We start from the raw sequence: 47,413 nt of genomic DNA on the forward strand, positions 1-47,413 counted from the left end.
GGGCAAGCCCGCTCGCCACAAGGCTTGCTCGTTAAACGTTGTGGTGTTCCTTGTAGGCTTTCAGCGCCTTGAGCCGCTCGCGCTTGAGCGCCTCGCCCAGCGCAGGTCCTTTGAAGCCTTTCTCCAGCAGGGGCGCCACCGCGACTTCGCGCGCAACCTTGGCCGCGCCGCGCAAATAATCCGCCTGTGGATAACTTCGTTGCTCAAGGCCCTTGCGGCCGCGTGCATCCATTTCACAGCTCACCACGAACTCCTCAAACCGCTGAGGCCGGCGATACACGTCAAAACTCTGCAGCAGCTCCAGCAATGTCGAGGCCTTGAGTTCCAGAGCGCGGTGGCCATGAGTGTGATATTGGCCCACCAGCAGCGCCAGCTCCTGGCAATCCTTAGGCACCTTGAAGCGTTCGTTGACCGCCTTGATCAGCTTCAAGCCTGTCTGTTCATGAGCAATATGCTGCGGCAACTTATCCACAGCCGTCAGGCCCTTTCCCACGTCATGCAGCAGGCAGGCCCAGCGCACGGTGAGGGGTTGTTTGTGCAGGGCGGCCTGTTCCAGCACGCTCAAGGTGTGCAGGCCGGTGTCGATCTCGGGGTGATGGGCCTCCGGCTGTGGCACGCCGAACAACGCGTCCACTTCCGGCATCAGGGTTTTCAGCGCATGGCAGTCACGCAGCACCTGGATGAACACCTGAGGTTGATCTTCCATCAAGGCCCGGGAGATTTCCTTCCAGCTACGCTCGGGCGTCAGGGCTTCCAATTCGCCGGACTCGCTGAGTTGGCGCATCAGGCCGAGCGTCTCAGGCGCTACCGTGAAACCCAGATGGGCATAACGCGCTGCGAAGCGCGCAACACGCAGTACACGCAAGGGATCTTCGGCGAACGCCGGGGATACGTGACGCAGAATGCGCGCCTGCAGGTCGCGCTGGCCGTGGTACGGATCGGTCAGGTTGCCGTCACCGTCCTCCGCCATGGCGTTGATGGTCAGGTCGCGACGAATCAGGTCTTCTTCCAGCGTGACCTCGGGGCTGGCATGAAACACAAAGCCGCCATAACCCCGGCCACTCTTGCGCTCGGTGCGGGCCAGGGCGTACTCGTCGCCGTTTTTCGGGTCCAGGAATACCGGGAAGTCAGCACCCACCGGCTTGTAGCCCTTGGCGAGCATTTCTTCAGTGGTTGCGCCGACGACCACGCGGTCGATGTCGGTGACCTCGATGCCGAGCAGACGATCACGCACCGCGCCGCCGACTGTGTAGATTTTCATGAAAAAGCCTCCATTAGCGGCACAGGATACCGCCTGTGCCTGACCAATGGAGGCTTTGCAGTTTCAGAGATGAACGACGGCCAGGTCCAGGCGGCCGTAGTCGTTGTCGCTGTGATCGCTGCGCGGTGGCACATGGTGAGTCTTCATCACCTGGTCGCCCTGCAGGGTTTCCAGGTGAATATCGAAGCCCCACAACCGATGCAGGTGCTTGAGTACCTCCTCAGTGGATTCGCCCAAGGGTTTGCGGTCGTGCTGCTGATGACGCAGGGTCAGCGAGCGGTCGCCGCGCACATCGATGCTGTAGATCTGCACATTGGGCTCGCGGTTGCCCAGGTTGTATTGCGCCGCCAATGTCTCGCGGATGGTGCGGTAGCCGGGCTCGTCGTGAATGGCCGGCACCAGCAGGTCGTCCTTGAGGTCGTCGTCCATGATGCTGAACAGTTTGAGGTCGCGAATCACCTGGGGTGACAGGTACTGCAGGATGAAGCTCTCGTCCTTGAAGCTGCTCATGGCGAACTTGATGGTCGACAACCAATCGCTGCCGGCGATTTCCGGGAACCAGCGGCGATCCTCTTCGGTGGGGTGTTCGCACATGCGCCGGATGTCGCGGTACATGGCAAAGCCCAGTGCATAGGGGTTGATGCCGCTGTAGTACGGGCTGTCGAAGCCGGGTTGGAACACCACGCTGGTATGGGAGGTGAGGAACTCCATCATGAAGCCGTCAGTGACGAGGCCTTCGTCGTACAGGTCATTCATCAAGGTGTAGTGCCAGAACGTCGCCCAGCCTTCGTTCATCACCTGGGTCTGGCGCTGTGGATAAAAATATTGGGCGATTTTGCGCACAATACGCACGATTTCGCGCTGCCACGGCTCCAGCAGCGGCGCGTGTTTTTCCAGGAAATACAGGATATTTTCCTGAGGTTCGGCGGGGAAGCGTGCATTGTCTTTATCGCTGTTTTTCCCGGTTTTCTTCGGAATAGTGCGCCACAGGTCGTTGATCTGCTTCTGCAGGTGCTCCTCGCGCTCCTTCTGGCGCAGGCGCTCTTCCTCGGCGGAAATCGGGTACGGGCGTTTGTAGCGGTCAACGCCATAGTTCATCAGCGCATGGCAGGAGTCGAGCAGGTCCTCAACCGCGTCGATGCCGTGGCGTTCCTCGCATTGCATGATGTACTGCTTGGCGAACACCAGGTAATCGATGATCGAACTGGCATCGGTCCAGGTGCGGAACAGGTAATTGCCCTTGAAAAAGCTGTTGTGCCCGTAGCACGCGTGGGCAACCACCAGCGCCTGCATGCAGATGGTGTTTTCTTCCATCAGGTAGGCGATGCACGGGTCGGAGTTGATGACGATCTCGTAGGCCAGGCCCATCTGGCCGCGTGTGTACGACTTCTCCGTACTCAGGAAGTGTTTGCCGTAGGACCAGTGGTGATAACCCAAGGGCATGCCGACTGAGGCGTAGGCATCCATCATCTGTTCGGCGGTAATCACTTCGATCTGGTTGGGATAGGTGTCCAGGGCATAACCCGCCGCGATACGGCTGATTTCCCGGTCATAGGCCTGGATCAGTTCAAAGGTCCACTCGGAGCCGGTGGAAATGGGTTGGCGCTTATGCTCTTTTTTGGCGGTCATGTCACTAACCTGCGCTGGAAGAGTTCACGGAAGACCGGGTAGATATCGCCGGCCGAGACCAGTTGCTGTTGGGCGAAAGTGTCGGCAAAGGCTTCACCGATACGCTCATATTCAAACCACAGGGCCTGGTGCTCACGGGGAGTAATTTCGACGTACGTGTAGTACTGCACAAACGGCATGATCTGGTTGATCAAAATATCGCGGCAGATCGGCGAGTCGTCGTTCCAGTTGTCGCCGTCGGACGCCTGAGCCGCGTAGATATTCCATTCATTGGCCGGATAGCGCTCGGCCATGATCTCCTGCATCAACTTCAACGCACTGGACACGATGGTGCCGCCGGTTTCCCGCGAGTAGAAAAACTCTTCTTCATCCACTTCCCGGGCGCTGGTGTGATGGCGGATGAACACCACGTCGATCTTGTCGTAGTTCCGCTTGAGAAACAGGTACAGCAGGATGAAAAAGCGCTTGGCGATGTCCTTGGTCGCCTGGGTCATCGAACCGGACACGTCCATCAGGCAAAACATCACGGCCTTGGAGCTGGGGTTGGGTTGTTTGACCAGCAGGTTGTATTTCAAGTCGAAGGTGTCGAGGAAAGGCACGCGGTGAATGCGCGCGCTAAGTTTCTCTATTTCTGCCTCGATGGCCTGGATATCGCCGAAGTTGTCTGGTTCTTCGCGTTTTAAGCGCGCCAACTCTTCCTTCGCATGTTTCAATTTGGCGCGGCTGCTGCCTGACAGGGCGATACGCCGGGCATGGGCCGAGCGCAAGGTGCGGATGATGTTGATCCTGGACGGGTTGCCTTCGTTGCTGATGCCGGCGCGAACAGTCTTGAAGGTGTCGGTGCCGGTCAGGTTGCGTTTGACCAGGTTGGGCAGCTCCAGGTCTTCGAACATGAACTCCAGGAATTCCTCCTGGGTGATCTGGAACACAAACTCGTCCATACCCTCGCCGGAATTGCCCGCCTTGCCTGGGCCTTTACCGCCGCCACCGCCTTGGGGGCGCTGGATATGTTCGCCGGTGGTGAATTCTTTGTTGCCGGGGTGCACGACGGTCTGTTTGCCGCCGCGACCGTGGTGCAGCACCGGTTCGTCAATGTCGCGTCCGGGAATACTGATTTGCTCGCCATGCTCCATGTCGGTGATGGAGCGGCGGCTGACGGCCTCTTCAACGGCCTTTTTGATGTGGTCACGGTAACGCCGCAGGAAACGCTGGCGGTTTACCGTGCTCTTGTTCTTGCCATTGAGGCGTCGGTCGATCACATAGCTCATGGGGAGCCCTCCGGGCAGCTTCACGTTACAAGCTTCAAGCCGCGAGCTGGAAGCTTAGAGACAAGCGGTCAGCTGCCAGGCCAAAGGCCCGGCAGTACACGCCTGTCGCTGCCTTACTGTGATTTACGAACCCGCAGGTACCACTCGGAGAGCAGCCGTACCTGTTTGTCGGTGTAGCCACGCTCGACCATTCGAGTGACGAAGTCGTTGTGTTTTTGCTGGTCCTCCTTGCTGGCCTTGGCGTTGAAGCTGATGACCGGCAGCAGATCCTCGGTGTTCGAGAACATTTTCTTCTCGATGACCACCCGCAGCTTCTCGTAGCTGAGCCAGGTTGGGTTCTTGCCGTTGTTGTTGGCGCGGGCGCGCAGCACGAAGTTGACGATTTCGTTGCGGAAATCCTTCGGATTGCTGATGCCGGCGGGTTTTTCGATCTTCTCCAGCTCCTCGTTGAGGGCCACACGGTTGAGGATTTCGCCGGTTTCCGGATCGCGGTATTCCTGGTCCTGAATCCAGAAGTCCGCATACAGCACGTAGCGGTCGAAGATGTTCTGGCCGTATTCGCTGTAGGACTCCAGGTAGGCGGTCTGGATTTCCTTGCCGATGAACTCGATATAGCGCGGCGCCAGGTATTCCTTGAGGAAGCGCAGGTAGCGCTCGCGGGTTTCGGCCTGGAATTGCTCCTGTTCGATCTGCTGTTCCAGCACGTAGAGCAGGTGCACCGGGTTGGCGGCGATTTCGTGCGGGTCGAAGTTGAAGACTTTGGACAGGATCTTGAACGCAAAACGTGTCGACAGGCCGTTCATGCCCTCGTCCACGCCTGCGGTGTCGCGGTATTCCTGAATCGACTTGGCCTTGGGGTCGGTGTCCTTGAGGTTTTCGCCGTCATAGACGCGCATCTTCGAGTAGATATTCGAGTTCTCCGGCTCCTTGAGGCGCGACAGCACGGTGAACTGGGCGAGCATCTTCAAGGTATCGGGCGCGCAATGCGCCTTGGCCAGCGAGCTGTTGAACAACAGCTTGTCGTAGATCTTGATCTCATCGCTGACGCGCAGGCAGTAGGGCACCTTGACGATGTAGATCCGGTCGATGAAAGCTTCGTTGTTCTTGTTGTTGCGGAAGGTGTGCCATTCCGATTCGTTGGAGTGGGCCAGCAGAATCCCGGTGAACGGGATCGCGCCCAGGCCTTCGGTACTGTTGTAGTTGCCTTCCTGGGTGGCGGTCAGCAGTGGGTGCAGCACCTTGATCGGCGCCTTGAACATCTCCACAAATTCCATCAGGCCCTGGTTGGCCCGGCACAGCGCGCCCGAGTAGCTATAGGCGTCGGCGTCGTTCTGCGGGAATTCTTCGAGTTTGCGGATATCGACCTTACCCACCAGCGCCGAGATGTCCTGGTTGTTCTCATCGCCCGGTTCGGTTTTTGCCACGCCGATCTGGTTGAGGATCGACGGGTAGAGTTTCACCACGCGGAACTGGCTGATGTCACCGCCAAACTCGGCCAGGCGCTTGGTGGCCCAGGGCGACATGATGGTGTTGAGGTAGCGCCGTGGAATGCCAAAGTCTTCTTCGAGGATCGCGCCATCTTCCGTGGCGTTGAACAGGCCCAGAGGCGACTCGAAGACCGGCGAACCCTTGATCGCGTAGAAGGGCACTTTCTCGATCAGCTGTTTGAGCTTTTCAGCCAGAGACGACTTACCGCCGCCGACGGGGCCGAGCAGGTAGAGGATTTGTTTCTTCTCTTCCAGCCCTTGGGCGGCGTGGCGGAAGTAGGAGACGATCTGGTCGATGCATTCTTCCATGCCGTGGAAGTCTTCAAAGGCCGGATAGCGGCGGATCACCTTGTTGGAAAATATTCGCGACAGGCGCGAATTATTCGCGGTTTCCACCAGCTCCGGCTCACCAATCGCCAATAGCAGACGTTCGGCGGCAGACGCGTAGGTACTGCGGTCCTGTTTGCACAGCTCGAGATACTCTTGCAGCGTGAGTTCTTCCTGCTGTGTGGACGCGAAGCGTTGTTGGAAGTGGCTAAAGATACTCATGACGTCGTCACCTCGCTCGATACGTGGAGCCGACGCCGGGTCAATCAGTCGATGCTGGCAGTCATTGGTGATCAACCAATGGCCGTTTTCCCCCCAAACACCCTGAAACGCTACCGATGACCCGCACGCCGGTGTACCGGCTCTCCCCTGATTCGGATGGCCTGCGCTTAAGGATAGTTCGGAATCCGGGAGGTCAAGGCGGGATACGTAATTAGTTTGGCTGCGCCGTTCGTCAGAAACGGCGCGAGCCCAAGCGTCACGCGGGGTAGCGGGGTGTGAAAAAAATTATTGCGAATCGCCTGAGGCAATTTCTGCAGGATAGGTCGCACGCCACAGCTCAAAGCCGCCGTCCAGGCTATACACGTCAGAGAAGCCCTGGCTGATCAGGTAGGCGGCCGCGCTCTGGCTGGAGTTGCCGTGGTAGCAGGCAACGATCACCGGCGCGTCGAGGTCGGCGGCACGGATGAAGTCGGCAATGTTGGTGTTATCCAAATGTTGCGCACCGCTGATATGCGCGGCGGCATACGTCGGCTGATCGCGGATGTCGACCACCACCGCGCCTTGCTCGCGCAGCGCCTGGGCTTGTTCGGGAGGGATACGTTTGAATTCGCTCATGGCGGGCTCCTATGGCTTGGCGGCCGGCTGTGTCACAGAAAGGGGGGATTCGCACTGGCAGCTCAGGCGCTCGCCGGTGTCGATGTTCATCAGGGTCATGGCGCCGCCCCACACGCAGCCGGTGTCGAGGGCGAACACGCCGGGTTCATCGCATTTGCCTTCCAGGGCCGCCCAGTGGCCGAAGATGATCTTCGTGTCACGGGTCTTGCGCTCCTTGTGGGCGAACCAGGGTTTGTAGCCGGGCAGGGCGGTGTCGGCGCCTTCCTTGCTCTTGAGGTCCAGCTTGCCTTCGGCGGTGCAAAAGCGCATGCGGGTGAAGTAGTTGGTGATCACGCGCAGGCGGGCCACGCCGGTAAGGTCGTTGTCCCACTTGACCGGCTCATTGCCGTACATGCCGTCAAGAAAGGCGGTGTAGAGGTTGTCATCGGCCAGGGCGTTTTCGACTTCGGCAGCGCACTTGAGGGCTTTTTTCACCGTCCACTGGGGCGGGATGCCCGCATGGACCAAAGCCATGTTGCGGCCTTCGTCGTAATGCATGAGCTTTTGCCGACGCAGCCACTCCAGCAGCTCGGTGCGATCCGGCGCTTCGAGGATCTCGCGCAGCGTGTCGCCTTTTTTCAAGCGCTCGATGTTATTGCCGGCCGCCAGCAGGTGCAGGTCGTGGTTGCCCAGTACGCAGACCAGGGAATCACGCAGGCTATATAAGTAGCGCAGGGTTTGGAGGGATTCGGGCCCACGATTGACCAGGTCACCCACTAACCACAGGCGGTCGCTCGCCGGGTTGAAGGCAACTCGCTCCAGCAAGCACTTGAGGGGTTCCAGGCAGCCTTGCAGGTCGCCGACCGCGTACGTCGTCATCAGTGCAGGGCTCCCGGCACGGCGAGGCGGAAGGGCGCGATGACAGCGTCGAACAGTTTGCCGTCAGTGGCTTTCATCTGATAAGTGCCCTGCATGGTGCCGACTTTGGAGGTCATCACCGTGCCACTGCTATACGTATGGCTGGCGCCGATGTCGATCAACGGTTGCTGGCCAACCACGCCGGCGCCGCGCACTTCCTCGACCTGGCCGTCACCGTCGGTGATCACCCAGTGGCGCGACAGCAGCTTGGCCGGCACCTGCCCGTTGTTCTTCACCGTGATGGTGTAGGCAAAGGCGAAACGGTTGTGTTCGGGTTGCGATTGGTCCGCCAGGAAGCGGGTGACGACGCTGACGTCGATCTGGTAGCGAGGATCGGACATGCAAGAGGCCTTAAAAGCAAAAGCGGAGGACAGCAGATGCGGATCAGTCTAGGCCATGAGGAGGGCACTAGGCCAGACATGTGTCGGGCAGCTGGCAAGCGTTATCGGTATAACGCTGAGCAAATGTGGGAACGGGCTTGCCCGCGAATGCGCAGTGTCAGTCACTGAATGTGTAACTGATGCACCGCCATCGCGGACAAGCCCGCTCCCACATTTATATCGAGTTACAGCTTATTCCACGGTCGGCGCGGGCTGGATCGCAAGCTGATCAGCCAGGCGCACAAACGCGGCCAGGTCCAGTTGCTCGGGGCGCAGGCTGCCATCGACGCCGGCGGCTTCGATTTCGGCATTGCTGAGCAGGGCCTTGAGCGTGTTGCGCAGGGTTTTGCGGCGTTGGTTGAACGCCTCGCGTACCACGCGCTCCAGCAGTTTGTGATCCTTGGCCGGGTACGGCAGCACGGCGTGAGGCACCAGGCGCACGATGGCCGAGTCGACCTTCGGCGGCGGGTTGAACGCGCCCGGGCCAACGTTGAACAGGTGCTCTACGCGGCAGTGGTACTGAACCATGATCGACAGACGGCCCCAATCACCACCACCAGGGCGCGCCGCCAAACGCTCAACCACTTCTTTTTGCAGCATGAAGTGCATGTCGCGGATGATTCCTGCGTTGTTCAGCAGGTGAAAAATCAGCGGTGTGGAGATGTTGTACGGCAGGTTGCCCACCACCCGCAGGCTGCTGGGCGCAGCGTTGAGGCTGTTGAAGTCGAACTTCAGCGCATCGCCCTGGTGCAGGTTGAAATTGGGTTTGCCAGCAAACTGCTGGTTGAGGATCGGGATCAAGTCCTTGTCCAGTTCCACCACGTCCAGTTGCCCGCCACTGGCCAACAGGCCTTGGGTCAAGGCGCCCTGGCCCGGGCCGATTTCCAGCAGGCGGTCTTCCGGCTTGGCGTGGATGGAGCGCAGGATGCGGTCGATTACGCCAGCGTCGTGCAGGAAGTTTTGCCCGAAGCGCTTGCGCGCCCGGTGTTGGTAATGCTCAGTCATATACGGGTCTCGGCCATCTGATAGGCGGTTTCCAGGGCCACGTGCAGGCTGCCGGTATCGATCTTGCCGCTGCCCGCCAGGTCCAGGGCAGTGCCATGGTCGACGGAGGTACGGATGATCGGCAGGCCCAGTGTCACGTTGACTGCGGCGCCGAAGCCTTTGTATTTCAGCACGGGCAGCCCCTGGTCATGGTACATCGCCAGCACTGCGTCGCAGTGCTCCAGATACTTGGGGGTAAACAGAGTGTCTGCAGGCAGTGGGCCACGCAGGTCCATGCCTTCTTGGCGCAGACGCTCTAATGTCGGTTCGATGATGTCGATTTCTTCATGGCCCAAATGGCCGCCTTCACCGGCGTGCGGGTTGAGCCCACAGACCAGGATGCGCGGTTGGGCAATGCCGAATTTCTGTTGCAGGTCGGCGTGCAGGATGCGCGTGACACGCTCCAGGCGCTCGGCGGTGATCGCGTCGGCGATATCACGCAACGGCAAATGCGTCGTCACCAGTGCAACGCGCAGGCCGCGTGTGGCCAGCATCATCACTACTTGAGCGGTATGGGTCAGCTCGGCGAGGAATTCGGTATGGCCGGAAAAGGCGATACCGGATTCGTTGATCACGCCTTTGTGTACCGGCGCGGTGATCATGCCGGCGAAGTCGCCGTCGATGCAGCCTTGACCGGCGCGCGTCAGGGTTTCCAGTACAAAGGCCGCATTGGCCTTGTTCAGGTGCCCGGCAACCACCTTGGCGGCAAGCGGAGTGTCCCAAACGTACAGGCTGCCCGCAGGTGCCGGCAGGTCGGGCCAGTTGCCCGGTGACACGTCCACCAGGTTAACGGCCACACCCAGCTGCGCGGCCCGCTCGAGGAGCAGGTCACGGCTGGTAATGGCAATCAGGGGGTGTGGCTGAGGGTGCGAGGCGAGCAGCAGGCACAGGTCAGGACCAATGCCGGCCGGCTCGCCGGGTGTTACCGCGAAACGCTGGGGTTTCACTGTGCTGCCTGGTCGGTGCCTGTTTGCTCGGCGCCTGGCAGCTTGTTTTCCACGTAGGCTTCGTCACGGATCTGACGCAACCAGGTTTGCAGCTCTTCATCGTATTTGCGGTTACGCAACACGGTCAGTGCTTGCTGCTCGCGGGCCTGCGTGGTGTTGTCAGTGGCGCGACGGCCAAGGACTTCCAGTACATGCCAGCCATATTGGGTCTTGAACGGCTTGGACAGAACGCCTTGCGGGGTCTTGGCCATCACGTCCTGGAACTCAGGCACCAGCGCTTTCGGGTCGATCCAGTTCAGGTCACCGCCGTTGAGGGCCGAACCCGGGTCTTCCGAGAAACTCTTGGCCAGCGTGGCGAAATCTTCACCGCCTTCGATGCGGTCATAGATCTTCTGGGCCAGTTCCTTGGTTTGCGCTTCGGTGCGGATCTCGCTTGGTTTGACCAGGATGTGACGAACGTGCACCTCGTCTTTCAGCGAGGTCTCGCCGCCGCGCTTGCCGAGCAACTTGAGGATGATAAAGCCGCCTGGCGTACGTGCTGGCTGGGTAATGTCACCCACGTTCATCGCACTCAGCTCACGGTCGAACGGAGGTGGCAGCTGAGCAGCTTTACGCCAGCCCATGTCACCGCCGTCCAGAGCGTTGTCACTGCCGGACACGGCAATCGCCGTCTGGGCAAAGTCAGCACCGGCTTTCAGGCGGTCATAAACAGCCTGGGTTTTTGCGGCGGCAGCATTGAGCTGTTCGGCGTTGGCGCTGTCTGGCGTCGGGATCAGGATGTTGGCCAGGTGCAGTTCTTCGGAGAGCTGCATCTTGCCAAGGTCCGATGCCAGGAAGTTCTTCACTTCCTGCTCGGACACCTGCACACGCTCGGCCACGCGGCGCTGACGTACACGGCTGATGATCATTTCACGGCGGATCTGGTCACGGGCGTCCTCATAGGACAAACCGTCGTGAGCCAGTGCCGCGCGGAACTGGTCAACGCTCATGTTGTTGCGTTGAGCGATAGTACCGACCGCCTGGTTCAGCTCTTCGTCCGAAATACGGATGCCGGAACGATCGCCGATCTGCAGTTGCAGGTTTTCGACAATCAGGCGCTCCAGAACCTGTGGGTCCAGCACGCTGGTAGGTGGTACGCCGCCGCCACGCTTGGCGATGGTTTGCTGAACTTCCTTGACCCGTTGGTCGAGTTGGCTCTGCATGATCACGTCGTTATCGACGATGGCCACAACCTTGTCCAGCGGTTGAACCGCAGCGTGTGCCGAAGCGGTCCCCAGGAACAGTGCGCCCAGCACGAGTGGGCGCAGACAATCAGAAAGCTTGATCTTCACGTTCACGATAACCTTGAATGCCTTTGTCGAGGAAGCTCTCTACCTTGGCGCCGGTCAGGCCGCCGAGTCCTTTAAGGACGATCTGGAAGAAGAGCCCGTGGTCACCCTTTTCGTTCAGCGGGGCGATCTGGCTGTATTCGTCGTTGGAAACCCAGTAACGGTTGATGACGCGCAGTTTCCAGCAGCAGTTGTCGTACTCGAAACCACCAAAGGCTTCCAGGGTACGGTTGCGGGCATAGTCATATTGCCAACGGGTGATCAGGTTCCATTGAGGAATGATCGGCCACATCATCGAGAAGTCGTGTTGCTGGATTTTGTAGTAATCCTTGATGAAGTTCGGATCGCCTGGCTGGCCGTAATCGCCACCAAACTGCCATTTGCCGGTCAGCTGGTTGTAGACCACTTGGTCGTTGCGGTAGCGGTAACCGACGTTGATGATCTTGTTCGGGTTGTCTTCTGGCTGGTAGTGAAGCATCGCGCTGCCGGAACGAACGCTGTGCTCCTCGGTATCCCAGTTGTAGTCGGCGGTTGCGCGCCAGTCGCGGTTGTAGCGGTATTCGTATTCCAGAGCGATAGGGGAAACGTCAGACTGTGCATCTGCACGGTCGGACGCAAGGATGCCTGGAAGTTGAACCTGGCGATCCTTGAAGTACACCGCCTGGCCCACGGATACGCGCTGACGCTCGAAACCGTTGTCTTCGATCCAGCGACTGGTCACGCCCAACGACAGCTTGTTCTCGTCGCCGATCCGGTCGGAGCCGCTGAAGCGGTTATCGCGGAACAGTGAGCCGTAACTGAACGAGTATTCACTGGTGTCAAATACCGGGATATCGCTCTGGTCCTTGTTAGGCACATAGAGATAGTAGGCACGTGGTTCCAAGGTTTGGCGATAGTCTTTGCCGAACCAGTTCGTGTTGCGGTCGAAGTACAGGCCGCTGTCGATACTGGCAACTGGAATGGCGCGGTCTTGAGAGCTCTTGAATACGCCGCCGGCGTATTGAGTGCCCGCTGCAACTGACGCGTTCTGTTGCGCGATGATCTGGTCTTTGCCTGTGCTGTCCAGGTCAAGATCGTACTTGGTGTAGACATACTTGAGCTTCGGCGTAATGAAGCCGTAGGTCCAGTTCATCGGGTATTCAACAGCCGGCGCAACGTTCAGACGAGTACCGTTTGCACGGGTCAGGCCTGTGACGAATGTGTCGAGTCGATTCGAAACCAGGCCATCTTCATCGGTGAAGGTGCCCTTTTCCAGGCTACGTTCAAACCGGACAGCTTCCGTCTCGTAGGTGAAGTTCACGCCACCCGGGTGGTATGGCAGCATCCCGTTGAAGGTGATCTGCGGCAACCGGTCATACGGAGTGATCTGAGAGATCGTCGCCAGCTGGTAGGCCTGAAGGTTCAGGCGCGCCTGGAAATCGTCGCCACGATAAGCCACGGAACCCTGCTGGTTGACGAAGTCTCGCGGCTGAACGCCTTCTTGGTAGGTCTTCAGATCCTGGAAGAAGTAAGGGTCGCTGATGTTGGTGTAGTCGACCTGCGTCGCTACACGTGAATCCAGACCGCCCTTGTGCTGCCAGTTGACCATGTAACGGTCTTTTTCGTAGTCGCTCTGACCTTTACGCTCGTCGCTGTCATCGTTCAGGTACGCGCCGCCGAACTGACCTTCGCTGGACTTGGTGAGGTAGCGGAATTCGCCTTCCACCATCATGCCGCGCTTGGTCATGTACTGGGGGTACAACGTGGCATCGTAGTTCGGTGCCAGGTTGAAGTAGTACGGCGTAACCAGGGTAAAGCCGGTTTCGCTGCCGGTGCTGAAGCTTGGCGGCAGGAAGCCGGATTGACGACGGTCGTCGATCGGGAAGTAGATATACGGGGTGTACAGGATCGGAATGTTCTTGACCCGCAACGTCGCGTTGGTCGCCGTACCGAAACCGGTGGCCGGGTTCAACGTGATGTTGTTGCCTTTGAGCTGCCAGGCGTTGCTGTCCGGCTCGCAGGTGGTGTACGTACCGTCCTTGAGACGGATGATCGCGTTCTCGGCACGCTTGGCGTACAGCGCGTTACCGCGGATACGCGATTTGTGCAGCACGTATTCGGCGTTGTCGATCTGAGCGGCACCGGTGTCGAGCTGGACCTGGGCATGGTCGCCCACGATCAGGGCGCCGTTGTCGCGCAGACGCACGTTGCCGTTCAGCTCGCCACGGTTCTCGGCCTGATACAGGCTGGCTTCCTGAGCCTCCAGCTGCATGCTGCCCTGACGCATGACAACGTCACCGGCCAGGGTCGCGACCTGTTGTTCCTGCTCATAACGCGAGGCCTTGGCACCGATGAAGGTCGGCGCATCGCTCTTGTTCGTCTTGTCGTTCATGCCAGGACGAACCGGTTCGATGTACGCGCCGGAGCAATAAGGACCGGTTTCAGCCAGTTGGGCTGCGGTCAGCTTCTCGCGAGGCACCCAGTCCAGGTGGCTGTAGTCGGCGCTGCGCGAACGCAGGCCACGGCCCTTGGCTTCGGTGACCAGAGCGGTCTTCGGTTCGGCCTCGGCGCTGCCGTCAGCATTGGCTTGCGCCGTGCTGCCGGCCGAGCTGACGGCTGCGCCGTCATGCACCGGGCGTGGTGGCAACGGGGCTGCGGCGGTTTTCGGCGCGCAATCCCAGGCACCCGAAGCAGAGACTGAGCAGTCATACTGTTCCGCGGCGACCACGAATGAGGTGGCGAAAGGTTGCATGGCCAGCAGACTGCCGGTTACCAGCAACGGAAATTTTCTACGAAACGCGGGGGATTTCAATGCCATCTTATTAGTCCGGGCTTCCTGCGTGCCATCTGCCCGCGGTGTGGGCCGCACGCCTCTCGATGGTCTGAAAAAGATGCGTGATAATAAAGCATGACCCGCTTGACGGCTAGCGCCGTCGGAGACCCTTGTAATGCCCGAGCAAGATCTACGTTTACAACAGCTGAAAGTCTGGCTGGATGAGCAGTTGCCGATCCTTTTCAACGCTCAGGACTGGGGCGCCGTACCCCCGGCCACATTGACCGCGGCCAGCAGCGACGCGAGTTTCAGGCGTTACTTCCGGTGGGAAGGCGGTGGGCAAAGTTTCGTCGTAATGGACGCGCCACCCCCCCAGGAAAACTGCAAACCTTTCGTCGATATCGCTGATTTTCTGGCGAAATCAGGAATAAATGTGCCAAAAATTTATGCAGAAGATTTGCCGCGCGGCTTTCTTTTGCTTAATGACCTGGGCAAAAAAACCTATCTGGACGTGATTGACGAGCAAAACGCCGATCCATTGTTCGCCGATGCCATCGATGCGTTGCTGGCTTTTCAGCAATTGCCGATGGACGCGCCGCTGCCCAGCTATGACGTAGCCTTGTTGCGCCGCGAGCTGGAACTGTTTCCGGAATGGTACGTTCGCCGGCACTTGGGTATCGAGTTGGATACCCAGCAACAGGCCTTGTGGCAGCGCGTCAGCGATCACTTGATCGACAGCGCCCTGGCCCAGCCTAAAGTGCTGGTGCATCGCGACTATATGCCGCGCAACCTGATGATCAGCGAACCGAACCCCGGTGTGCTGGATTTCCAGGACGCCGTCTACGGCCCGGTCACCTACGACATCACGTGCCTGTTCAAGGATGCGTTCCTCAGCTGGCCGAAAGCGCGCGTACGCGCGTGGCAACGGGGCTATTGGGAGCGTGCCGGGCAGTTGGGCATTCCGGTACAGGCCGATTTCGAAGAATTCCAGCGCGCCAGTGACTTGATGGGCGTGCAGCGTCACCTCAAGGTGATCGGTATTTTCGCGCGTATCTGCCATCGCGACGGCAAGCCACGCTACCTGGCGGACGTGCCGCGCTTCTTTGCTTATATAGAAGCGGTGCTGGCAGACCGTCCTGAGCTGGCCGAGTTGGGCGAACTGCTTGCCAGCCTGCGCCAACCTGTCGAGGCGAGCGTATGAAAGCCATGATCCTGGCGGCCGGCAAGGGTGAGCGCATGCGCCCGTTGACCTTGCACACGCCCAAACCCCTGGTGCAGGCGGGCGGCAAGCGGCTGATCGAGTATCACCTTGAGGCGCTGGCCAAGGCCGGCTTCAGCGAAATCGTGATCAACCATGCGTGGCTCGGCCAGCAGATCGAAAGTTACTTGGGCGACGGTGCGCAGTTTGGCCTGCGCATCCAGTATTCGGCCGAAGGCGAGCCGCTGGAAACGGGCGGCGGGATTTTCCAGGCATTGCCGTTGCTGGGTGACGAGCCCTTCCTGGTGGTCAATGGCGATATCTGGACCGACTACGACTTCACCCAATTGCGCCGGCCACTTCAGGGGCTGGCGCATCTGGTGATGGTGGATAACCCGGCGCATCACCCCTCCGGCGGCGATTTCCACCTGGATCAAGGGGTGCTTCATGATGCGGCGCCCGGTGCCGATAACCTGACCTTCAGTGGCATTTCAGTGCTCGACCCTCAATTGTTCGCGGGTTGCAGTGCCGGTGCCTTCAAGCTGGCGCCGCTGCTGCGCACGGCCATGGCCAAAGGTCTGGTAACGGGAGAACACATGACGGGACGCTGGATTGATGTCGGCACGCTGGAGCGTCTGGCGCAGGTCGAAACCTTGCTGACTGCGGGGCAATAAGATGTTGTGGCCAGGGACACTGATCGGTGCCGGGGCTGGCTTTGCCATTGCCAGTATTCCGGGGGCCTTGTTGGGGGCATTGCTGGGGCAGGCGCTGGATCGCCGCCTTCAGCTGCAAAGTTGGGCGCAACTGCGCGAGCGCCTGGGCGGGCGCCCGGCGTTGCGCAATGACGAACTGCTGTTCGTGCTGTTGGGGCGCCTGGCCAAGAGCAATGGCCGCGTGGTGGATGGGCATATCCAGCAGGCGCGCCAGGAGATGCGTGCGCTGGACATGACCGAGTCGGCCCAGCGCCGGGCGATTACCGCGTTCAATCGAGGCAAGTCCGGTTCCGACCGAGTGCGCAATTACCTGCGCGTGCTCAAGGCCCAGCCCCATGCCGCAGAGGGTTTACTGCGCGCCTGTTGGCGCATGGCCTGGGCGGACGGCAAGGTGGATAACGCCGAGCGCGACTTGATCGACCTGTGGGGCAAGTGGCTCGGCTGGACGCCGCAACAGCTGCAGGCGCTGGCTGCCGATTACGTGCAGGAGCGCAAGCCGTTGGCCAATCGTGCGGGCGCCTATCAGGACGCGATGCGAATTTTGGGGGTCACGTCCACCAGCGAACCGAGTGTGATCAAACGCGCCTATCGCCGCCTGCTCAGTCGCCACCACCCGGACAAGATTGCCGGCACTGGCGCGAGCGCCGCACAGGTGCGCGAAGCGACCGAGCGAACCCGTGAGCTGCATAACGCTTATGCGTTGATTCGCGAGCGCCGGGATTTTCGCTAACCAGTACAAATCCCGAGTTGCCAACTCCATTCGTGTGGGCGCTGGCTTGCCGGCGATAGCGGTGTGTCAGCTAAACAGTTGTCACCTACAGCCCGCTATCGCAGGCAAGCCAGTTTCCACAGTTGATTGGGTTATCAGATCAAGGTTACTCAGCAGCAGTCTGCGGGCTCAACCACCCGCGAACCCGCCGATACAACTGTTCCTGCTCAGCCGAACTGTTGCCGGGCAAGGTCTTGAGTGACACCTGTTTATAGCTGGCATTCTTCCCACGCTTGGCGGCCTGGATGCGTGCCAGTGCGTTTTTGCGCTCCTGAGCGCCGTCCTGGTAAAAAACATCCGCCGTTGGCACTTTCAACGCCGGGGCCAATTGTTGCAGGTCTGGCTGCCTGGCCGCCGGCGTCTTACCTGCCACCATCACCAGCTTTTGCACCTGGGACGGTTGTTTCTCGCTCAGGTAACGCGCCGCCCACCAGGCGCCCGTGCCGTGGCCGAGCAGCACCACGCTGCGTGCGCTCTGGGTCTGGGCAAAGGCAACGGCGGCATCGATGCGGTCGAAGATGCGTTTGGCGTCGGTCTTGTCTTGTTCATCGGCGCCCGGCACTACCGCAGGGTCGGTGCCTTCGGCTTCGGCGCTGGCGGCTTGTTCGATGGGTTTGGCCGCGGTGCTGCCGTCTTTGCTGCTGGTATCGACGGCGGCCTTGGGCGATTCCAGGACGCGTGGCGGCAAGGTGTCGACGTTCACGTCCGGCAGCGACAGGCTCAGCGTGGCCCAATTGGCGTCGGGTAATTTGCGCCGCAACGGTGCGATTGCTTGTGGCCAGTCAGCGCTTTCCCCGGCGCCCGGCACGATAATCACCACGCCTTCGGGCTCGGCGCTGTTGGCCGGCTTCCACAGGGCCAGGAATGAATCGCTGCCGGCCTGCAATTGTTGCTGTTCCTGTTGCGGAACCTGACGCTCCAGGGCGCTGGCTTCTTCCTGGCTGCGCTCGGGCAGGGGTTGGCGTTCAGCCGGTTTTTCGGCGGCGGGTGCAGGCGCGTCGGCGGCCTGCACAGAAAAGGCGCTGGTAAATAGCAGCGACAGGCACAATGCTGGCAGTGCCGAACGGTGGATAAAGGGCATCGTTAATTCCCGGCCAGAAGTGATTCCAGCAGCCTAATGGGTTGGCCAGTATTTGTCAGTGATGTGAGACGTGGATCATGGGTTTTCGCTGTCTGCTGGTTATCGGCGGTTTGTGCTTTGCCTTGATGGCGAATGCTGCGCCTGCGCCTGCCATACCGCAGGCGCCGCTTGATGCGCAGCAGCGTGAGTGGCTGGCCCAGCATCCGGAGCTGCGCGTGGGCCTGGTATTGCAGGCGCCGTACGCGCAATACGATCGGCGCCTGCAGCGCTTGTCCGGGGCCAATGTCGAGCTGATGCAGTGGTTGGCCAAGGCGCTGAACATCGAGCTGACCTGGCGCAACTTCCCCAGCCAGGAGCAATTGGACGCTGCTGTGCGCGACGGCGAGGTGGATATCGCCCCCGGCCTGCAGCAAACACCGGCCGGCTTGCGCCTGTGGTTATTCAGCGACCCTTATATGCGCGTGCCCCAGCCTATCGTCGGCATCCGCGAAGGCGGCGGCGCGGTAGAGCTGGAAAAACTCGACGAGCTTTCTCGCGTTGCCGTACGCATGCCCAGCACGGTGGCCGATTACCTGCGCAGCAACTATCCCAACCTCAACCTGCAAGGCGTGCCCATGGAGCGCCAGGCCCTGCAATTGCTGGTGAGCCAGCAGGCGCGTTATGCCGTGGTGGATGAGGCGCAATTGAGCCGCTTGTCCGGTGAGGCCGAGTTTGCCGGGCTGACGGTGGTCGGCGACATCGGCTTGCCGCAATTGCTGCGCGTGGCCACCCGCCGCGAATGGCCGGAGCTGGCGGGCATCATGCAAAGCGCGTTGCGCGCGATACCGGCCCGCGACCTCGACCAATTGCACAGCCGCTGGCTGCAACCTAAATACCCGCAACTGACACAATCGCCGGGCCTGTGGCAAAACCTCAGCCTGCTGTTGGCGATGTTTTTGCTCGCCAGCCTCGCGATGGTGTTCTGGCAGCGCCGTCACCAGCGCGTGCTCGAACATCACCTGCTGGCTGCCCGTGAAGAAAGTGCCGCACGCGCTGCCGGCGCCGAGGCCTTGCGCCTGACGCAGTTCTCCATCGATCAAAGCACCGTCGGCATCCTGTGGGTCAATTGGGACAGCCATGTGCGTTACGCCAACCGCGCCGCCGAAACCATGCTGGGCTATGGGCCGGGCGCGCTGATCGAGCGACCGCTGATCGATTTCGACCCGACCCTGAACATGGACCGCTGGCTCAATGTGTGGAAGCGCGCGCGTGCCAGCGAGGAAGGCCCGCAAACCTTCGCGACCGATTGCGTGCGCGCCGACGGCAGCATCCTGCCGGCCGACGTGTCGTTGAGTTTCCTGCGCTTTGCCGATGCCGAATACCTGGTGGTCTACCTGAATGACGTCACCGAGCGCCGCCGTTATGTGGCCGCCTTGCAGCAAAGCGAAACACAACTGCGCGAGCTGTCGGCCCACTTGGAAACCGTGCGCGAAGAAGAAAAGGCGCGTATCGCCCGTGAGGTGCACGACGAACTCGGGCAGATGCTCACGGTACTCAAGCTGGAAACCTCGATGTGCGAGCTGGCCTATGCCCAACTGGACCCAGGCCTGAACGAGCGCTTGAACAGCATGAAGCGCCTGATCGCGCAGTTGTTCCAGCTCGTACGCGATGTGGCGACCGCGCTGCGCCCGCCGATTCTTGACGCCGGCATCGCTTCGGCCATCGAATGGCAAGCCCGGCGCTTCGAGGCCCGCACCCACATCCCCTGCCTGGTACAAGTCCCGGAAAACCTGCCGGCCCTGAGCGATGCCAAGGCCATCGGCCTGTTCCGCATCCTGCAGGAGGCGCTGACCAATGTGATGCGCCATGCCCAGGCGCATACTGTCGAGCTGACCTTGAGCGTGGAGGGCGCCGACCTGCGGCTGACCATCAGCGATGACGGCGTCGGGTTCGTCGAAACCCAGGGCCGGCCGGTCTCCTTTGGCGTCGTCGGCATGCGCGAGCGCGTGCTGATGATGGGCGGGCAACTGAGCCTGCACAGCGAACCGGGGGAGGGCACCACCTTGAGTGTCACGGTGCCGTTGGATGCATAACCACAAGAGGAAGCCCCTGTGATTCGCGTATTGGTAGCCGAAGACCACACCATCGTCCGTGAAGGCATCAAGCAATTGATCGGCCTGGCCAAAGACCTGCTGGTGGTCGGCGAGGCCAGCAATGGCGAGCAATTGCTGGAGACCTTGCGCCATGTCGCGTGCGAGGTGGTGTTGCTGGATATCTCGATGCCCGGCGTGAATGGCCTGGAAGCGATTGCGCGCATCCGCGCGCTGCACAATCCGCCGGCGATTCTGGTGCTGTCGATGCACGATGAAGCGCAGATGGCCGCCCGCGCCTTGAAAGTCGGCGCGGCGGGGTACGCCACCAAGGACAGTGATCCGGCGCTGCTGCTGACGGCGATTCGCAAAGTCGCGGCGGGCGGGCGTTACATCGACCCGGACCTGGCCGACCGCATGGTCTTTGAGGTCGGCCTCACCGACGCGCGGCCGCTGCATTCGCTGCTGTCGGAGCGTGAGTTCTCGGTGTTCGAGCGCCTGGCCCAGGGCGCTAACGTCAATGACATCGCCCAGCAGTTGGCGCTGAGCAGCAAGACCATCAGCACCCACAAGGCGCGGTTGATGCAAAAGCTCAACATCACCTCATTGGCTGAGTTGGTGAAGTACGCCATGGAACACAAACTGTTGTGACCCATGATGATTTCCACGCGCAGCGTGAGAATGATCGGTGGCAGGCGGCATGCCCAATAACGACACCGCGAAAATACCGCCGCGCCCATTCTTGCCGCTTGTAGCCAGCCCCTTGTAGCGGCCCTGTCCCATCCCCGCCATCGGTGTAGGGCAATCCCTACCCCGAACCTTCCATCCTGCTGATGCAAATCTCTCCTGGCCCCCGATTTCCGGGGCCTCGCGCCTGGACTACGCTTGTGCCACAGCCGTCCAAAACAAAAGGTGTGGGTATGAGCGAGGTGGATTCAAATGATGTGCTGGTCAGCTTTCGTGGCGTGCAGAAGAGCTACGACGGCGAGAACCTGATCGTCAAAGACCTCAACCTGGAGATTCGCAAGGGCGAGTTCCTCACCCTGCTCGGGCCGTCTGGTTCAGGCAAGACCACCAGCCTGATGATGCTCGCCGGTTTCGAGACCCCGACTGCAGGGGAAATCCTGCTGGCCGGGCGCTCCATCAACAACGTGCCGCCGCACAAACGCGACATCGGCATGGTGTTCCAGAACTACGCGCTGTTCCCGCACATGACCGTCGCCGAGAACCTGGCCTTCCCGCTGTCGGTGCGCGGCTTGAGCAAGACCGACGTCAGCGAGCGGGTCAAACGGGTGCTGAGCATGGTCCAGCTCGATGCCTTCGCCCAGCGTTACCCGGCGCAACTCTCCGGCGGCCAGCAACAGCGCGTGGCCTTGGCGCGAGCGCTGGTGTTCGAACCTCAACTGGTGCTGATGGACGAACCCCTCGGCGCCCTCGACAAGCAACTGCGCGAACACATGCAGATGGAGATCAAGCACCTGCACCAGCGCCTGGGCGTCACCGTGGTGTACGTGACCCACGACCAGGGCGAAGCGCTGACCATGTCCGACCGCGTGGCGGTGTTCCACCAGGGCGAGATCCAGCAGATTGCCGCGCCGCGCACCTTGTACGAAGAACCGAAAAACACCTTTGTGGCCAACTTCATTGGCGAGAACAATCGCCTCAATGGCCGCCTGCACAGCCACACAGGCGAGCGTTGCGTGGTGGAGCTGGCGCGCGGTGAAAAGGTCGAGGCGCTGGCGGTGAATGTCGGCCAGCTCGGCGGGCCGGTGACGTTGTCGGTACGCCCGGAGCGCGTCAGCCTCAATGGCTCCAGCGAATCCTGCGTGAACCGCTTCTCGGGGCGAGTGGCGGAATTTATCTACCTGGGCGACCACGTGCGTGTGCGCCTGGAAGTCTGCGGCAAGACCGATTTTTTTGTGAAACAACCGATTGCCGAGCTGGACCCAGCCCTGGCGGTCGGCGACGTGGTACCGATTGGCTGGCAAGTCGAGCACGTTCGCGCGCTCGATCCACTTCTAGAGGCGAATTAATCGCCCCATGGCTTCACCAACCCTGCACGTGGAGAGAACAACAATGTTGAGATCCCTTAAATATTCCGCCCTGGTCATCGGCTTGATGGGCGCGACACAGGCCATGGCAGGCCCGGACCTGACGGTCGTGTCCTTTGGCGGCGCGAACAAGGCGGCCCAGGTCAAAGCCTTCTACGCACCGTGGGAAAGCGCGGGCAACGGCAAGATCGTCGCCGGTGAGTACAACGGTGAAATGGCCAAGGTCAAAGCCATGGTCGACACCAAGAGCGTGTCCTGGGACCTGGTGGAAGTGGAATCGCCGGAACTGTCCCGTGGCTGCGACGAAGACATGTTCGAGCCCCTCGACCCCAAGCTGTTCGGCAATAGCGCGGACTACGTGAAGGGCGCGATCCAGCCGTGCGGTGTGGGCTTCTTTGTGTGGTCCACCGTGCTGGCCTACAACGCCGACAAGCTGACCACTGCACCGACCAGCTGGGCGGATTTCTGGGATACCAAGAAATTCCCGGGCAAGCGCGGCCTGCGCAAGGGCGCCAAGTACACCCTGGAATTCGCCTTGATGGCTGATGGCGTGGCGCCGAAGGACGTGTACAAAGTGCTGGCCGGCAAAGATGGCCAGGACCGCGCGTTCAAAAAGCTCGACGAGCTCAAGCCGTCGATCCAGTGGTGGGAGGCCGGCGCACAACCGCCGCAGTACCTCGCCTCGGGTGACGTGGTGATGAGCTCGGCCTACAACGGCCGCATTGCTGCCGTGCAAAAAGAAAGCAACCTGAAAGTGGTGTGGAACGGCGGCATCTACGACTTCGATGCCTGGGCCATTCCCAAGGGTCTGGCCAAGGACCGCGCCGAAGCGGCGAAGAAGTTCATCGCCTTCTCGGTACAGCCGCAGCAGCAGAAGACCTACTCGGAAAACATCGCCTACGGCCCGGCCAACACCCAGGCCGTGCCGTTGCTGGCCAAGGATGTGCTCAAAGACATGCCGACCACGCCGGAAAACATCGCCAACCAGGTGCAGATCGATGTGAGCTTCTGGGCGGATAACGGCGAGCAGTTGGAGCAGCGCTTCAATTCGTGGGCGGCCAAGTAACCAGCAACACCGCTAAATCCTGTGGGAACCGGTAAGTGTGGGAGCGGGCTTGCTCGCGAATGCAGTGTGACAGTCAACACTTGAGGCGACTGATCCACCGCATTCGCGAGCAAGCCCGCTCCCACATAAGCCCGTTCCCATGTGAGATTCGCTGTGTTGGGCAGAGTGCTTTCATTTCAAATTCCGGAGTTTGCCATGGTTATCGCCATTCCCAGCCCCACCCTCAAGCAGCGCCTGGCGCGAGCCGAGCGGCTCAACCGCTGGAAGGCCCAGGCCTTGATTGCGCCACTGGTGCTGTTTTTGCTGCTGGTGTTTCTGGTGCCGATTGTTGCGCTGCTCTACAAGAGCGTCGGCAACCCGGAAGTGGTAGGCGGTTTGCCGCGTACCGTGGTGGCGGTCAAGACCTGGGACGGTCGTGGTCTGCCGGGAGAGCCGGTCTACCAGGCGCTCAGCGAAGACCTGGGCGAAGCGCGCAAAAACCAGACCTTGGGCGACCTGTCCAAACGCTTGAACATGGAACTGGCCGGCTACCGTAGCCTGCTGACCAAAACCGCGCGGGCGCTGCCGTTTACCGAAGCGCCTGGCTCTTATAAAGAAGCGCTGGAAAGCCTCGACGAACGCTGGGGCGATCCGGCGTACTGGCAGGCGATCCGGCGCAACACCAGCAGCCTTACGCCGTACTACCTGCTGGCGGCGGTCGATCACCGCATCGACGACCTCGGCGAAGTGGCCCCGGCCACGCCTGATCAGGCGATCTACCTGGACATCTTTGCCCGCACGTTCTGGATGGGCCTGGTGATCACCTTTGTCTGCCTGCTGCTGGCGTATCCATTGGCCTACCTGCTGGCCAACCTGCCGGCCCGTAAAAGCAACCTGCTGATGATCCTGGTGCTGCTGCCGTTCTGGACCTCGATTCTGGTGCGGGTGGCGGCGTGGATCGTGTTGCTGCAGTCCGGCGGGCTGATCAACAGCGCACTCATGGGCATGGGCCTGATCGATCAGCCTTTGGAGTTGGTGTTCAACCGCACCGGGGTGTACATCTCGATGGTGCACATCCTGTTGCCGTTCATGATTCTGCCGATCTACAGCGTGATGAAAGGCATCTCGCCCACCTACATGCGCGCGGCGATTTCTCTGGGTTGCCACCCGTTCGCCAGCTTCTGGCGCGTGTACTTCCCGCAGACCTACGCCGGGGTGGGCGCCGGTTGCCTGCTGGTGTTCATCCTGGCGATTGGTTACTACATCACCCCGGCGCTGCTCGGCAGCCCGAACGACCAGATGGTCAGCTACTTCGTCGCGTTCTACACCAACACCAGCATCAACTGGGGCATGGCCACGGCCTTGGGCGGTTTGTTGCTGCTGGCGACTGTGGTGCTGTACCTGATCTATAACCGGTTGGTGGGCGCCAGTCGCCTGCGCCTGAGCTGAGGAGACCTTGCGATGCTGAGCCCTTATATGTCACCGGTGGAGCGGGTGTGGTTCTACAGCTTGCGGATCCTGTGCGGCTTGATCCTGCTGTTTCTGATTTTGCCGGTGTTGGTGATTATCCCGCTGTCGTTCAACAGCGGCAGTTTCCTGGTGTACCCGCTGCAAGGCTTCTCGCTGCACTGGTATCAGGATTTCTTCGCCTCGGCCGAATGGATGCGCGCGCTGAAGAACAGCATCATCGTCGCCCCGGCCGCCACGGTGCTGGCCATGGTCTTCGGCACGCTGGCGGCGATTGGCCTGACGCGCGGCAATTTCCCCGGCAAGGCGCTGGTGATGGCCCTGGTGATTTCGCCGATGGTGGTGCCGGTGGTGATCATCGGTGTGGCCAGTTACTTGTTCTTTGCGCCGTTGGGGCTGGGCAACAGCTTCTTCTCGTTGATTGTGGTGCACGCGGTGCTGGGCGTGCCGTTTGTGATCATCACCGTGTCGGCGACGTTGCAGGGCTTTAACCATAACCTGGTGCGGGCGGCGGCCAGCCTGGGCGCTTCGCCGCTGACCGCGTTCCGCCGGGTCACCTTGCCGCTGATCGCGCCGGGGGTGATTTCCGGGGCGCTGTTTGCCTTTTCCACCTCGTTTGACGAGGTCGTAGTGACGCTGTTTCTTGCCGGCCCTGAGCAAGCGACCTTGCCGCGGCAGATGTTCAGCGGCATCCGCGAAAACCTCAGCCCGACGATTGCTGCAGCGGCCACGCTGTTGATTGCCTTCTCGGTGCTGCTGTTGCTGACGCTTGAATGGCTGCGCGGCCGTAGCGAAAAACTGCGTACCGCCCAGGTCTAAAACCCAGAGGAGATCAAAATGTGGGAGCGGGCTTGCTCGCGAATGCGGTAGGTCAGTCAGTGTATGTGTTACTGATAGACCGCATTCGCGAGCAAGCCCGCTCCCACATTGGTTATGTGTTGAGTCGGGAATAACCATTCAGACCCTGAATGCTAGGCAACCCAAAATACCCAGCTACTCTTGTGCCAGCCCATCATTAATAAGAGGCCGCGCACATGAGTACTTCCTCATTCAAGATCGCCCACAAACTGCTGACCGGCGCTGGCGCCATCGAACAGCTGGCCTTTGAGCTCACGCGCCTGGATGTGGATAACCCGCTGATTGTCACCGACGCCGCGCTGGTCAAGTCCGGCACCGTGGCGCTGGCGCTCGAACACGTGGGCGAGCGTACCTATGAAATTTTCGACCGCGTGCTGCCCGACCCGGAAATCGCCATCGTCGAAGACTGCATGCGCGTGTACCGCGAAGGCGGGCATGACGGCTTGATCGGCGTGGGCGGTGGCAGTGCCATCGACATTGCCAAGAGCGTCGCGGCCTATGCCGGTTATCACGGCGCGCTGGCGGATTTGTTCGGCGTCGACCAGGTGCCGCGCAAAGGCCCGCCGCTGATTGCCATCCCGACCACGGCCGGCACCGGCTCGGAGGTGACCAATGTGGCGATCCTATCCGACAAGGCGGCACAGTTGAAAAAGGGCATCGTCAGCGATTACTTGCTGCCGGATGTCGCGCTGATCAGCCCGCAAATGACCCTCACGTGCCCGCGCAGTGTCACCGCCGCCAGTGGCGTGGACGCGTTGGTGCATGCCATCGAATCCTACCTGTCGCTGAATGCCTCGCCGATCACCGACGCCCTGGCGATTGGCGCGATCAAGCTGATCGCCAACGCGCTGCCCAAAGCCTACGCCAACCCGGCCAATCTGCAGGCCCGCGACGACATGGCCACCGCCAGCCTGATGGCCGGCATGGCCTTCGGCAATGCCGGGGTCGGCGCCGTGCACGCCCTGGCGTACCCGCTGGGCGGGCGTTTCAATATCGCCCACGGCGTGAGCAACGCGCTGTTGCTGCCCTATGTGATGCACTGGAACAAATTGGCGTGTGTGGAGCGCATGCAGGACATTGCCCAGGCCATGGGCGTGAATGTCAGCAGCTTGAGTGTCAACGATGCCGCCGACCAGGCTGTCGAGGCGATGACGCGACTGTGCGCTGCAGTGGAGATCCCGGCAGGCCTGCGCAGCTTCGGGGTTCCCGAGGACGCGATCCCTGCCATGGCCACGGAAGCAGCGGGCATTGAACGCTTGATGCGCAACAACCCGCGCAAGCTCAGCGCGGCGGATATCGAGAAAATCTACCGGGCGGCTTACTAACCGTTGAGTTAGGTCACGGTGCGCGCAGCAAAGCATGAGGTATACAATGCGCGCCATCGTGATTTAGCTCAAAAAAGGTGCGTCATGCAGCCCTTCGTTATCGCTCCATCGATTCTCTCCGCCGATTTCGCCCGCCTGGGTGAAGAAGTGGACAAGGTGTTGGCCGCCGGCGCCGACTTCGTGCACTTCGATGTCATGGACAATCACTACGTGCCCAACCTGACCATCGGCCCGATGGTCTGCGCGGCGCTGCGCAAGTACGGCATCACCGCGCCAATCGATGCGCACCTGATGGTCAGCCCGGTGGACCGCATTGTCGGTGACTTCATCGAGGCCGGCGCGACTTACATCACCTTTCACCCGGAAGCCACGCTGCATGTCGATCGCACCCTGCAACTGATCCGCGAAGGCGGCTGCAAGGCAGGCCTGGTGTTCAACCCGGCCACTCCGCTGAGCGTGCTCGAGTACGTGATGGACAAGGTCGACATGGTCTTGCTGATGAGCGTCAACCCAGGCTTTGGCGGGCAGAAATTCATCCCCGGCACCCTGAACAAATTGCGTGAAGCCCGCGCGCTGATCGATGCGTCGGGCCGTGACATCCGCCTGGAAATCGACGGTGGGGTCAACGTCAACAATATCCGTGAAATCGCTGCCGCCGGCGCCGACACCTTTGTGGCCGGTTCGGCGATCTTCAATGCGCCGGACTACCAGGCCGTCATCGACACGATGCGTGCCGAACTGGCGCTGGCGCGTCCATGAGCGGCTTTGAGCAGCTGTTCCCCGGCAAGCTGCCACGGCTGGTGATGTTCGATCTGGACGGTACCTTGATCGACTCGGTGCCGGACCTGGCAGCGGCGGTGGACCAGATGCTGCTCAAGCTGGGGCGCAAGCCTGCAGGGATCGAGTCGGTACGCATGTGGGTCGGCAACGGCGCGCAGATGCTGGTGCGCCGGGCCTTGGCCAACAACATCGATGCCGAAGGTGTCGATGATGTGGAGGCTGAGCACGCCCTGGAGTTGTTCAACGCGGCCTATGAAAACGGCCACGAGCTGAGTGTGGTTTACCCCGGCGTACGCGACACGCTCAAGTGGCTGCACAAACAGGGCGTGGAAATGGCCCTGATCACCAACAAGCCGGAGCGTTTTGTCGCGCCGTTGTTGGATCACATGAAGATCGGCCGTTACTTCCGCTGGATCATCGGTGGCGATACGTTGCCGCAGAAAAAACCCGACCCGGCGGCGCTGTTCTTCGTGATGAAAATGGCCAATATCCCGGCCTCCCAGTCGTTGTTTGTCGGTGACTCGCGCAGTGATGTGCTGGCCGCCAAAGCTGCGGGCGTGCAGTGCGTGGCGCTCAGTTACGGCTATAACCACGGCCGACCGATTGCCGAAGAAGCGCCGGCGCTGGTGATTGATGACCTGCGTCTGTTAATCCCCGGTTGCTTGGGAGCGGGCGCTGAGATAACGTTGCCCGACATCGAATCAACCCCTTCTGGAAACCCCATCGTGGTGGTCACTCGCAAACTCTGGATGAAAGTCATCAAGGCCCTGGCCCGCTGGCGTTGGCGCGCCTGACTGATCCTGGCCGCGCTGCGGCACGTTTGCACACCTGACCGTTTGACCCTCAAGCCACGAGGCACCTCATGATCCGCGAAGAATTCCTGCGTTTGGCCGCTGCCGGCTATAACCGTATCCCGTTGGCCTGCGAAACCCTGGCCGACTTCGATACGCCGCTGTCGATCTACCTGAAACTGGCCGACGAGCCCAACTCCTACCTGCTGGAATCGGTACAAGGCGGGGAGAAGTGGGGCCGTTACTCGATCATCGGCCTGCCGTGTCGCACGGTGCTGCGGGTGCACGACCATCATGTGAGCATCACGCTCGATGGCGTCGAGATCGAAAGCCACGACGTTGAAGACCCGCTGGCCTTCGTCGAGGCCTTCAAGGCGCGCTACAACGTGCCGACCATCGCCGGCCTGCCGCGCTTCAACGGTGGCCTGGTGGGTTACTTCGGCTACGACTGCGTGCGCTACGTGGAAAAACGCCTGGGCAAATGCCCGAACCCGGACCCGCTAGGCGTACCGGACATTCTGCTGATGGTCTCCGACGCGGTGGTGGTGTTCGACAACCTCGCCGGCAAAATGCACGCAATTGTGCTGGCGGATCCTTCCCAGGCCGATGCCTTCGAGCAAGGCCAGGCCAGCCTTGAAGCCTTGCTGGAAAAACTGCGCCAGCCGATCACCCCGCGCCGTGGCCTGGACCTCAGCCGTCCACCGGCTGCCGACCCGGTGTTCCGCTCCAGCTTTACTCAGGATGATTACGAGCGCGCGGTGGATACCATCAAGGAATACATCCTCGCCGGTGACTGCATGCAGGTAGTGCCGTCGCAACGCATGTCCATCGACTTCAAGGCCGCACCGATTGACCTGTACCGCGCGCTGCGTTGCTTCAACCCGACGCCGTACATGTACTTCTTCAACTTCGGCGACTTCCACGTGGTGGGCAGTTCGCCGGAAGTGCTGGTGCGCGTCGAAGACAACCTGATCACCGTGCGCCCAATCGCCGGCACTCGCCCACGCGGCGCGACCGAAGAGGCCGACCTGGCGCTGGAAGAAGACCTGCTGAGCGACGACAAGGAAATCGCCGAGCACTTGATGCTCATCGACCTGGGCCGCAATGACACCGGCCGCGTCTCGGAAATCGGCTCGGTAAAGCTCACCGAGAAGATGGTCATCGAGCGCTATTCCAACGTGATGCACATTGTCTCCAACGTTACCGGCGAGCTGAAGGAAGGCCTGACCGCCATGGACGCGCTGCGCGCGATTCTGCCGGCGGGCACCTTGTCGGGCGCGCCGAAGATTCGCGCGATGGAGATCATCGACGAACTCGAACCGGTCAAGCGTGGTGTGTACGGCGGCGCCGTGGGGTATTTCGCCTGGAACGGCAACATGGACACCGCGATTGCGATTCGTACGGCGGTGATCAAGGACGGTGAGCTGCATGTGCAGGCGGGTGGCGGGATTGTGGCCGACTCGGTGCCGGCGCTGGAATGGGAAGAAACCCTGAACAAGCGCCGTGCGATGTTCCGGGCGGTGGCGTTGGCTGAGCAAACCCCGCAAAACTAAAGCCAGATGTAGATCCAACTGTGGGAGCGGGCTTGCTCGCGAAGGCAGAGTGTCAGTCACTGGATGTGTCGCTGATACACCGCCTTCGCGAGCAAGCCCGCTCCCACATTGGTTTTTCGCTGATCTTACAAGCAGTTTAGAAATCCAGACTCACCCCCACACTCACCCCTTGCTGGGTCAAATTGTCATCCTTGCTCACGTTATACGCCGCCCGTAACGCCAGCTCCTGGGTCAGCTTGTGGCTGACGCCCACACTCAAGCGATCCGAATTGCTGCGTGGCGTGTAGCCGTCCAGCTTGAAATCGATCCCTGGCACGCTGTTGAGCGACATCTTCACTCTCTGTGTGTCGTTTTCGAACTCATGCTCGTGGGCCACTTCGCCAAACACCTGGGTTTGCGGCGTGACGCGATAGCTGCCCTGCAAGCCGACGCCCAGGCGCTTGGAGTCGCGTTGTTGATCGTCAAAGGTCAGTGCGGTGGAGCGGCTGTCCTTTTCCGAATAGCCATCGACCTCGACCCGCGCATAGTCGGCGCTGACGAACGGTGACAGGTGCCAGTCGCTGCCGGCGCCGGCAATGTCGTAACCCACGCGGCCGCTGAGGGCCCAGAGCCAGCCGTCGGTGTCGCCTTTTTCGGAGCCTTCGCTGACGCCCAGGGCGAACTTGCGCTTGAGGCTGTCGAAGTCCAGTTTGCCGCCGGTCAACGCCGCGTCCGCCCACCAATGGTTTTGCTGGTATTGGGCGAAAGCGGTGCCCATGTAGCTGTTGAGCTTGTAGTCCGAATCGCTGGCGCCGGCTTCAAGCGTCTGCCGATACAGGCCGGCTGCCACGCCTACGCGCCAGTTTTCGTCGAGCCGGTAGCTGCCCCCGACATTCAGGTTGTAGCCACTGCCGTCGCCTTTGGCCGAGCTGTTTTGATCATCGAAGTTCAGGCGCTGGCCGCCACCGGCCACGATGGCACGCCATTGGCCGACGGCTTGCCACTTGCCGTTGTCCGCCTGCCATTGGTTGCGCAGTTCGTCCTGATGGGCGCGCAACGTGCCTTGGGCCATCTCCGGCAGCAAGGTCAGCTCCCACGGCGCCGCAAGCAGTGAATAGGCGTAGTCGGCGATCAAGCGTTGCCCGGCGATGGTGGGGTGGACCGAGTCGTTGTAGATCAGCTTGGTCGGGTCCGGACTGGTGCCGCCAATGCCGTAGGTCGGGTTGGCGGTGCAGCTGTTACCGCTGAAACAGGTACCGGTGAGGTTTTGTCCGGTCGCCAGGCCAAAGCGGGCCGGGTTGGCGAAGGCTTCATTGAGCAGCAGCGGAATATTCAACGGGATGATCTGCGCATCGATCTGAGACAGGCGCTGCACCAGTGACTGGTTGAAGAGGTTGCTCAGGGCCGAACTCGACGCCTGCAGCGGCGTGCCGTTGATGGCTGGAGTCAGGCCCAGGTCGGGCAGCATCCACACCATGATGTACCGCGCGCCGGCCTGTTGCAGCACTTGGGCACTGTCGGCCAGGCGCCCGCCGGCGGCAACAGCCTGGCCTGGGCTGAGGACGCGGCCTTGCAGGAAGTCATTGCCGCCACCGGACAGGAAATACAGCGCGTTGGGGTCGGCTCGCCCGCCGTTTGCCGGCAGATAACCCTGGCGACTGCGCAACACCGTACCGCCACCGGGGTTGCCAGGCGGAATCGCCGCGTTGGAGACCGAGGTAATGGAATCCAGGATGTTGTCGGTACGGTAGCCGCCGACTGCCCAGTTGTTGCCGTCGGGCAAGCCTTGCGCCGCGCGAACCGGCGAGGTGGAGGCATTCAGGTCGTTTGGCGCAACACCCAGCCGGGAACCGAGCAAAGTCGACGAAACCAGGCCGTAATCGCCCTGGAAGGTCGGCCCGGTGCGGTTGGTAAAGCGTAGCGTGGCGCCATTGGAACCATCGGGGAACTGACCGGCATCGGCCAGGCTGTCGCCGAAAACGACCATGGTTGAATACGGTGAGGAGGCTGCGAACGCCTGCGCGCAGGCCAGTGATAAGAGGCAGCCGGCAAGCGGTGCGAAAAACGGAGGTCTGAACATGCAAAATTCCATTTAGTTGTTTTTGTATCGGAAGCGAAACACTAGCAATGTAGTGAGGGTTCTCTGTGAAGAAAACAGTTTTTTCCTATAAAGATTTCGTCGTGTTTACCCCGTATTCGCGGCTCCATATTGCACCGCTGGCGAGGCTACGTTACTGTGCCTGAACGTATGAATGAGACCCTCCCCGTGTTGATCATCAGCAAACTCTTGATGCGAGTAGTCAAGGCACACGCCCGTTGGCGTTGGCGCGCCTGACATTTTTCTCTGCCGGCTTGGCCGGACCTGTACCGATTTGCCTTCTTCACCCGTTGTTTTGACGCCCCTTGCCGGCTAACCCTGGCAACCGGAACGTGCGTCTGGCAGCGGGTCACTCTCGGAAGGCGGTCATTCGAAATCAGTGAATTCAAGAGGTTTGAACCCACATGTTGCTGATGATTGATAACTACGACTCCTTTACCTACAACGTTGTGCAGTACCTGGGCGAGCTCGGTGCCGAGGTCAAGGTCGTGCGCAATGACGAACTGACGGTCGCCGAAATCGCCGCCCTGAACCCGGAGCGCATCGTGGTTTCGCCAGGCCCTTGCACGCCGACCGAAGCCGGTGTGTCCCTGGAAGCGATCAAATATTTCGCTGGCAAGTTGCCGATCCTGGGCGTGTGCCTGGGCCACCAGTCCATTGGCCAGGCCTTTGGCGGTGATGTGATTCGCGCGCGCCAGGTGATGCATGGCAAAACCAGCCCGGTGTTCCATAGAGACCTGGGCGTCTTCCACGGCCTGAACCTGCCGGTAACGGTCACCCGCTACCACTCGCTGGTAGTCAAGCGTGAGACCCTGCCCGAGTGCCTGGAGCTGACCGCCTGGACCCAGCTGGAAGACGGTTCGGTCGATGAGATCATGGGCCTGCGCCACAAGACACTGAATATCGAAGGGGTGCAATTTCACCCCGAGTCGATCCTGACCGAGCAGGGCTACGAGCTGTTCGCTAACTTTCTCAAGCAGAGCGGCGGCACGCGCTAAGGACTTTCCATGGATATCAAGACTGCCCTGAGCCGTATCGTCGGCCATCTGGACCTGAGCACCGCTGAAATGAGCGATGTGATGCGCGAGATCATGACCGGCCAATGCACCGACGCGCAGATCGGCGCGTTCATGATGGCGATGCGCATGAAGAGCGAAAGCATCGACGAAATCGTCGGCGCTGTGTCGGTGATGCGTGAGCTGGCCGACAAGGTCGAACTCAAGACCCTCGACGGCGTGGTCGATGTGGTCGGCACTGGCGGTGACGGTGCGAATATCTTCAACGTGTCGACGGCTTCCTCCTTTGTGGTCGCGGCGGCCGGTTGCACCGTGGCCAAGCACGGTAACCGCGCGGTGTCTGGCAAGAGCGGCAGTGCCGACTTGCTGGAAGCGGCCGGGATCTACCTGAACCTGACGCCGGTACAAGTGGCGCGCTGCATCGACAGCGTCGGCATTGGCTTCATGTTTGCTCAATCCCACCATGGTGCGATGAAACACGCCGCCGGCCCGCGCAAGGACCTTGGCCTGCGCACCCTGTTCAACATGCTCGGCCCGCTTACGAATCCGGCCGGTGTGAAACATCAGGTGGTGGGTGTGTTCAGTCAGGCGCTGTGCCGCCCCTTGGCCGAGGTGTTGCAACGCCTGGGCAGCAAGCACGTGCTGGTGGTGCATTCCAAAGACGGTTTGGACGAGTTCAGCCTGGCAGCCCCGACCTTTGTGGCGGAACTGAAGAACGACCAAGTCACCGAGTACTGGGTCGAGCCCGAAGACCTGGGCATGAAAAGCCAGAGCCTGCATGGCCTTTCGGTGGAAAGCCCGGCCGCCTCGCTTGAATTGATTCGGGATGCCCTGGGGCGTCGCAAAACGGAAAACGGCCAGAAAGCTGCCGAAATGATCGTGCTCAATGCCGGCGCGGCACTGTATGCCGCCGATCACGCCTACAGTCTCAAAGAGGGCGTGGCCCTCGCACATGATGCATTGCACACCGGGCTCGCTCGCGAGAAGCTCGAAGAACTGGGTGCCTTTACTGCGGTGTTCAAGATGGAGAATGAAGGATGAGTGTTCCGACCGTTCTGGAAAAAATCCTGGCCCGCAAGGCTGAAGAAGTCGCCGAGCGTCGCGCCCGCGTCAGCCTGGCCGAGTTGGAAGCTCAAGCGAAGATCGCCGACGCGCCGCGTGGTTTTGCCAATGCCCTGATAAAGCAGGCCAAGGACAAGCAGCCCGCGGTCATCGCCGAGATCAAAAAAGCCTCACCCAGCAAGGGCGTGATTCGCGAGCTCTTTATTCCTGAAGAGATTGCCAAGAGCTACGAGAAGGGCGGCGCAACCTGCCTGTCGGTCCTGACCGACATCGACTACTTCCAGGGCTGCGACCTGTTCCTGCAACAGGCCCGCGCGGCGTGCAAGTTGCCGGTGATCCGCAAAGACTTCATGGTCGACCCATACCAAATCGTCGAAGCCCGTGCCTTGGGCGCCGACTGCGTACTGCTGATCGTCTCTGCACTGGATGACGTGAAGATGGCCGAGTTGGCAGCCGTGGCCAAAAGTGTTGGCCTGGATGTGCTGGTGGAAGTCCACGATGGCGATGAGCTGGAGCGTGCACTGAAAACCCTCGATACACCGTTGGTGGGGGTCAATAACCGCAACCTGCACACTTTTGAAGTCAGCCTGGAAAACACGCTTGACCTGTTGCCGCGAATTCCGCGCGACCGTCTGGTGATCACCGAGAGTGGCATCGTCAACCGCGCCGATGTGGAACTGATGGAAATCAGCGGTGTGTACTCGTTCCTGGTGGGCGAAACCTTTATGCGCGCCGAGAACCCGGGGGCGGAACTGCAGCGTTTGTTCTTCCCTGAGCGTGGCGTGGCGGTCAGCGGCTCCACATTAGACTGATTTGGATTGCGGTCAACAATGTGGGAGCGGGCTTGTGTGGGAGCTGGCTTGCCTGCGATAACATCACCAGGGTGTAACTGATACACCGAGGTGCCTGTATCGCAGGCAAGCCAGCTCCCACATTAGTTTTGTGTCTATTCAGAGAAGTAGGTGTTTGATGATTCAACCCCTATCGATGACCGTAGAAGCAGGCCTCGCTGCCGAACAAGACCTGTTGGCGGCCGTTTGCGCTGGCGAGCGAGCGTTCGGGCTGCTGTTCTGGCAGCCCAGCGACCAAGCATTGGTAATGCCGCGTCGCTTGAGCCGCTTGCCCGCGTTTGAAGTCGCGAGCCGCGTATCAGCCGATGCCGGTTGGCCGGTGCTGCTGCGTGAAACCGGCGGCGAGCCGGTGCCGCAGTCTGGCGCTACCGTCAATATCGCCCTGGTGTACGCGCCGCCACGCAGCGAAGGCGATCAAGGGCGCATCGAAACCGGTTACCAGCGTTTGTGCCAGCCGATCTGCGACTTATTGATTGAGTTGGGCGGTGACGCGTCCGTCGGTGAAATCGACGGTGCGTTTTGCGACGGTCGTTACAACGTCAATCTCAACGGTCGCAAGATGGTGGGTACCGCCCAGCGCTGGCGACAGAGCGGCGGCCGCCCGGTGGGGTTGGTGCACGGTGCCCTGTTGCTGGATGACGATCGCGAGGAGTTGATTGCAGCCGTCAACCGTTTCAATGAAGCCTGCGGCCTCGACCAGCGTGTACGTGCCGACAGCCATATCGCACTGCATCAAGCCTTTCCCGCGCCGGATGCGATCAGCCGGCTGGATACCTTGTACCGTCAGATGCTGGCCGGCTTCCTGGCGGGTTAACGCGTACCGAACACCACCATGGTCTTGCCTTTGACGTGCACCAGGTTGCGCTCTTCCAGGTCCTTGAGTACGCGACCGACCATTTCCCGTGAGCAGCCGACAATGCGCCCGATTTCCTGACGCGTGACTTTGATCTGCATGCCGTCCGGATGGGTCATGGCATCCGGTTGCTTGCACAGCTCCAGCAGGCAACGGGCCACGCGGCCGGTGACGTCAAAGAACGCCAGGTCACCGACTTTGCGCGTGGTGTCGCGCAGGCGCTGGGCAATCTGGCCGCTCAGGGCGTAAAGGATGTCGGGATCATGCTGGGCCAATTCGCGGAATTTCGCGTAACTGATTTCGGCAACGTCGCATTCAATCTTGGCGCGCACCCAGGCGCTGCGTTCCTGCTCTTTGCCGGCTTGCTCGAACAGCCCCAGTTCCCCGAAGAAATCGCCGGTATTGAGGTAGGCGATGATCATCTCGCGACCGTCTTCATCCTCGATCAGGATAGTGACGGAGCCTTTGATGATGAAGAACAGCGTTTCGGAACGTTCGCCCGCGCAGATGATGTTGTGCTTGGCCGGATAACGCCGGCGCTGGCAATGCATCAGCAGCTTGTCGAGATTCTTGATCTTGGGTGTGGGAGTAAGAGCAACCATGGTTGTATCCCGAAAAGACTGCACGGTGTGGTTGGATTTATTTTTTTATCCAGCGATGTCGGCATTGATACACGCTGTACAAAGGATGGCAATGCGCCATTGAATTGGCGCCAGCTTACCAGACACATTCTGCCTCGATTAAGGAATTTACCGAGCAAACGCTGTCATTGATCGCTTTGAAGGCAGGACGCTGCGGTTCCAAGGCCCTGTGCTAAGCTGGCGACCCTTTTTTAGCAGTGGAGTCTGGGCGATGAAGGCACGCATCCAATGGGCGGGCGAAGCCATGTTCCTCGGTGAGTCGGGCAGTGGCCATGTAGTGGTCATGGATGGCCCGCCGGAAGCCGGTGGCCGTAACCTGGGCGTACGTCCGATGGAAATGCTCCTGCTGGGTGTCGGCGGTTGCAGCAATTTCGACGTGGTCAGCATCCTGAAGAAGTCCCGCCAGGCCGTGGAAAGCTGCGAAGCCTTCCTGGAAGCCGAGCGCGCCACTGAAGACCCGAAGGTGTTCACCAAGATCCACATGCATTTCGTGGTGAAGGGCCGGGCGCTGAAAGAAGCCCAGGTCAAGCGTGCCATCGAGCTGTCGGCCGAGAAGTATTGCTCGGCGTCGATCATGCTGGGCGCGGCCGGTGTGGCAATCACTCATGATTATGAAATCATCGAGTTGGGTTGATCGCCAAGCGGCAAAAGAAAAGGGCGCCTGTGTGGCGCCCTTTTTTGTGGGTCAGATTCAATGCACTTAGATGCGATAGGTGCTCTTGGTCATGACTTTGGCCAACAGGCTCATGCCAAACCGCACCGGCGCCGGGAAGCGAAAGCCGCCCGCATCCAGTGCGCTGTCTGCGTGGTGTTCTTCATCGATGCGCATCTGCTCGAGAATGGCCCGGGACTTTTCGTCTTCGGCCGGCAGCTGTTCCAGGTGTTCATCCAAATGTTTGCACACCTGATGTTCCGTCGCTGCGACAAAGCCAAGGCTGACCTTGTCACTGATCAGGCCGGCAGCAGCGCCGATACCAAACGACAAACCATAAAACAGTGGGTTCAGCACGCTCGTATGGCTGCCCAACTGACGAATGCGCTGCTCACACCAGGCCAGGTGGTCGATTTCTTCCTCGGCGGCATGTTCCATCGCCGCGCGCACTTGCGGCAGCTTGGCGGTCAGCGCCTGGCCTTGGTACAGCGCCTGGGCACAGACTTCGCCGGTATGGTTGATGCGCATCAGGCCGACGACGTGGCGGGTGTCGGTCTCGCTCATCTGCGAATCCGGCTGCACGATTGCGGGCGATGGGCGGTACGGTTGGCCGCTGAACGGCAACAGCGTGCGCATGGCCATGTCGGCTTGCAGCAACAGACGGTCAATCGGCGAGTAGTGACGTTGGGTAGTCATGCTGACCTCCGGGAAGAATCTCGGCGGCCAGTTTACCGCAAGAGAGGGCGAAGCGTTTGCGTTGAGTCAAGGGCATGAAGTCGCAGCACTGGGCCGCGACCTCTGCAGGAAGGCTGATCAGCCCGGTGGCCAGTTCATCTGGCGCTGCCCCAGCACGTGCATATGAATGTGATAAACGGTCTGCCCGCCTTCTTCATTGCAGTTCATCACCACGCGAAAGCCTTTCTCGCAGCCCTGTTCCACAGCCAGACGCTGAGCGGTAAACAGAATATGGCCGGCCAGGGCTTTATCGTCTTCGGTGAGGTCATTGAGGGTGCGGATCGGCTTTTTTGGAATGACCAGAAAATGCACGGGCGCCATCGGGGCAATATCGTGGAAAGCGAGGACCTGGTCATCTTCATAGATGATCTTCGCCGGTATTTCCCTGTTGATGATCTTGGTGAACAGAGTATCCACAGCTGTTTCTCCATTGTGAAAGTGCAGGGGAGTGTACCCAGGCCGTCAACGTGGGCAATAGGCCTTGTTGATCGCGCCGGCAATCTTGCGGGTCAGCCAGCGGGGGCTCAGGCGTGGGCTGAACGCCAGCCAACGGTTGCGCCGCCCGGGAATGATGATGGCTTTGTTTCTTTCCAAGGCTCGCACGGTATAAAGCGCGACTTCTTCCGGGCTCATCAGTTGTTGGCTGCGGTCGAGTTTGGCGGTGTCCATTTGCGCGGTACCAAAAAAGGCTGTGCGCGTGGGGCCGGGGCACAGCACCGAGACCTTGATGCCACAGCTCTTCAACTCCTCGCGCAGCCCTTCGGAGAAGTGCAGTACATACGCCTTGCTGGCGTAATAGCTGCTCATCCATGGGCCCGGCTGAAACGCGGCGACCGAAGCAACGTTAAGAATCTGCCCGCCGCCATGCAGCGCCATGGCATTGCCCAGGGCATGGCACATACGGGTCAGGGCCAGGATGTTGACTTCGATCAGGTCTTGTTCGGTCATCCAGTCCTGGGCCAGGAACGGTCCGCTGGTGCCGATGCCGGCGCAGTTGACCAGCAGGTCGATCTGCCGCTCGCCCTCTTCAAGCTCCAGCAGGAACCCGGACAGGCGCAGCGGCTCGCCCAGATCGCAGGCGCGAAACAACACCTCGACGCCAAAGCGTTGAGTCAATTCGATTGCAATGCTTTCCAACTGATCACGCTGGCGGGCCACCAGAATCAAGCTGCGGCCGCGACGGGCCAATGCTTCGGCCAAGGCCAGGCCGATGCCGCTGGAGGCACCGGTGATCAGAGCGTAACGGGTCATGCCTTTCTCCATCGCAACGCCGCCGGGCCTGTGACAGAGGCATCACAGGCGCCGGGCGTTTCTCACTGTTCTGGAGAGTCTACAGGTTCGGCTGCGTCGTCAGCACTTTGCGCGCCGTCTTCTTCATCGACGATGACGCTTTGATCGGTGTCGTCATCGGCATTGATGGAGCTGCTTTCGTAGCTATTGCTCATATTGGCTTCGAATTGATTCAGGTAACCGTTCATGCCCAGCGTGACAAGGATGGCGAGCATCACCGGAATGAACGCCAGCCACATGGCAGCCAGCACCTTCACCGCAGTAGAGTTGCGTGGTGGCGGAGGGCCGTATTGGTTGGCACCTGGATTACCGGGCAGCACCAGCAGCAACAGCGGGAAAACGCTGTTCACCAAGGGCACCAGGTTCAGGAAGTACAGCCAGCCAGACCAGCCCAGATCGTGCAGGCGTTGCACGCCGATTTGCACGCTGACCCAGACGAGTGCAACAAACAGCGCGAAACCCAGCAGCGAGCCGAGAATAGCGCCGGCTATTGGCGAGGCGGTGGCGACGGCGAAACTGGCGGTGCTGATAATGCCCGCGGCGACCAGCATGGCGACGGTCAATACCAACGTCCAGGCCAGGTAGCGCAGGCGACCGATACGCCCGTGAATGGTGAAAACCTTGAGCGTTGCGAATTCCTCGGTGTTATCCCCCACGGCTGCACGGGGTGGCGCGTAAGGCGAGGCGGCGGCGCGCGAAAAATCAGCGGCGCTGGTCTGCGTTTCATGGGTTTCGGCCAGGCTGAACGCCACGGGTTGCTCATCTTCGATGCGGGCATCAACACCGGCGTTTTTCAGCGCAGTCAGGTAGGTCTCGGCATCCGCGCGCGACAGGTCACGCTTGAGCGCAACGGGGCGTCCGGTGAAGAGCTTTTCGATCGACTCGACATCGCTCTTGAACAACTCGGCGAGGTTGAGTTTGGCCGTGGTGCTTTCGACACCCGGGAGCAAGGCTCCGTCAAACACGATCTTGAAACGGTTGTCGCTCATGCGGGCATCCTTGTCACTGGTAAAGGAGGGGAGTTGCCGGCCCGCTTCAATCGGCAGGCCTGGCGAGTGTATCAGCGTGGCCAGCGCAGTTGTGTCGCCTGTTCGCGGGCCTTGCGGTATTCGGCATCCAGGCGGGCAATCAGTTCATCGACGCCGGGCAGATCGTCAATCTCACCGACGCCCTGGCCCGCAGACCATACCGTTTTCCATGCCTTGGCCTCGTCGCTCAACGGCTTGAGCTTGGAGCCGAAGTTGACTTCGCCTTTGCCCTGTAAGGCTGCGAGGTCGAAACCGGCGTTTTCCAGGCTCTGGCGCATAAAGCTGGCGGGCACGCCGGACACTGCGGGAGTGTGCACGATGTCGGCGGCACGCGATGTGAGCAGCATCTCTTTATACGCATCCGGGGCATGGCTTTCAGTGGTGCCGATAAAGCGTGTGCCGAAGTAGGCGAGGTCTGCGCCCAACAGCTGGGCGGCGAGGATCTCGTGGCCATGGTTGAGGCAGCCTGCCAACAGCAGGGTTTTGTCGAAGAACTGCCGAATCTCGGCGATCAGCGCGAACGGACTCCAGGTGCCGGCATGGCCCCCGGCGCCTGCAGCCACGGCGATCAGGCCGTCAACACCAGCCTCTGCGGCTTTCTCGGCGTGGCGCCGGGTGGTGACGTCGTGAAACACCAGACCGCCGTAGCTGTGCACGGCATCGACCAGTTCTTTCACCGCACCCAGGCTGGTGATGACGATCGGCACTTTGTGCGCCACACAGATCGCCAGATCGGCCTCCAGGCGGGGGTTGCTGTTGTGCACGATCAGGTTGACGGCATACGGCGCGGGGTAATCCAGCTGCGCCAGGCCCGCTTCGATTTCTTCCAGCCAGGCCTTGAAGCCGCTGCTTTCACGTTGGTTCAGTGCCGGGAAACTCCCGACCACGCCATTGCGACAGCAGGCCAGTACCAGTTGCGGGTTGGAAATCAGGAACATCGGCGCAGCCACCACGGGCAGGCGCAGACGTTGTTCAAGCAAAGCGGGCAGCGACATTGGAGGTACCCCGAGTGATTGAAGTTAGAACGGTTTGACCACGACCAAAATTACGATAGCCAGCAATATCAGAACCGGTACTTCATTGAACCAGCGATAAAAGACATGGCTGCGGGTGTTTTCGCCACGGGCAAAGCGTTTTACCTGTGCGCCGCACATATGGTGGTAACCGATGAGCAGCACGACCAGGGTCAGTTTGGCGTGGATCCAGGCACCGGATTGAAAGATGGCAGGGTTGAGGTAGATCAGCCAGCCGCCGAATATCAGCGTGGCGATCATCGCCGGGCCCATGATGCCGCGGTAGAGCTTGCGCTCCATGACGCTGAAGCGTTCTTTGCTGACGGTGTCTTCACTTTGGGCGTGATAGACGAACAGGCGGGGCAGGTAGAACAGCCCGGCAAACCAGCAGACGATAGCGACGATGTGGAAGGCTTTGATCCATAGATAGAGCATTTCTAGTTATTCCCAGGTTCACGGTAACTGAAGATAGTAGTGGCTCATGCGCCCGTACGTCACGTTGACGGTTGTCGCAGGGCGATGTGGCCCCTATTATCGACGGCTTTCCAGTGGGTTCGTTGAGGGCAGGTTTATGGTCAAGGTCGGTATCGTCGGCGGCACGGGTTACACCGGTGTCGAATTGCTGCGTCTGTTGGCTCAGCATCCGCAAGCTGAGGTGGTGGTTATCACTTCCCGATCCGAGGCCGGACTGGCCGTGGCCGATATGTACCCCAACCTGCGAGGCCACTACGACGGCCTGGCGTTCAGCGTGCCGGACATCAAGACCCTTGGCGCCTGTGACGTGGTGTTTTTCGCGACGCCTCACGGGGTGGCGCATGCACTGGCCGGTGAACTGCTGGCGGCGGGGACCAAGGTCATCGATCTGTCGGCCGATTTCCGTCTGCAGGATGCTGACGAATGGGCCAAATGGTACGGCCAGCCGCACGGCGCGCCTCAATTGCTGGAAGAGGCGGTATACGGCCTGCCTGAAGTCAATCGCGAGCAGATCAAGCAAGCACGCCTGATCGCGGTGCCGGGTTGCTACCCGACTGCCACGCAGCTGGGTTTCCTGCCATTGCTCGAAGGCGGGCTGGCGGACACTTCGCGCCTGATCGCAGACTGCAAGTCGGGTGTGAGCGGCGCCGGTCGTGGGGCAGCTGTGGGTTCGCTTTACTCCGAAACGTCCGAAAGCATGAAAGCCTATGCGGTAAAAGGGCACCGCCACTTGCCGGAAATTCGTCAAGGGCTGCGGCGTGCCGCTGGCAAGGAGGTCGGTCTGACGTTCGTGCCGCACCTGACGCCGATGATTCGTGGCATTCACTCCACGCTGTACGCAACTGTGGTCGATCGTTCGGTAGATCTGCAGGCGCTGTTTGAAAAGCGTTATGCCTACGAACCGTTCGTCGATGTAATGCCAGCTGGCAGCCATCCGGAAACCCGCAGCGTGCGTGGTGCCAACGTCTGCCGTATTGCCGTGCACCGTCCGCAGGATGGCGACCTGGTGGTGGTGTTGTCGGTCATCGACAACCTGGTCAAGGGCGCCTCGGGCCAGGCGGTGCAGAACCTGAACATCCTGTTTGGCCTGGATGAAAAGCTGGGCCTGTCCCACGCGGGCATGCTGCCGTAAGGCTTGCCTGCTGCTGTGCAAAAGGCCCGTTGATCGGGCCTTTTGTGTTTTTAATGGCGGCAACGCAGATTGATATACCGTAACAATAGTTGACCGCTTTTCTAGGAGAAGCGGATAATGCCCGCCATTACGCATATGGCGGCGGTACGCCGGGAGATTATCAGCATGAGCGTTGAGTCCTTCACCCCCACGGCTTTGCAATTCACCCACGGTGCTGCGCACAAGGTGAAGAGCCTGGTCGATGAAGAGGGTAATGATCGCTTGAAGCTGCGCGTATTTGTTACGGGCGGCGGTTGTTCAGGGTTTCAGTACGGTTTTACCTTCGATGAAGATGTGGCCGATGATGACACTATCGTCGAGCGCGAAGGCGTCAGCCTGGTCGTGGACCCGATGAGCTTCCAATACCTGGCAGGTGCCGAGGTGGATTACCAGGAAGGTCTGGAAGGTTCGCGTTTCGTGATCAAGAACCCGAATGCCACCACGACGTGTGGGTGCGGGTCTTCGTTCTCGATCTGATCCATAGCAGATAAAAAACGCCGCTTGGCTTTGAAAGGCCAAGCGGCGTTTTGCTGTCTGGGAGTCAGGCCGGGTAAATCGCGCCCAGTACCCGCAGCCCACGTGCGCCGGTGACGCTGGGGCGGTTGGCGGCAATGCCTTCAAGGCAGCAATGGGCCAGCCAGGCGAAGGCCATGGCTTCGACCCAGTCGGGATCGACGCCATAAGTGGCGGTGCTGCTGACCTGGGTGGACGGCAGCAGCGCCGCCAGACGGTTCATCAGCGTGGCGTTATGCGCGCCGCCACCACAGACCAGCAGCGTTTCAGTCGCGGACTGTGCGGTTTGCAGGGATTCAACGATGGTCAGCGCCGTCAGTTCAAGCAGGGTTGCCTGTACGTCCTGAGGCTTAAACGCGGGTAATGTGCCGAGGTGTTGCTGCAGCCAGCTCAGGTTGAAGACTTCACGTCCGGTACTTTTCGGGCCTTTGGTGAGGAAGAAGGGGTCGCTGAGTAGGCGGCTGAGCAACTGAGGCTCAACCTTGCCACTGGCGGCCCACTGCCCGTCGCGGTCAAAGTGCTCGCCGCGCTGTTGGTGAATCCAGGCATCCAGCAAGACGTTTCCGGGGCCGCAGTCGAAGCCGGCGACCGGCTTGCCGGTCTCGATCAGGCTGAGGTTGCTGAACCCGCCTACGTTTAATACGACCCGGTTGCCGGCACGCTCACCGAACAACGCCTCATGAAACGCCGGCACGAGCGGCGCGCCCTGGCCGCCGGCAGCGACGTCGCGGCTGCGGAAGTCGCTGACCACGGTGATGCCTGTCAGCTCGGTTAGCAGCGCAGGGTTACCGATCTGAACGGTAAAGCCACGGGCCGGCTCATGGCGGATCGTCTGCCCGTGGCTGCCAATGGCGCGAATGTCTTCCGGCTTGAGGTTCTGCTGTTGCAGCAAGGCGTGGATGCCCTGGGCGGCGAGCGTTACCCAGTGTTGCTGGGCAATCGCTGAACGTGCGATCTCATCCGGGCCGCTGGCGCACAGGCTTAGCAACTCGGCGCGCAGGGTCTCGGGCATCGGGATGTAGTGCGTGGCGATCAACTTGATCGCCGGGTCTTGTTCGATCAGGGCGATATCCAGGCCATCAAGGCTGGTCCCGGACATCACACCTATATAGCGCGGCATACCTTAACGCTTCGCCGAGGCCAGCAGGGTAGAGCGCTCTTGGTCCATGCGGGCCATTAGCGGCTGGCTTTGCTGCAGGAAGCGTGCGCGCTCGGCTTTGGCGATCGGGTCGGCCATCGGCAGCTTCTGGCCCAATGGGTCGACGTGAACGCCATTCACCTGGAATTCATAGTGCAAGTGCGGGCCAGTGGACAGGCCAGTGGTGCCGATGTAGCCGATCACCTGGCCTTGCTTGACGTTACTGCCTGTGGACACGCCTTTGGCGAACCCTTGCATGTGGCCATACAGCGTGCGGTAGGTGTTGCCGTGCTGGATGATCACGGTATTGCCGTAGCCACCGCGACGCCCGGCCAGCAACACCTTGCCATCGCCGGCTGCTTTGATCGGCGTGCCACGCGGGGCGGCATAGTCGACGCCTTTGTGAGCGCGGATCTTGTTCAGGATCGGGTGTTTGCGGCCCATGGAGAAACGCGAGCTGATGCGGGCGAAATCTACCGGCGTGCGGATGAACGCCTTTCGCATGCTGTTGCCATCAGCCGTGTAGTAGCTGGTATTGCCTTGTTTGTTGGTATAACGAACGGCGGTGTAGGTCTTGCCACGGTTGGTGAAACGCGCCGAAAGGATGGCGCCGGTGCCGACCACTTTGCCGTTGGCGACTTTCTGCTCGTAGATCACGTCGAATTCGTCGCCTTGGCGAATGTCCTGAGCGAAGTCGATGTCGTAGCCAAACACACTGGCCATGTCCATGGTCATGCTGTGGGACAAGCCGGCGCGGGCGGCCGATTGCGACAGCGAGCTGTTGATCACGCCATGTATGTAGGCGGAGCGCATCACCGGTTTGGTGGTGATGCGGTTGAAGGCAAAGCCTTTGGCGCCTTTGGTCAGCGAGATGCTTTCGAGGTCGCTGACATTGCTGTGCAGGTTGTTCAGCTGGCCGTTGGGTGCCAGCTCGAACTGAAGCTTCTGCCCGTGCTTGAGCTGAGTGAATTGTTTGGCTTGTTTATCGCTCGCCAACACCTCATTAACAGTAGAGGCGGGCAGGCCCACTTTCTCGAACAGCGTTGAGAGAGTGTCGCCTTTGGCCACGATCACTTCGCGGTGCAGGGGATTCTTGTCCGCAACGGCCGCAGGCGGCTCTTGAGTGGCTTGTTGAGTGTCTTCGGGAGTGCTTTCTATCTGCGCAAAGGGTGATTCGGTTGGTGCATTTGTGGCTTGTTGCGCTTCAGCAGCGTCTTGATCTTGTGTCAGTTGTTCAACTGGACTTTCCGGGTCAAGGCTCAGGGATGTTCGTTTGGCTTCTACGTCACTGGAAGGGAATACCAGGAGTGCCAGGCTGAGAAGAGCGGCGATACCACTTGCGGCGAGCAGGTGGGTCTTCGGGTAAAGCGGCGGCGCTTTAGACGGTTCTGTGGTCATAAGTAATTTTGACTTTGAAGATGAAATGGAAAAGATGAATGACATGATGAAGATGAAATAACTGTATAAAATATAACCAAATCATCTGTGGCGCAAGCTTGCGAATGCTGGGCTTGCTGAACGGTGTCCGTGCGCAGGGCAAAACTTGTAATTAGTCCCTGATCTTGTATGGTTGGTTCCCTTTTGAATCTGAGCCTTGCGGGTCTGTTATGAAGTCGGTTGAAGAGCAGCTAGCGCTGATAAAACGTGGTGCGGAAGAACTGTTGGTCGAGGCCGAGCTGATCGAAAAGCTCAAGCGTGGCCAACCCCTGCGTATTAAGGCTGGCTTCGATCCAACGGCGCCGGATCTGCACCTGGGTCACACCGTGCTTATTAATAAGCTGCGTCAGTTCCAGGAGCTGGGGCATCAAGTCATCTTCCTTATAGGTGACTTCACCGGGATGATCGGTGATCCAAGCGGCAAGAGCGCAACGCGCCCGCCGCTGACCCGTGAGCAGGTTCTCGACAATGCCGAGACCTATAAGACTCAGGTGTTCAAGATTCTCGATCCGGCCAAGACCGAAGTGGCCTTCAACTCCACCTGGATGGACAAGATGGGGCCGGCTGACTTTATCCGCCTGACATCCCAGTACACCGTGGCGCGCATGCTTGAGCGCGATGACTTCGACAAGCGCTACTCCACTAATCAGCCGATCGCGATTCACGAGTTCCTGTACCCACTGGTTCAAGGGTATGACTCGGTGGCGTTGCGCGCGGACGTTGAGTTGGGGGGCACCGATCAGAAGTTCAACCTGCTGATGGGTCGTGAGTTGCAGCGTGCGTATGGGCAAGAGGCGCAGTGCATTCTGACCATGCCGTTGCTGGAGGGGTTGGATGGCGTCAAGAAGATGTCCAAGTCCTTGGGTAACTATGTAGGTATTCAGGAAGCGCCGGGTGTGATGTACGGCAAGCTGGTTTCAATTCCGGACGCGTTGATGTGGCGTTACTTTGAGCTGTTGAGTTTCCGCTCGATGGATGAGATCAATGCGCTGCGTGCTGACGTCGAGGCGGGTGCCAATCCGCGTGACGTGAAGATCAAGTTGGCCGAAGAGATTGTGGCGCGCTTTCATGGTGAAGAGGCTGCGGCAAGTGCTCACCGTGCGGCAGGCAATCGTATGAAGGATGGCGAGTTGCCGGATGATCTGCCGGAGATCGAGCTGACTGCTGCTGAAGCGATGCCGATCGCTGCAGTGCTTAATAAAGCTGGCTTGGTGAAGAACTCGGCGGTTGCGCGTGACCTGTTGGGTTCCGGCGGCGTGCGTATAGATGGTGAGGTTGTTGATCGCACCTTTATATACGAGCTGGGCGCTACCCACGTTTGCCAGGCTGGTAAGAAGGCATTTGCGCGTATTACGCTTAAATCCGAATAAAGCTGAAATTAAGTGTTGACGGCGTTTTATATCTGTCTATAATTCGCCCCACTTCCGGCGCAGTCGAAACGGAAAACTCCTTGGTAAACAAAGAGTTACGCAGAATTCGGCAGCGAGTTGCTTCAGTTCATCGAAGCCCAGAGGGAGTTGGTAGAGCAGTGTTGTTTGGCTCTATTAACGTTTCGATCTTCTCGGTCGAAAGCGGAGAAAAAGAGGTGTTGACAGCAGCGTGTAA

General features: G+C 60.3%; 43 protein-coding genes. 21 read left to right on the forward strand and 22 right to left on the reverse strand.

The genetic code is table 11. The annotated features are described in order from the left end of the window. Nucleotides 1-31 precede the first annotated feature (31 nt). The 11 genes from AACV02_RS03560 to AACV02_RS03610 all read right to left on the reverse strand — a co-directional run bounded on the left by AACV02_RS03560 (nt 32) and on the right by AACV02_RS03610 (nt 14,202). Nucleotides 32-1,261: a multifunctional CCA addition/repair protein gene (locus tag AACV02_RS03560; RefSeq protein WP_119737668.1), complete on the reverse strand. Its 1,230-nt coding sequence runs from the start codon at nt 1,259-1,261 to the stop codon at nt 32-34. 63 nt (nt 1,262-1,324) lie between these two features. Next, nucleotides 1,325-2,890, reverse strand: a complete 1,566-nt coding sequence (locus tag AACV02_RS03565) for a SpoVR family protein (RefSeq protein WP_106575525.1) — start codon at nt 2,888-2,890, stop codon at nt 1,325-1,327. Beyond that, entirely contained in the window at nt 2,887-4,158 is a 1,272-nt protein-coding gene (locus AACV02_RS03570) for a YeaH/YhbH family protein (protein ID WP_119737671.1), read from the reverse strand. The genes AACV02_RS03565 and AACV02_RS03570 overlap by 4 nt, the downstream gene beginning before the upstream one ends. A 113-nt stretch (nt 4,159-4,271) precedes the next feature. Continuing rightward, complete coding sequence (locus tag AACV02_RS03575; RefSeq protein WP_003194732.1) at nt 4,272-6,194, reverse strand: PrkA family serine protein kinase; 1,923 nt, start codon at nt 6,192-6,194, stop codon at nt 4,272-4,274. A gap of 285 nt (nt 6,195-6,479) precedes the next feature. Next, the gene (glpE, locus tag AACV02_RS03580) at nt 6,480-6,809 is read right to left on the reverse strand and encodes a thiosulfate sulfurtransferase GlpE (RefSeq protein ID WP_106575523.1); all 330 of its coding nucleotides are present in this window, start codon (nt 6,807-6,809) and stop codon (nt 6,480-6,482) included. Nucleotides 6,810-6,818: 9 nt separating this feature from the next. Beyond that, nucleotides 6,819-7,667, reverse strand: coding sequence for a symmetrical bis(5'-nucleosyl)-tetraphosphatase (locus AACV02_RS03585; protein ID WP_119737673.1), 849 nt, complete (start codon nt 7,665-7,667; stop codon nt 6,819-6,821). Continuing rightward, complete coding sequence (gene apaG / locus AACV02_RS03590; protein WP_106575521.1) at nt 7,667-8,047, reverse strand: Co2+/Mg2+ efflux protein ApaG; 381 nt, start codon at nt 8,045-8,047, stop codon at nt 7,667-7,669. The genes AACV02_RS03585 and apaG overlap by 1 nt, the downstream gene beginning before the upstream one ends. A 231-nt stretch (nt 8,048-8,278) precedes the next feature. Then, nucleotides 8,279-9,091, reverse strand: coding sequence for a 16S rRNA (adenine(1518)-N(6)/adenine(1519)-N(6))-dimethyltransferase RsmA (rsmA, locus tag AACV02_RS03595; RefSeq protein WP_119737675.1), 813 nt, complete (start codon nt 9,089-9,091; stop codon nt 8,279-8,281). Then, complete coding sequence (gene pdxA, locus AACV02_RS03600) at nt 9,088-10,077, reverse strand: 4-hydroxythreonine-4-phosphate dehydrogenase PdxA (protein WP_119737677.1); 990 nt, start codon at nt 10,075-10,077, stop codon at nt 9,088-9,090. Before pdxA ends, rsmA begins: the two co-directional genes overlap by 4 nt. Continuing rightward, a complete protein-coding gene (locus tag AACV02_RS03605; protein ID WP_119737679.1) occupies nt 10,074-11,414 on the reverse strand; it encodes a peptidylprolyl isomerase in 1,341 nt (446 codons plus the stop codon). The genes pdxA and AACV02_RS03605 overlap by 4 nt, the downstream gene beginning before the upstream one ends. Next, nucleotides 11,389-14,202 carry an LPS-assembly protein LptD gene (locus AACV02_RS03610; RefSeq protein ID WP_119737681.1) on the reverse strand — a complete coding sequence of 938 codons (2,814 nt, stop codon included), beginning with the start codon at nt 14,200-14,202 and terminating at the stop codon, nt 11,389-11,391. Before AACV02_RS03610 ends, AACV02_RS03605 begins: the two co-directional genes overlap by 26 nt. 130 nt (nt 14,203-14,332) lie before the next feature. Here AACV02_RS03610 and AACV02_RS03615 point away from each other — a divergent pair, with 130 nt between their 5' ends. Genes AACV02_RS03615 through AACV02_RS03625 form a run of 3 tightly spaced genes read left to right on the forward strand, consistent with a single transcriptional unit; the run spans nt 14,333 to nt 16,798 of the window. After that, nucleotides 14,333-15,358 carry an aminoglycoside phosphotransferase family protein gene (locus tag AACV02_RS03615; RefSeq protein ID WP_119737684.1) on the forward strand — a complete coding sequence of 342 codons (1,026 nt, stop codon included), beginning with the start codon at nt 14,333-14,335 and terminating at the stop codon, nt 15,356-15,358. Further along, on the forward strand, nt 15,355-16,029 hold the full coding sequence (murU, locus tag AACV02_RS03620; RefSeq protein ID WP_119737686.1) for an N-acetylmuramate alpha-1-phosphate uridylyltransferase MurU: 675 nt from the start codon (nt 15,355-15,357) through the stop codon (nt 16,027-16,029). The genes AACV02_RS03615 and murU overlap by 4 nt, the downstream gene beginning before the upstream one ends. Before the next feature lies 1 nt (nt 16,030). Continuing rightward, the gene (locus tag AACV02_RS03625) at nt 16,031-16,798 is read left to right on the forward strand and encodes a TerB family tellurite resistance protein (protein WP_119737688.1); all 768 of its coding nucleotides are present in this window, start codon (nt 16,031-16,033) and stop codon (nt 16,796-16,798) included. Between the two features lie 145 nt (nt 16,799-16,943). Here AACV02_RS03625 and AACV02_RS03630 read toward each other — a convergent pair whose 3' ends face one another. Beyond that, nucleotides 16,944-17,918 (reverse strand): alpha/beta hydrolase family protein, encoded by a 975-nt coding sequence (locus AACV02_RS03630; RefSeq protein WP_119737690.1) that lies wholly within the window; start codon nt 17,916-17,918, stop codon nt 16,944-16,946. Between the two features lie 77 nt (nt 17,919-17,995). Between AACV02_RS03630 and AACV02_RS03635 the strand changes: the two genes are divergently transcribed. The 10 genes from AACV02_RS03635 (at nt 17,996) to trpE (ending at nt 29,857) form a co-directional block, all read left to right on the forward strand. Continuing rightward, on the forward strand, nt 17,996-19,990 hold the full coding sequence (locus AACV02_RS03635) for a PAS domain-containing sensor histidine kinase (protein ID WP_119737692.1): 1,995 nt from the start codon (nt 17,996-17,998) through the stop codon (nt 19,988-19,990). 18 nt (nt 19,991-20,008) lie between these two features. Continuing rightward, nucleotides 20,009-20,638 carry a response regulator gene (locus tag AACV02_RS03640; RefSeq protein ID WP_106575511.1) on the forward strand — a complete coding sequence of 210 codons (630 nt, stop codon included), beginning with the start codon at nt 20,009-20,011 and terminating at the stop codon, nt 20,636-20,638. A 269-nt stretch (nt 20,639-20,907) separates the two neighbouring features. Next, complete coding sequence (locus tag AACV02_RS03645; RefSeq protein ID WP_106575510.1) at nt 20,908-22,020, forward strand: ABC transporter ATP-binding protein; 1,113 nt, start codon at nt 20,908-20,910, stop codon at nt 22,018-22,020. A gap of 43 nt (nt 22,021-22,063) precedes the next feature. Further along, nucleotides 22,064-23,104, forward strand: a complete 1,041-nt coding sequence (locus AACV02_RS03650) for an ABC transporter substrate-binding protein (protein ID WP_119737694.1) — start codon at nt 22,064-22,066, stop codon at nt 23,102-23,104. A gap of 195 nt (nt 23,105-23,299) precedes the next feature. Further along, nucleotides 23,300-24,532, forward strand: a complete 1,233-nt coding sequence (locus tag AACV02_RS03655; protein WP_119737696.1) for an ABC transporter permease — start codon at nt 23,300-23,302, stop codon at nt 24,530-24,532. A 12-nt stretch (nt 24,533-24,544) separates the two neighbouring features. Further along, complete coding sequence (locus AACV02_RS03660; RefSeq protein ID WP_028618151.1) at nt 24,545-25,369, forward strand: ABC transporter permease; 825 nt, start codon at nt 24,545-24,547, stop codon at nt 25,367-25,369. A 215-nt stretch (nt 25,370-25,584) separates the two neighbouring features. Beyond that, on the forward strand, nt 25,585-26,733 hold the full coding sequence (locus AACV02_RS03665; RefSeq protein ID WP_106575507.1) for an iron-containing alcohol dehydrogenase: 1,149 nt from the start codon (nt 25,585-25,587) through the stop codon (nt 26,731-26,733). Between the two features lie 84 nt (nt 26,734-26,817). Then, complete coding sequence (rpe, locus tag AACV02_RS03670) at nt 26,818-27,492, forward strand: ribulose-phosphate 3-epimerase (protein ID WP_106575506.1); 675 nt, start codon at nt 26,818-26,820, stop codon at nt 27,490-27,492. Continuing rightward, nucleotides 27,489-28,307: a phosphoglycolate phosphatase gene (locus AACV02_RS03675; RefSeq protein ID WP_106575505.1), complete on the forward strand. Its 819-nt coding sequence runs from the start codon at nt 27,489-27,491 to the stop codon at nt 28,305-28,307. Before rpe ends, AACV02_RS03675 begins: the two co-directional genes overlap by 4 nt. A gap of 68 nt (nt 28,308-28,375) precedes the next feature. Continuing rightward, nucleotides 28,376-29,857, forward strand: a complete 1,482-nt coding sequence (gene trpE / locus AACV02_RS03680; protein ID WP_106575504.1) for an anthranilate synthase component I — start codon at nt 28,376-28,378, stop codon at nt 29,855-29,857. Between the two features lie 136 nt (nt 29,858-29,993). Here trpE and estP read toward each other — a convergent pair whose 3' ends face one another. Next, a complete protein-coding gene (gene estP / locus AACV02_RS03685) occupies nt 29,994-31,916 on the reverse strand; it encodes an esterase EstP (protein ID WP_119737699.1) in 1,923 nt (640 codons plus the stop codon). Nucleotides 31,917-32,338: 422 nt separating this feature from the next. Between estP and AACV02_RS03690 the strand changes: the two genes are divergently transcribed. The 4 genes from AACV02_RS03690 (at nt 32,339) to AACV02_RS03705 (ending at nt 35,677) form a co-directional block, all read left to right on the forward strand. Next, a complete protein-coding gene (locus AACV02_RS03690; protein ID WP_119737701.1) occupies nt 32,339-32,932 on the forward strand; it encodes an aminodeoxychorismate/anthranilate synthase component II in 594 nt (197 codons plus the stop codon). A gap of 9 nt (nt 32,933-32,941) precedes the next feature. Next, on the forward strand, nt 32,942-33,991 hold the full coding sequence (trpD, locus tag AACV02_RS03695) for an anthranilate phosphoribosyltransferase (RefSeq protein WP_106575502.1): 1,050 nt from the start codon (nt 32,942-32,944) through the stop codon (nt 33,989-33,991). Further along, nucleotides 33,988-34,824 carry an indole-3-glycerol phosphate synthase TrpC gene (gene trpC, locus AACV02_RS03700; protein ID WP_106575501.1) on the forward strand — a complete coding sequence of 279 codons (837 nt, stop codon included), beginning with the start codon at nt 33,988-33,990 and terminating at the stop codon, nt 34,822-34,824. The genes trpD and trpC overlap by 4 nt, the downstream gene beginning before the upstream one ends. Nucleotides 34,825-34,981: 157 nt before the next feature. Next, complete coding sequence (locus AACV02_RS03705) at nt 34,982-35,677, forward strand: lipoate--protein ligase family protein (protein WP_119737704.1); 696 nt, start codon at nt 34,982-34,984, stop codon at nt 35,675-35,677. Here the strand turns inward: AACV02_RS03705 and crp are convergent. After that, nucleotides 35,674-36,318: a cAMP-activated global transcriptional regulator CRP gene (gene crp / locus AACV02_RS03710; protein WP_106575498.1), complete on the reverse strand. Its 645-nt coding sequence runs from the start codon at nt 36,316-36,318 to the stop codon at nt 35,674-35,676. The genes AACV02_RS03705 and crp overlap by 4 nt on opposite strands. Before the next feature lie 250 nt (nt 36,319-36,568). Between crp and AACV02_RS03715 the strand changes: the two genes are divergently transcribed. Further along, entirely contained in the window at nt 36,569-36,991 is a 423-nt protein-coding gene (locus tag AACV02_RS03715) for an OsmC family protein (RefSeq protein ID WP_005792019.1), read from the forward strand. 66 nt (nt 36,992-37,057) lie between these two features. On the opposite strand, the gene coq7 is transcribed toward AACV02_RS03715, so the two are convergent. The 6 genes from coq7 to hemJ all read right to left on the reverse strand — a co-directional run bounded on the left by coq7 (nt 37,058) and on the right by hemJ (nt 41,510). Then, nucleotides 37,058-37,705: a 2-polyprenyl-3-methyl-6-methoxy-1,4-benzoquinone monooxygenase gene (gene coq7, locus AACV02_RS03720; RefSeq protein ID WP_106575497.1), complete on the reverse strand. Its 648-nt coding sequence runs from the start codon at nt 37,703-37,705 to the stop codon at nt 37,058-37,060. 117 nt (nt 37,706-37,822) lie between these two features. Next, a complete protein-coding gene (locus AACV02_RS03725) occupies nt 37,823-38,161 on the reverse strand; it encodes a histidine triad nucleotide-binding protein (RefSeq protein ID WP_106575496.1) in 339 nt (112 codons plus the stop codon). Between the two features lie 45 nt (nt 38,162-38,206). Next, nucleotides 38,207-38,995, reverse strand: a complete 789-nt coding sequence (locus AACV02_RS03730) for an SDR family NAD(P)-dependent oxidoreductase (RefSeq protein WP_119737706.1) — start codon at nt 38,993-38,995, stop codon at nt 38,207-38,209. Nucleotides 38,996-39,057: 62 nt separating this feature from the next. Next, nucleotides 39,058-40,023: a DUF805 domain-containing protein gene (locus tag AACV02_RS03735; protein ID WP_106575494.1), complete on the reverse strand. Its 966-nt coding sequence runs from the start codon at nt 40,021-40,023 to the stop codon at nt 39,058-39,060. 71 nt (nt 40,024-40,094) lie between these two features. Next, nucleotides 40,095-41,057: an NAD(P)H-dependent flavin oxidoreductase gene (locus AACV02_RS03740; RefSeq protein WP_119737708.1), complete on the reverse strand. Its 963-nt coding sequence runs from the start codon at nt 41,055-41,057 to the stop codon at nt 40,095-40,097. 24 nt (nt 41,058-41,081) lie between these two features. Then, nucleotides 41,082-41,510: a protoporphyrinogen oxidase HemJ gene (gene hemJ, locus AACV02_RS03745; RefSeq protein WP_119737710.1), complete on the reverse strand. Its 429-nt coding sequence runs from the start codon at nt 41,508-41,510 to the stop codon at nt 41,082-41,084. Nucleotides 41,511-41,646: 136 nt separating this feature from the next. Between hemJ and argC the strand changes: the two genes are divergently transcribed. Together argC and erpA are read left to right on the forward strand one after the other, a co-directional pair. Beyond that, nucleotides 41,647-42,681, forward strand: a complete 1,035-nt coding sequence (argC, locus tag AACV02_RS03750) for an N-acetyl-gamma-glutamyl-phosphate reductase (protein ID WP_119737712.1) — start codon at nt 41,647-41,649, stop codon at nt 42,679-42,681. Nucleotides 42,682-42,846: 165 nt separating this feature from the next. Then, nucleotides 42,847-43,197 carry an iron-sulfur cluster insertion protein ErpA gene (gene erpA / locus AACV02_RS03755; protein WP_003176443.1) on the forward strand — a complete coding sequence of 117 codons (351 nt, stop codon included), beginning with the start codon at nt 42,847-42,849 and terminating at the stop codon, nt 43,195-43,197. 64 nt (nt 43,198-43,261) lie between these two features. Here the strand turns inward: erpA and AACV02_RS03760 are convergent, their stop codons facing one another. Both AACV02_RS03760 and AACV02_RS03765 read right to left on the reverse strand, forming a co-directional pair. Next, nucleotides 43,262-44,353 (reverse strand): anhydro-N-acetylmuramic acid kinase, encoded by a 1,092-nt coding sequence (locus AACV02_RS03760; protein ID WP_106575490.1) that lies wholly within the window; start codon nt 44,351-44,353, stop codon nt 43,262-43,264. Nucleotides 44,354-44,356: 3 nt separating this feature from the next. After that, entirely contained in the window at nt 44,357-45,769 is a 1,413-nt protein-coding gene (locus AACV02_RS03765) for a peptidoglycan DD-metalloendopeptidase family protein (protein WP_119737714.1), read from the reverse strand. A gap of 209 nt (nt 45,770-45,978) precedes the next feature. On the opposite strand from AACV02_RS03765, the gene tyrS reads away from it, so the two are divergent. Continuing rightward, on the forward strand, nt 45,979-47,178 hold the full coding sequence (gene tyrS / locus AACV02_RS03770; RefSeq protein ID WP_005791998.1) for a tyrosine--tRNA ligase: 1,200 nt from the start codon (nt 45,979-45,981) through the stop codon (nt 47,176-47,178). Nucleotides 47,179-47,413 lie beyond the last annotated feature (235 nt).

Source organism: Pseudomonas sp. Larv2_ips, from assembly GCF_963879675.1.
Taxonomy (GTDB): domain Bacteria; phylum Pseudomonadota; class Gammaproteobacteria; order Pseudomonadales; family Pseudomonadaceae; genus Aquipseudomonas.

Coding starts and splice junctions, on each gene's coding strand:
- hemJ (WP_119737710.1), bottom strand. CDS start 41,510: ATGCTCTATCTATGGATCAAAGCCTTCCACATCGTCGCTATCGTCTGC.
- AACV02_RS03650 (WP_119737694.1), top strand. CDS start 22,064: ATGTTGAGATCCCTTAAATATTCCGCCCTGGTCATCGGCTTGATGGGC.
- coq7 (WP_106575497.1), bottom strand. CDS start 37,705: ATGACTACCCAACGTCACTACTCGCCGATTGACCGTCTGTTGCTGCAA.
- AACV02_RS03575 (WP_003194732.1), bottom strand. CDS start 6,194: ATGAGTATCTTTAGCCACTTCCAACAACGCTTCGCGTCCACACAGCAG.
- apaG (WP_106575521.1), bottom strand. CDS start 8,047: ATGTCCGATCCTCGCTACCAGATCGACGTCAGCGTCGTCACCCGCTTC.
- murU (WP_119737686.1), top strand. CDS start 15,355: ATGAAAGCCATGATCCTGGCGGCCGGCAAGGGTGAGCGCATGCGCCCG.
- AACV02_RS03560 (WP_119737668.1), bottom strand. CDS start 1,261: ATGAAAATCTACACAGTCGGCGGCGCGGTGCGTGATCGTCTGCTCGGC.
- AACV02_RS03760 (WP_106575490.1), bottom strand. CDS start 44,353: ATGCCGCGCTATATAGGTGTGATGTCCGGGACCAGCCTTGATGGCCTG.
- trpD (WP_106575502.1), top strand. CDS start 32,942: ATGGATATCAAGACTGCCCTGAGCCGTATCGTCGGCCATCTGGACCTG.
- AACV02_RS03565 (WP_106575525.1), bottom strand. CDS start 2,890: ATGACCGCCAAAAAAGAGCATAAGCGCCAACCCATTTCCACCGGCTCC.
- erpA (WP_003176443.1), top strand. CDS start 42,847: ATGAGCGTTGAGTCCTTCACCCCCACGGCTTTGCAATTCACCCACGGT.
- estP (WP_119737699.1), bottom strand. CDS start 31,916: ATGTTCAGACCTCCGTTTTTCGCACCGCTTGCCGGCTGCCTCTTATCA.
- rsmA (WP_119737675.1), bottom strand. CDS start 9,091: ATGACTGAGCATTACCAACACCGGGCGCGCAAGCGCTTCGGGCAAAAC.
- AACV02_RS03655 (WP_119737696.1), top strand. CDS start 23,300: ATGGTTATCGCCATTCCCAGCCCCACCCTCAAGCAGCGCCTGGCGCGA.
- AACV02_RS03665 (WP_106575507.1), top strand. CDS start 25,585: ATGAGTACTTCCTCATTCAAGATCGCCCACAAACTGCTGACCGGCGCT.
- AACV02_RS03635 (WP_119737692.1), top strand. CDS start 17,996: ATGGGTTTTCGCTGTCTGCTGGTTATCGGCGGTTTGTGCTTTGCCTTG.
- AACV02_RS03735 (WP_106575494.1), bottom strand. CDS start 40,023: ATGAGCGACAACCGTTTCAAGATCGTGTTTGACGGAGCCTTGCTCCCG.
- crp (WP_106575498.1), bottom strand. CDS start 36,318: ATGGTTGCTCTTACTCCCACACCCAAGATCAAGAATCTCGACAAGCTG.
- AACV02_RS03715 (WP_005792019.1), top strand. CDS start 36,569: ATGAAGGCACGCATCCAATGGGCGGGCGAAGCCATGTTCCTCGGTGAG.
- AACV02_RS03690 (WP_119737701.1), top strand. CDS start 32,339: ATGTTGCTGATGATTGATAACTACGACTCCTTTACCTACAACGTTGTG.
- AACV02_RS03675 (WP_106575505.1), top strand. CDS start 27,489: ATGAGCGGCTTTGAGCAGCTGTTCCCCGGCAAGCTGCCACGGCTGGTG.
- AACV02_RS03765 (WP_119737714.1), bottom strand. CDS start 45,769: ATGACCACAGAACCGTCTAAAGCGCCGCCGCTTTACCCGAAGACCCAC.
- AACV02_RS03610 (WP_119737681.1), bottom strand. CDS start 14,202: ATGGCATTGAAATCCCCCGCGTTTCGTAGAAAATTTCCGTTGCTGGTA.
- AACV02_RS03740 (WP_119737708.1), bottom strand. CDS start 41,057: ATGTCGCTGCCCGCTTTGCTTGAACAACGTCTGCGCCTGCCCGTGGTG.
- AACV02_RS03625 (WP_119737688.1), top strand. CDS start 16,031: ATGTTGTGGCCAGGGACACTGATCGGTGCCGGGGCTGGCTTTGCCATT.
- AACV02_RS03630 (WP_119737690.1), bottom strand. CDS start 17,918: ATGCCCTTTATCCACCGTTCGGCACTGCCAGCATTGTGCCTGTCGCTG.
- rpe (WP_106575506.1), top strand. CDS start 26,818: ATGCAGCCCTTCGTTATCGCTCCATCGATTCTCTCCGCCGATTTCGCC.
- AACV02_RS03730 (WP_119737706.1), bottom strand. CDS start 38,995: ATGACCCGTTACGCTCTGATCACCGGTGCCTCCAGCGGCATCGGCCTG.
- AACV02_RS03645 (WP_106575510.1), top strand. CDS start 20,908: ATGAGCGAGGTGGATTCAAATGATGTGCTGGTCAGCTTTCGTGGCGTG.
- argC (WP_119737712.1), top strand. CDS start 41,647: ATGGTCAAGGTCGGTATCGTCGGCGGCACGGGTTACACCGGTGTCGAA.
- trpE (WP_106575504.1), top strand. CDS start 28,376: ATGATCCGCGAAGAATTCCTGCGTTTGGCCGCTGCCGGCTATAACCGT.
- tyrS (WP_005791998.1), top strand. CDS start 45,979: ATGAAGTCGGTTGAAGAGCAGCTAGCGCTGATAAAACGTGGTGCGGAA.
- trpC (WP_106575501.1), top strand. CDS start 33,988: ATGAGTGTTCCGACCGTTCTGGAAAAAATCCTGGCCCGCAAGGCTGAA.
- AACV02_RS03570 (WP_119737671.1), bottom strand. CDS start 4,158: ATGAGCTATGTGATCGACCGACGCCTCAATGGCAAGAACAAGAGCACG.
- AACV02_RS03585 (WP_119737673.1), bottom strand. CDS start 7,667: ATGACGACGTACGCGGTCGGCGACCTGCAAGGCTGCCTGGAACCCCTC.
- glpE (WP_106575523.1), bottom strand. CDS start 6,809: ATGAGCGAATTCAAACGTATCCCTCCCGAACAAGCCCAGGCGCTGCGC.
- AACV02_RS03615 (WP_119737684.1), top strand. CDS start 14,333: ATGCCCGAGCAAGATCTACGTTTACAACAGCTGAAAGTCTGGCTGGAT.
- AACV02_RS03660 (WP_028618151.1), top strand. CDS start 24,545: ATGCTGAGCCCTTATATGTCACCGGTGGAGCGGGTGTGGTTCTACAGC.
- AACV02_RS03705 (WP_119737704.1), top strand. CDS start 34,982: ATGATTCAACCCCTATCGATGACCGTAGAAGCAGGCCTCGCTGCCGAA.